Genomic DNA, 57,671 nt, shown 5'->3' with positions numbered 1-57,671 from the left:
ATTTCACTTTCGCGCGTCGATCGCGAAAAGTTGGAACGTGGTGAGTTCTTGACGCCAGAACAGGCTGTGCATCAGTGGGATCATACGGTTGGCAGCGAGCGTGCTCGCCGCCAACCGGCTCAAGATACACGGCGGTTCACGCCTCACGAACAGGATCTTCTGAGGGAGATTCCTCCGCATTTCGGCAAAATTTAGGGCCGTGTAGCGATTCTTGCATTGTCGGGGTGTGGTGAAAGAAGAAAGGTGTCGGCCAAGCACATTGCTTGGCCGACACCTTTTGAAGTTTCAGTGCTCAGTTTTGGCGAGCAAGAAGATCGCGGATCTGGGTGAGGAGAACGACGTCTTCAGCGGGGGCAACCTCAACAACTGGAGCGGGCTTGCGCATCTTGTTGATTGGCATCACAACGAAGAAGTAGAGTGCGCCAGCCACGATCAGGAAGTTCACTAGAGCGGTCAGAATGGCACCTGGCATGACGGTTGCCATGTCCTTGCCTTGGCCGATGTGGAACTCAAGGACGTGATCGAAGTTTGGCTTGCCAAACAGGCCACCGATGATTGGCATCAGAAACTTTTCGTTGAGAGCAGTGACAATCTGATTGAAAGCTGCGCCGATGATGACACCGACAGCCAGATCGATTACGTTACCGCGTGTAATAAATTCTTTGAATCCCTTAATCATGGGAGTTTCCTTTCATGAATCTGTGCAGAAAGCCTTGGAAAGGAAGTATCTATGAAACGGCGAGGACCGCCGTCAGAGGTGTCCTCGCTCCAAGTCCAAGAACAACTCTAGCTTCTTCAGGGGAAATTGAAACGTAAAACATTGTGGCGTTATCCACTTTTGAAAAGAGGGTTGCTTGGTGAGTTTTGACAGATTTGCCGACTATCACAGCATCGTGTGCGATGCGTTGTGCGGCTGGATCTTTCTCGAATTGTGCCGGCGGCGCATAGAGATTCACGCGGGTGCCAACACTTAGAAGATCGCCAGAATCGAGGAGGGGAACCGCTGCCACTACTGAGCCCGGGCGTGCATTTTTTGTAAATTGGCTGTCCAGTACCTGTTCGCGTAATACGGGTGCGCCTTTCGGAATGGGTGCCACGAGGTGTTTTCCAACGATTTCTTCTGTGCTGGTTGCCAAAGGGCCAGCTAGCTCATGAGGAATACGAGCAAAGGTGAGGTCTGCTTTGCGGGCGAGTTGGCCAGATTCGATATCACGCGCTGCCACCACAACGTCGATTGTTTTCGGTGCAGCTCCTCCAGCCGCCGTAATCACTGACTGGACGGTAATTGCGAATACAGCTGCAAGAAGGACAAAACGCCAACGCCACAATGCTGCGCGAATTGGATTGGCTGATCGCGGCCGTGCAGGCACCATACTTTTCCCGAGAATCTTCATACCCCAAGCATGAACTCACGGCAACGAAGATCGCCGGGCATTCTTATGCTCTGTGGAAAAAGGATGCAGATACTTCCGTGTGGAAAACCGAAAGTGTCACTTAGTTGGTTGTGGCCACGATGCGATCAGGCAAAATAACGTATGGAACCCGCACGTCGTTCTCATCCTGGGGAAGTTGCGCATCCACAAATTCTTCCGGGAACACCATTGCGCCGATCTTCGTGCGGTGGCCAGCAAGTTTCAGTGCGCGATCATACCAGCCTCCGCCTTGCCCTATTCGAGCTCCCGTGCGTGACACTGCAAGCGCCGGAATGATCAGCGCATCAACGTCGGCAAGGAGATCGTTATCGAACGCAGGGCCAGTTGGTTCAGGTGGACGTCCGGGAGCCATTTCTTCAAGATCGTCAAGTCCGCGGAAGTACCCCCATGCGCGGGTCAAGCCCGGGCCGAGCTTGGGGAGAATTACTCGTTTTCCCGAATCTGCAATGGTCTGGATCAGCCCATGCGAGGGCGGCTCTTCGTTCACGGAAACGAACGCGGCCACGAGTTCTGCATCGCCAATGAATCTCATTGCCGTTGCGATCCACTCCTCTTCCAATTCCTCACGCCTGGCTGCAGAACGAGCCGCCCGTGATGCGCGAACGATTGGACGAATCTGTTGCTTCGCCTCTTCTGGTTCTAGGCCAGAGACATCGGGGAAGGTCAACGTTGAGTGGTTCATGTTTCCATTATTTCACACCGTGCGGAGGGAATGTTCGCCAAGTTTTCGTACGGCGCAACTGCGCGGGGGTTGCGCCGTGTGTTCGGAGCGCTTGCGCCGCGTGTTCGGAACGCTTGCGCCGCCTGTTCGGCGTGCTTGCGCGCGTGCTTGCGCCGTGTGCTTGCTCGGCACGCGGATGCTGACCTCCGCTAGACTTGGCACCAAACGCACAAGGAGGAAAACGTGAAGACTGTCGAGGAGTTCAAGGAAGAATGCTTCGCGGTATCCAAGCCCCAACCGCCGTTTGCGGTGGCGCTGTCGGATGCTGTGGGCACGATTGTTGCGCAAGATGTTCGCTCGATGGTTGACGTGCCTCAAGCCGATCTCGCGGCACGAGATGGCTATGCGGTTCGTTATGGCGATATCGCCGGCGCATCGCCAGATTTTCCTGTGACCCTGCCTGTTACTGAGGATATTCGCGCTGACCAATTCAACTCCGCTGCGCTCGCGCCTGGCACTGCCATTCGTATTTCATCGGGTGCCCGTATTCCCACCGGTGCCGACACTGTGGTGCCACTTGAGGATACCGACGCTGGCCGGGCTGAGGTGCAGATTATGCATGACAGCGAGAATGCGAATATTCGTGTGCGTGCTGAGGATCTTGAGGCTGGCGAGGTGATCGTGCGAAGTGGGGTGCGTGTGGGAGCACGCCAGATTGCTCTTCTCGCTTCTGCTGGTCATGCGCGAGTTTTGGTTCATCCGCGTCCTCGTGTGGTGATTATGTCGATCGGTGACGAACTCCAGGAGCCAGGGAACCCTGCGATTGCGGGGAAAGTTTTCGATGCGAACTCCCACACTTTGGCTTGTGCGGTGGCCGACGCCGGTGGTGATGTTTTCCGTGTGGGCGCGGTCAGTGATGACAAACGCACATTGCGTGAAATGCTTGAAGATCAACTTGTGCGCGCAGACATCATTATCACGACGGGCGGGCTGTCCTATGGTGGTGGTGATACTTTGAAAGAAGTGCTCGCTCCTTTGGGGACAGTTCGTTTTGACAACGTGGCAATGTCGCCAGGCCGACAGTTCGGTGTGGGGACTCTTGAGGACACCACGATTTTCTGTTTGCCGGGTTCGCCGGTTGCGGCACTGACGAGCTTCGAAGTGTTTATCCGGCCAGCGTTGCGTCAGATGGCTGGCTATCAGCATATTGAGCGTCGTGCGATTCGTGCGCGTGTGGACACTCCTTGGAACTCTACTGACGGTGTTGTTGAGTTCATTCGTGGCAAAGTGTTGGGAAGTCCGAGCGCTGGTTACCATGTGACTCCGATAGGTGATCCTTCACGCCAGCTCCTTACTGGATTGGCGGAAGCGAATTGTTTAGTTGAAGTCCCGAGCGGAACAACGCATATTGATATTGGGGATGAGCTCGCTTGTTACGTCCTGGATCGCTGAAATCAAGCAACACACCATCGTGTCCTAGCCGCTTTCTTGAGCCGAAAAATCTAAGGTGGGATCATGGATTTTGATGGCTTCGCGGTCGCGGTCGCGGTGTTTCTCCTGCTTGGGGTGGCGGTGCCGCGATTCGCGTTGCGAAGGTCGGTGATTGCTGATTCTCCGCTGGAGGAACGGTTCAGTGAAGATCTTCGTCTCGTGAGGCAGCCGCGCCTCGCGATGGCTGATAGCGGTGAGAGCGGCACGATTTATACGACGGAGCGCATGATGGATACACGCCAAAGGAAGATTTCCTTGAAAGAAGTGGCACGCGGCCGGAGCAAGGCTCGGGCGCGGATGGCCACACGTGGCGCGTACCGTGTGCGTGGGTATCTCGGACTTGGTGTGCTGGGCATTGTGGCACTGGTTGCGTGGATTGGTGTGGGTGTTGCATCGTGGCCCACCTGGCCAGCGATTGTTGCCACTTTGGGGATTGGTGCAGGCTCTATTGGGTTCGGTTATCTGCTGACCGAGTGGGCTGTTGGAGATGAGATTGATCGTGAGGAAATCTCGAAGGCTTCGCAGGTTCTTGCCCGTGCAAAGCGCCAGCGTGATCGGCTGCAAGCATCGCGGCAAGAGCGTGAGACGATGAACGAAGAATCGCAGACCACTGGTGAAAAGAGTGTGACACCGGTGGTGTCTGCTGAGCACACTGATGAAGTGGCCACGGCTGATGTTGCTGAGGAAGATCTGGGTGTTGTTCAGGGTCGAGTGGGCGAAGCTGAGGGGCGTCCAGTTGCGAGAATGAACCGTAACGTAGCTCAAGCTGATCGTGACGTCACAAAGGTTGAGCCGGAGGCAGTGAAGGTGGCGGCAGTGAAGGTTGAGGCTCCCAGCTATACTCTCAAGCGTCGCACAGTGGCTCCATATCAGCCCCAAGCTGTTGATGAGGCAGAAGTTCCGTATCGTCCGAAGCGCGCGGGGGAGCGAATTGGTGATGCTCCTGTTGAAGCACCGAATGTTGCTCCGGAGATGACGGGGTGTGAAGAGCTTCGCTTCGGGCTTTTGGCTGGCGGTTCTACTCTCGATGAACTCCTCGCACAGCGCAGGGCGTGATGAATGAGACTTGCGTGAACTTGCGCTCGCGAGGGTGATGGGTGCTATAGTTTTCACATCTAAGGGGCTATGGCGCAGTTGGTAGCGCGTTTCGTTCGCAATGAAAAGGTCCGGGGTTCGAATCCCCGTAGCTCCACGTATGAAGGGGTCGAACGGCTGATTGCTGTTCGGCCCCTTCACTGATGCATTCTCTCTTTTTCCCAAGCCTCGCTTCGTCACATGCAGAATTACCGCTGCTGATTCTCCGGGGCATCGCAGTGGTTCGTGAGTGAGGCCGCGTATCCAGTTATCGCCTATCCTGTGCGGATATCTGTGAATGGATGCATAAAATAAGCGAGTTTCTGCAGGTAGTATCGGCGCAGAGCCAAGCCTGTGATTTTCCATCAAGTATTCGGGTAGAACGCTTCACATCTCCATGCTAGAGTGGCTTGCGGACACCAGCCGAAGTTAACACTGACCACTAGATGTTGACGGAGGTCTCACCAACAAAAGGGTGGACGCCTAATAAGAAAATTTAAACTAATCCACGCATTTATGTCGCATTTGCATAGACATTTGCGCAAACAAATCGTCAGGCTACATTGTTTATAGCCTGAAAAATGTGTACCAAACAGACATTTCCATGGGATGAGTGCGCTGTTTTTGGTCCATTACTTTTCAACAGCAAACATTTCATATCAGGAATGAGGAACTATGACTAAGAAGTCCATTCGCGCCGTCGCAGCGACGACGATGATGGCACTGGCACTGTCTTTCGGTGTCGGATCTGCATTCGCGGCTCCAGAAGTGAGCACTCAGGGCCAGGACGGTTCTCAGGTGCAGCCTGGCGTTGGCTTCGAGAATATTAATAAGTATCACGAGGGTGTCATTGACATTCACAAGATCCTCAATCCTTCAAAGGTTGGCAAAGAGGCTACTGGCGACACAATGGATGATGTCACCGGTAAGCCTCTCGGCGGCGTGACATTCAACGCAACGAAGCTTGACTACGATTTGACAACCGAAGCTGGGTGGAAGGATCTGAAGGCTCTCAATGGTGGAAACCTTAAGACTCTGAAAGCTAACCAGATTCCTGAGGATAAGAAGACTAAGACCGTCGTTACGGGTGTAACTGCCAAGGGAACCGGTGTTACTGAGCTTAAGGTACCTGTTGGCGTATATATTGTTAGTGAAGACACGAAGACCGTAACGCCTGAGATTTCTGGTCTGTCTGAGGAAGAGATCAAGTCTCTCCGCGGCGGTGAGGACTTCTTGGTTTTTGTCCCTACTACAACGCCTGATGGCAAGGCTTGGGATTATAAGGTGACAGTGTACCCGAAGAACACGACCACCAAGGTGACCAAGAAGGTTGAAGATGCCTCGAAGAATGTTGGTGATTTCATCGACTACACTATTGAAACTACTGTTCCAGCACCGTCTTCAGGCTTTGACCGTACCGAATTTTCTATTGAAGATAAGTATGACAAGGATAAGCTTGACGCCACCTCGGTTAAGGACATCCAGGTGACTGTGAACACTGAAAAGAAGATTCTTGATCAGGACTACACAATTAACAATGATCAGCTAAAGGGGCTGCTGACAGTCACCTTCAAGAATCCTCAGGATCTTCCGAATAACTCTGAGGTTAAGCTTTCTTTTGGTATTAAGGTCAAGAATGAAGGTGTGATCGTTAACGAGGCAACTTCGATTGATAATGACAGCAACCCGAAGACTAAACAGAGGAGAACTCCGTCGAACAAGGTTGTGACATACATCGGTAAGGTGAAAGTCCTCAAGCAGAGCGACGGTCGAGATGGCGATATTAAGTCCTTGTCTGGCGCGAAGTTTGAGGTTTACAAGTGCGATGAATCTGGCAAGAAGACCTCGGGTGCAGCCCTTTCAGTTAATGGTGTGAGCTCTTGGACAACTAACGATAAGGGAGAGCTTGAGATTCCGGGCCTCCACGTTACCGATATCCAGAATTCAACGGAGCGTATTGCAGGTATGTACTGCCTGAAGGAAATCGAAGCACCTGCTGGTTATATCCTTCCTGCGGATGCAATCACGCCTTTTACTCTTACTGTTAACACCAAGAACACTGTCGATGACTACAACGATGACGTTATCGAGCTCAAGCTTGAAGGCACTGGAACTCCGCTCGATAAGCTTTCGATTGTCAATAAGAAGTCCGACACCCCGGATCTTCCGCTGACCGGTGGCCAGGGCATTGCTCTCCTCGTGATTCTTGGTGCGGGTGTTGCTGGCGCTGCGGTTTACTCTGCTCGTCGTAACTCCACGAAGGCCTGAGTGAACAACAACTATTGAGGAGAAAGCTTTCATTATCTCCTTATGGGGTGGGCGTGTTATCTCGAAACACACCACAAGCGTATGGAAATAACACGCCCACCCAGCCCTTCGGGGCGCATCATCTATTTGGAAGGGACATATGAGCAGACATAGCATCGCAGAACCTCAAAAGGTTGAAGCCAAGCAACCCGTGGCGGAAACGTCAGTGTGGGGTCGTATTGCGTTGCCGCTCATTCTGGCCACGATTTCGATTCTGATCATGCTGTATCCCGTGGTGGTGACTCAGCTAAAGAATCTTGAGCAGATGCGTGTCTCGGCGGAGTATTCCCAACAGGAAACAGCTGCCGATCCTCATGTGCTTTCCCAAGAATTTACGTCTGCACAGAAATACAATGCGGCGCGTGCTCAAGGTCCGATTCTCGATCCGTGGCTTGCCCGCATTTCTCAAGATAATCGCGATTATCAGGCGTATCTTTCAGAACTGAACACTTTTGAAGTGATGGGACGTTTAGTCATCCCAGCAATCAAAGTTGATCTTCCCGTGTACCACGGCACGGGTGAAGATTCCTTGCAGCGCGGAGTTGGACATCTCTATGGTTCAGATCTTCCCGTCGGCGGTGAAGGAACCCACTCGGTTCTCACCTCACATTCAGGGCTTCGTAATGCGACACTTTTCGATAATCTTGTGAATCTGAAAAAAGGTGACTCCTTCTATATTGGAGTCGCTGGTCAGCGTTTGAAGTACCAGGTCTACAAGACTCAAGTGGTACTTCCCAATGAGATTGAGTCCTTGAACCAGGTCAAAGGAAAAGATCTGGTCACCCTCATTACGTGTACCCCCTACGGCATTAATTCCCATCGACTCCTTGTCCATGCTGAGCGTGTGCCCATGGATAAGACGGAAGAAGCCGCAGTCTTTAACGAACAAAGTACCCTGAACTGGCAGTGGTGGATGTTTGCACTCATGGCTGCTGCGTTCGCGCTCGCACTCGGTATGGGCATGTGGGCTCGTAAGCAGGTACGTACAGCCCGCGCCCACAACTCACGTTTTTCCGAAACCGATAACCCACTTTTCACTGGGGATAATAACTCATGAAAAACATTGCAAAAATGATGGTTGCCGCATTGGTGGCAGTGGTTACGACAGTTGCGGCACCAACCGCCTGGGCACTCGACAAACCTGACGACTTCATCTCAGGAAAGTCACGCCTCACGGTCACGTTGCCCACCGGTAACCCCTATGATGACCTGAAAACCCCGCCCCTTGATGGTTATACGGTGAAACTATTACGCGTGCAGCTCGATGTGCGCACAAAAGCGGACTATGATCATGCCGCCACACTGAAATACGATGCCGCAATCAAGCTCGGCACCCAAACCATCAGCACAAAAACGACAGGTACCGCTGGCATCGTGACATTCCATGACCTCGATCCTGCTCTATATGTTGTGCAAACTGAACTTCCTCAGGGACGAAAAGGCGTGCCCCGGATCAACCCAGCACTAGTGTTACTTCCGGGAAAGAACTCTGATGGTTCTTTTGCATACCGAGTGATGATGAATCTCAAGCGTTCACCAAAATCACAACCCACCCCGCCCCCGAATATTCCAAATCCAAGCCCCACCCCAACTCCAACGCCCCGAACTCCCAAACGACCACCGCTGCCGCGGACAGGAGCATCAGTTGCCGGCACAGGTGTAGTAGTCACAGCCCTCATTATTGGGGGCGTACTACTTGCGCGTAAGAAGAAAGGACAGATCTGATGACAGTTGCAAATATCAACCGCAGATCACTGACAAGCCTTACACGCGTTGCCATCGTCCTTCTGGCCAGTCTTGGCCTCGCCTTCTCAAGCGTGCTCGTTAGCCTCGGAGAAAAAGCAGAAGCTATCACCCCCGGGGCAACCCTCTTGAACGCCGACAAGTCCCCGGGGTGGTGTTACAACGCCACGGACATTCCGACCACCGAAGACTTTTACAAAAATGAAGTCGCAAAGAAGGACACGTGGAAAGGTTGGACTGTCGCCAAAGGATCCTGGGATCAAGACAGATACCCGAATTCGGAGCTAACGGATCTGAAAGTTCAGTTAGGAGGTTCACACTCTCCTAGTGCCCTGTGGATTTATCACGGCGGGGCATCTTCTGCGAGGTACGAACGGATTCTTCCTGCTAGGGACTACAGTGTTTCCTATGATCAGGCTAATGGTTATACGACAGTCACGTTCAAAAAAGCGCTTCCTAAGACTGCGGATAACCACGACATTTATGTGGCTGTGAGTGGTACTGGCAAATGCGGTACTGACCGTAAAGTGAACTTGTATGGCCCGAAAGGCAAACAGGATTCGTCAGGAAATACAGGCGAAAGGGCAGCCAATTCTTCAGCTTCTTCCTCAAAGGAAGTAACGAAAGAAGTCCGTTTAGAGGACGATGCTTACGGCGCTCCTAAATGCCGTAACGTGACTCACACTACAACGCAACGACTCTTCAAATTCTGGAAAGATTCCTCCAGTAATGAAATCGATGGCATCAAGGTATCTTATTCTTCATCGGTTGGCTCTCGTCTAAACAAATCTGCCGTTTCTGTCCGCTACGCTTACGCTAGCTACTCTTCTGGCCGTGACTTTGACGTAGAAGTGGATGGCAATAATGTGTATCTTAAATTCCGCCAGCCACTGGTGTTTAACGTTGGTGGACAACTGCAGATAGATATGCCAGGCATGGCGGGTAGCTCCTGCCCGCAGGTTTCGGCATGGGCTGGTGTTGATGCGCCGCCAAATCAAGGTAATGTCTGCAAGTCCACGATTCATTCGGAAGATCCTTCCTCCGTGAGAAATACTACGCAGAGCGGACGTCAGCCCGCCCGAGAGCTTTCTCCACAAGAAACATCGGAAGGTAGCCGTTCCTACGTTATTACCTCGGAGCCGAAAACCAGGGATCGTTATAAGTCCCAACTCTGGTATCAGCCTGCGGGCGGAGGAGAATTCATTCGGATTGGCGCTCAAACCGGATGGGTCTATAACGCGCTTGCCTATAATCCTCAGGACAATTGGCTCTATGCAATTTCTCAAACCAGAAAAGGAAGTGGAACCAAAGAAAAGGAAGACCCGTGTTTTCCGTCCGCTCATCTCTTGCAGATCAATCCGCTAACCGGTGAGGTCTTCGATCTCGGCTTTGTTGCATCGAGGCGAGGCAGCAGCAGTTCTGCCTTCACAGATGAGGATCGCTATGGTGGCATTAATGCAGGCGTGATTTCGGCTAACGGTACCTACGTTGTGTCGAATTCATCGACATCAGGTACGAGAAATCTCTACAAAGTAGCGATTCCCGCGGTAAAGAGTACCGGTTCCACAGCGGAAAAAACCGCAATGGTGTCGTTTTCTGAGGACTATTCTGTTACTACTGGGGCAGACGATTATATCTGGGGTATCCAATCTGTGGCTTCTCATACTCCCGACCATCTTGAGCGAATCAACATTCGCACTGGGCGAGTTGATATCATCAATCTTGGTAACCTCAGGACTGACTCAGGCGAACCATTCCCACGTGGTAAAAACTGGGGAAAATCGTGGACGTACGGAAACGGGAATTTTGGTTTTGGCACCGGATCTACTGGAAATGATACAATCTCCATCCAAATCCAGGTCAAAAACCCAACTGCCTCTTTATCTCTATCGAACATTAAACTCATTGCAGTCAAGAAGAATGCTCCGGCATCCTTTAACACTGATGGTGCCTCATACCTCGGCAGCCCTGTAACCCCTGATCTCAAGGTCAAAAAGACGTTCGGTGGTATGAAGAACGGCAAAGCAAACTGGAAGATCAAAGTGAGCAATGAAGGGACAGGCGGGTCATCTGGCTTTACCTTGAACGACAATTTGCCGAAGGGTTATACGATATCTGATCCCAAACGTGACATTACCGTGGAAGATACCACCGGTGACGGTATCCCGAGGGTGGTGGATTATGACGTTTCGACAAACCGCGGTAACCAAGGTAATGACCAAATTCAGGTGTTAGTTGGGTCAGTCCCGGACGGGCGAGAAGTCACAATCTCAGTGACAGCGACTCCCCCTGTCGGCTCAATTGAACAATGTGTGACAAATACAGTCACGATCACGCCGAATGAAACCGATCCGGTAGTGGATAATAACGTCTCCACGGCTGATTGCGGACTCGAATTTGAAAAGAAAGCTATCGATATCCACGGCACGGAAACAGGCATCGAAGTCGGGGACAGTCACGTCATAAAGAAACTTGACGGTGCAAATTACCGCACAGTTCGATTTGACTTGATTGTGAAGAATCCAGGGGTAGCTGAACTTCCCTATACGCTGACAGACCATCCAGGATTTACACGCGATGTGTCGCCGAAGTTCGTGGTTCTCAAAGAGAAGAACGCGCCGGGTGATGGAGCTTCTCAAATTAGGGATGCTGTTAAGTTCGCATATCCTGGCAATATCCCGGTTTCCACCATCGTTAACCAATATATTCGCAAGCAAAATCCGGTACCGGGGCATCCTGACCAAATAACGATTGCGCCAGGGGCTAAACATTACTTCGAGCTTGAGTACTACTATGTGATGAACCCTGAATCGAAGAACACTGCGACCAAAATATGGGATCACCTCCAGTGTGTCGGCAAAAAAGGATCCGGGAAGCCTGAAGAAGGGCTCTATAACAAAGCCACACTTAGGGATGTCATAAATCAGAAAAACATCCTTGATGAGGATTGTGTACCGATTGAGCAGCCGAAAAACGCTAAGGTCACGCTCAAGAAAGTCGACGCATCACACACCGAGCGAGAACTCAACGGTGCCCAATTCAAAATTCGCCCGGTATCGTTAACGAACCCAGATTCGTTTGGCGAAGCAATCCAACCAACCGATGGCACGTATGATCTTTCTGAAGGAACCTACGTTGTATCTGAGACCAAAGCGCCTGCCGGATACTCACTCCTGCCTGGCCCGGTTTATGTGAACATTGTTCGTTCAGACGATGATTTCACGATACAGTTTGGAGAAAGCTACACCACACCGGCAGGAAAGCGGGAAATAGCCTGGACTAAGGTTGGGCAACCATTGCCACTAGTGTCAGTCGAAAAAAGTCAGAGAGAAAGTCAGACAATCTTCACAATCCAGATTGCTGACGTCACCACTGGAGAATTACCAGTCACCGGCGGTACAGGAATTCTGCCTCTGATGGCGACAGCAGGCCTGATTGCCCTCGCTTCCCTCGTGACTACGCGAAAGCGATGGACAAGCCAACACTGAATATATGCTGAGCATGTCGCACATCGTGCTCGCATACAGTGCTCGTATACAGCGCCCGCATATCGGGCCACTCACCCCCACAGATCGCCGGATAGTCTGAGTCGATCTAGTGGAAGATGACAAGGGGGCTGGTTCCAGAAGAATTCTGGAACCAGCCCCCTTGAGTTATTACCACACCATCCCGCGTCGGCGAATATTCACCACGGAAGCCACTGCACACAAGCTCACTGTGCCCACCAGCACAAGCGTTCCTGCCGCACCAATCCACGTCATGATTTCCACGCCCGCACCCTGTGCAAGCAACGTAGCGCCAAGAGCGAGCGTGCCGATAGGGAACGTCAGCGCCCACCAACCCGGAGCGAAAGGCATACGACGCAAGAAACCGCGAACCGTCATCACGAGCGCCCACGCAACGAGCGGAATCCCGATCACAAACATTGCCCAACCGTAGGCGTTCGCCACAGCTTGTGCACTACCCGCAAACTCGGGAAGCAACATCTGCTGCGATTGATGCGCGATCGCTTGCGCAGCCGCCGTGGACTGACCCACGATACCCAAAGGAATCCATGCGCTCGCACTCGCAGCCAAGGGCAGCGGCTCCACCCGCCAATGATGATGGTAAGCCGTGGCAAACACAGCCACTCCCAGGAAAAGGGACATGAAAAAACACGCTGACGCTGCTGCAAGAAGCCAAAACTGAAAAGTCACAGAAACATGCTCGACAAGCACCGCGCCCGTCGTCGCCGACACCATCGGCCCCACAACAGCTAGTCCCCACACGATAGACGGTGAGCCAAGATCAGCGCCAATGAGCCAAATAGCGAAGCCGAGCGACGCCAGTGTCCCAATCGTCGTGCCCACAATCCACATCGCTGCGTCAAGCTGCCAAGCAATCTCAGCCAGGTGAGGCCAGTGCGCAGAGATCACGATCGCCGTCGCTGAACCAACCGACAAAATTCCCATCGACACTGTGCCCCACATAGGTGTCTGCGTAGAATCGCGGATCGTGGTCATCAATGCGTCACGCGAAATGGCGATTCGTGCCAGATATCCCAGCACAAGAGCTGTGAAAACACACCACGCCAGCACGAGCACTACAACCGCCGCCGTCCCCGCGCCCGGAAGATTTCCCGCGTGCGATTGCAATAAATTCGCCAAAATTCCGGTTCCCATTGCGGCAGGGAACCATGCCGGGCCAATCGGCGGGAGCTTCGCAGAGCGTGATGAAGCTGCCGACTGTGGCACACCCGGCGCAATCGGATCGGGCGAGGTTTCATTCGCTTGGGCAAGTGGATAGGTTGATGATGCTGAATCTTTCTTCACAGTTATCCAGAGTGCACTTTCTTTCGCGTCTGTGCCAGTTGCATCGACGCTAAATATGCCACAATGTTGACTCCACACCCACGAACTGAGCTTTTCATCAGAACACCACCCCAATGTGTGTTCTGGCAAAACTTCTCCTGCAAGAAAGCCAAGAAAACCTGAACTTTCTGTGGCCTGTGGTAGTACCCACCCCGCAAGGCCCAGCACCGACGCCGTAGGTGGGGTACCGTTAGAACACCGGCTAGCGCTCAATGCGCTGCCGGTTCATTTGGTAAAAATCCACGCCTACCGGGCGCAGAGAAAGAAGTTTGGAGCGTATGTTGATCGTCATCGGCGGCATGATCGGCGCAGGGAAAACCACGGTTGCTGACCTGTTGGGAAAAAAGTACGGCTCCACTGTTCTCCACGAAAATGTGGAAAACAACCGCATCTTGCCGTTGTTCTACACAGCCTCAAAAGAAGAGCAAGAACGCAAGCGCTACTCATTCCTCCTCCAGCTTGAGTTCCTCAACTCGCGTTTCACTGACGTCAAGCGTGCGATGCTCACCGGAAAGAACACCATCCTCGACCGCTCAATCTACGAGGATTGGTACTTCGCAAAGGTCAACACAGAACTCGGCCGCATTTCGCCCGAAGAATTTCATATTTACGAGGGCCTGCTCAACAACATGATGGAAGAAATCCAAGACCTCCCCAAGAAGTCCCCGGATTTGTTCATCTACCTGTACGCCGATTTCGATACGATCATGGATCGTATCCATTCACGTGGGCGCGATTTTGAACAAGATGACGAGCTCACGTCCTACTACCGCAAGCTGTGGGAAGGATACGACGAGTGGGTGGAGAATGACTATATTGCCTCCCCAGTCCTCAAGATCAACGTGGCCGAGCATGAGGTGGGGCTTGTTCCCGAACAGCAGCAATACTTGTTTGACCAAGTTGAGAGCGAATTGACGCGCCTGAGTGCGCAATAATTGACGCCCCGCCGCAGAGCGTCCCTCTGCGGATATTCCACCACCTCACATACACGATCACTCCGGCCGGAACCCAGCTCCTCGTCCAACTCCGAATCTTCGATCGTGAAGCCCCAAGGCCGCTGGCTCGATCACATCGAACACATCACCAAGCGTCACTCGCACACAGGTTCAGAACGTCACCAAACTATGCACGGGGCTAACCCTCACACCACCGATATCGCCCATGACGCGCGCGAAGCGATAAATAAGGAGTGGCGGGATGAAAACACCCCGCCACTCCTTTCTCCTGTCGATCAGTGTTGGAATTCTGATGCGCGATCCTTCGCGCTACGCAAGAGAATGTCCAAACGATCCTGAGTGATGCGGCCAATTTCAGCCAATGCCATCATGTTTTCGACCTCAGCCCAGTTCCCTAGGCGACGGCGAGCCGCCGCGAGGATACCGGCCATCGAATCGTCGGTACGCAAGTAAGCGACGTACGGCATGTCGAACTTCTCGCGGTAGTCACGGCAGAGTTTTTCGAGCTCAGCGAGCTGTGCCTTATCTGCTGAACCGAGGGCAAGAGAGCCAATGTCTCCCGTACGAGCTTCCGGATTTGTCAGGAGGTCATGCATATCGGGGTAGTCGGCCACGAGGTGCCCACGTGCGTCGGCGTCGGCATGCATAATCGCAAGCTGCACGCTTTCGGCAAGCTCGTCAATTGAGTTGAATGGACGTGACTCCCACGCCTTCTCCAACGGCCACACGTGGGAGTTAAAGAGCGGACGGAAAGTGGACACGAAAGTCTTGAGATCCATCTCGTTGACGTCCTTGAGCGACACCTTAGCTGCGACGTCGATCTTTGTATGTCCACGTCCGATATGGAAGAAGAGCAAATTCAAGCAGATAGCAGCGATCGCACCGATTGACATACCTGAAGAGAAAAATACCTGTGCCCACTGCGGGAACACCTGTGCGATCTCAGGACGGAAAGTGACAAGCATCGCTAAGCCAAGTGCAGTGGTGACGATTGCGGCGATGCGCGGATCGGTCAGATCGGACTTAGCAATCGTTTGCAAACCCACCCACGCCACGTTCGCGAAGAGTGCCAGCGATGCGCCGCCGAGCACGGGGGACGGGATCGCGGCGACAACAGCTCCAACCTTGGGCAGCAGGCCGACGATGATCATCAGCACGCCAGCCCCCGCAGCCACCCAACGTGACTTGATGCCGGTGAGGCGAACCAGGCCAACATTCTGGGCGAACATCGTGTACGGGAAGGAATTCAGCACACCACCGAGAGCGGTGGATGCGCCGTCGGCACGAATAGCGGCCGCAACTTCAGCAGAGGTGATGCGCTTGCCGACGATCTCGCCGGTGGCGAAGACGTCGCCAGTGGTTTCGACCATCGTGATCAGCATAACGATGAGCATGGACAAGATTGCGGTGAAAGAGAATACCGGCCAACCGAAGTAGAACGGAGTAGTGACTCCCAGAGCGGGAGCAGTGGCGACGGCGTTGAGCTTGTCTGGGGAGATGTGGCCGCAGAACAGTGCCACAACAGTGCCGCCGACGAGACCGATGAGGACTGAAATGGTGCCGAAGAATCCGCGGATGAAGCGTTGAACCAACAAGATCGCGGCAAGAGTGCCGAAGCCGTAGGGGAGGTCTCGGACCGCGGGAACGCCGTCGGCGTAGTTGACAAAGTCGTTAGCGGAGACAGCCAAGAGCGAGGTGCCCATCACAAGGAGGACGGTACCGGTGACGTGGAAAGGAAAGAAGCGCAGCAGGCGGGCGAAAAAAGGTGCTGCGAAGAAAGTGAACAAGCCAGCAACGATGATTGATCCGTAGATCACTGGCAAGCTAGCGAGGCCACCGGCACCGCCAGTGGCAGCCAGTCCGATTGCGATAATCGGTGCGACGGCGGTGGTGGTGACGCCCTGAATAATCGGCAGACGCACGCCCACTTTGCGACCCACGCCTACTGACTGGATCAAAGTTGCCAGGCCACATGTGAAGAGATCGGCGTTGATGAGGTGGATTGTGGTAGCAGTGTCAAGGTTGAGTGAGGAGGCGATCAGCAGCGGCACGATCACAGCGCCAGCATAGAAGGCCAGGAGGTGTTGAAGGGACAGGAGCACGAGCTTCGGAGCCGCCGGAACGGCGTCCACTGGGTGTTGTTTCATCACCTTGGACATTCTAGACTCTACGGACGCCATCATGCCCATCTTTCCGAATGTCGGACAAATTGTGTCCGCATGATGAAACCTTGTAGGTGTTGGGTGGCCGCGCGTAGTGAATAAATGTCCTGGTAGGAGAGTGAATGAGCGGCCTGGTAGGAGAGTGGATGAGCGGCCTGGTAGGAGAGTGAATGAATGTCCTGGTAGGAGAGTGAATCAATCCGCGTCGCCTTAAAAGTTGAAAGATGAACAACATCCCGAAATACTGAGCACTGACAGTGAGAGAGGATGTTATGGCAGGAAAGTTACGTGCATTATTTGCCGACACGCGCCCGCTGAAGAACGCGGATTTTCGGCGTCTGTGGTTGGCAAATATCATCACAGTGATCGGCGCTCAGCTGACAGTAGTGGCTGTTCCCGCCCAAATCTACGACATGACCGGATCGTCTGGCATGGTTGGCCTGGCGGGAGCATTCGGCCTCGTTCCTCTGATCGTCTTCGGCTTGTACGGAGGTTCCCTGGCTGATTACCTTGATCGACGCAAGCTCCTGGAATTCACCACGCTCGGTTTGATCGCAACATCGGCTCTCTTCTGGCTCCAAGCCGCGGCTGGCTGGAATAACGTCTGGCTCCTCCTGCTCATTTTCTCAGCACAACAATCATTCTTTGCAATCAATCAACCCGCGCGGACAGCGATTTTACCCAAGCTGATGCCGACATCACAGATTCCGGCAGCCAACGCCTTGAATATGACGGTGTTTTCAGCCGGCGCCATTATTGGGCCGCTTGTCGGCGGAGCGCTCATCCCCATTCTCGGCTATTCCTCTCTCTATCTGATCGACACGCTCACTCTGCTTGCCACGCTCTATGCGGTGTATCGGCTTCCTAGCCTGCCGCCAACCACAAGTGAAGGAGCGCCGGGAATGCGTGCCGTCATCGACGGCCTGAAATATCTCTCAGGACACCACATCGTGCTGATGTCATTCGTTGTCGACCTCATCGCAATGATTGCTGGCATGCCCCGTGCGCTTTATCCCGAGGTTGCCCATGTGAACTTCGGCGGCCCCCTGGAAGGAGGAACAGAGTTTGCCCTGCTCAACGCCGCAATGCCTATTGGTGCCGTGTTAGGCGGAATGTTCTCTGGGTGGGTCAGTAGAGTGCATCGGTATGGGCGAGCCGTGTTAATCCTGATCGCGATTTGGGGAGTAGCGATGTTTGCGCTCGGACTCATGTTTACTTTCGCGCCAGCTGCTCCCGGCTGGTTCCTTATTGGAGCAATGGTGGCTCTCGCAATCGGGGGAATCGCCGATATGAGCTCGGCGTCGTTCCGACAGGGAATCTTGCTCGGCTCCACAAACGATGCTGTCCGCGGACGGCTCCAGGGCGTGTTTATTGTGGTGGTAGCCGGCGGGCCGCGCTTGGCCGACGTCGTTCACGGAGGAATGGCGGAAATCGTCGGGCCAAATATCACAACATGGGCGGGCGGTGTGCTCGTTGTGATCGGCATGGCAGTAGTCGCACTGATGTATCCGGCATTCAGGAAATTTGAGGCAACGCATGACTAAAACGCGTCGGTGCGCGATACGCAGACAGGCAGATTAGGTTGCCGGCACACGTGTGCGCTGATGGCGAATTTTTCGTTTCATCTTGTACTCATTGCCTCTCGCCTACTAGCATCGAGCGCATGAGACTTTATGTGACCTCTTGCTGCTGTGCGTGTTCCTCACACGTATAGTCTTGTTGTGCACAAAAGTTAACCGATAATCAACGAGGCTGGTCATGGCCTCGTTTTTTATTTCCAGAGCTGAAACCTCGGCCAGACCACCTTGCGAAGAACATAAGGAAAACATGAAACTCAAACTCGCTTCGCTTGCTATTGCCACCCTGACCGTGCTCGCAGCCTGCGCGACAACGTCGACCACCTCGGTGTCCGGTTCAGGAGCCGCAAGCGCCACAACAATCCAGCTCGGAACCACGGACAAAGTTTCAAGCCTAGACCCTGCAGGCTCGTGGGATAACGGTTCAGCGAACGTGGAAAACCAGATTTATCCCTATCTTGTGGGGATCGTTGCCGGAGCCACCTCCAATACACCCAAGCCACTCTTGGGTGACATGGCAAAATTCACCTCGCCAACTGAGTACACGGTGAAACTCAAAGACGGCCTGACCTTCGCAAACGGACACGCACTGACCTCGTCGGACGTGAAATTCTCCTTTGATCGCCAGCTCGCAATCGCCGACCCACACGGCCCTTCCTCCATGCTGACGTCATTAAAGGAAGTCAAAACTCCCGATCCACACACAGTAGTGTTTGTGCTCAAGACCCCAGATCAGACCTTCCCACAGGTACTGACCACTGTGGCGGCGTTGATCGTGGATGAAGAAGTTTTCCCCAAGGACAAAATTCTGTCCGATAGCGAGATCATCAAAGCCCGACCCTTCGGCGGCCAATATGAAATCGCCAGCTACCAACCAGGATCGTTGATTAATTTCGTTCCCAACACTGCCTATGCAGGCAACCTCGAACCAGTGAAGAACGACGGCGTTGTGATGCGCATCTACGCCGATGCTTCGAACCTGCGTCTCGACCTCGATAACGGCACTCTCGACGTTGCCTACCGCCAGCTCGCTGCCACAGATATTGAAGCACTGTCAAAGAACGACAATCTCAAGGTGGAAAAGGGAGCTGGCGGCGAAATGCGCTACATCACCTTTAACATGGATACGATGCCTTTCGGTGCGAAGACCCCTGAAGCTGATCCAGTTAAGGCCAAAGCCGTTCGAGCCGCGATGGCAGATCTCGTTGATCGAGATGCCCTCGCCCGCGATGTGTACAAAGGAACCTACACTCCGCTCTTCTCCTACCTTCCCAAGGGCTTCGACGGTTCAAAAGATACCCTCAAGGAAACCTATGGTTCGGGCACAGGACACCCCGATCAGCAACGCGCAGCCAAGCGCCTTGCTGACGCAGGCGTGAAAACACCCGTCACTATCGCTCTCGAATATAACCCCGATCATTACGGAAAGAATTCGGCAGATGAGTATGCGGCAATCAAGGCTCAGCTTGAGAAATCAGGTCTGTTCACCGTTCGCCTCGCTTCCACCGAATGGGTTCAATACTCCAAGGAGCGCCTTGCTGATGCCTACCCGGTCTACCAGCTCGGATGGTTCCCCGACTACGTTGATCCGGACAACTACCTCGCCCCATTCTTCTCAGCAGACACCTACGTCAACAACCACTATGCGAATGCTGACGTGATGGCCAAGGTGGATGCGCAACGAACTGAGGCAGATCCGATGAAACGCGCAACCATTATTGATCAGATTCAAACCGCAGTCACTGCAGACCTCCCCACATTGCCATTGCTGCAAGGTCAACAGGTTGTCGTGATGAAGAAGAACGTCACGGGCTTTGAATTGGGCACCGCCTACAAGCTCTACTACGCGCCAGTATCGAAGTAACAACATTGCCGACGTCGGTGCGTATCTCGTGCATCGACGTCGGCTGACACAGAGGAGAGTTGTCGTGGTTGCTGAGGATGAGACCACCGACGTCGGAAACGACGCGGGAGACACAGTTGCACAAGGCCAACGCCGCGAGAAAAAATCTCACGGTTCGTTCTGGACCTACGTGTTGATACGTTTTTTGCTGATTTTCCCTACAATCTTCATTCTGCTCACAGTGGTGTTTTTCCTGATGCGCTCCACGGGTGATCCCATCACCGCAGCGCTCGGTGGACGCCTACCCGCTGACCAACTCGCTGAACGTGTCCACGCCGCTGGCTATGATCGTTCCCTGATTGTTCAATACGTCGATTACCTTGCGGGCGTCTTTACTGGTGACTTCGGAACCACTTTTACCGATCACAGACCCGTCATCGAAATCCTGTCCACATACGGTCTGGCCACCTTTGAACTTGTCGCCTATGCAATCGTTGTCGCGCTCATGATCGGTGTGCCATCAGGAATGATCGCCGCGCGTTTCCGTGATCGCTGGCCGGATGCCGTGTTGCGAATTTTTGCCATTCTGTCCTATGCGACGCCAGTATTTTTTGTGGGACTCATGCTCAAACTGATCTTTTCCGTCCACGGTGGTTGGCTCCCGGCGTCGGGGCGCGCATCGAATGCCGGAGAATTGACGATGGCCTCGATTCAGAACCCTACAGGCATATATTTGCTTGACGCATTGCGCTTAGGTGACCTCGCTCTTGCAGGTGACGTCCTGATGCACGCCATCCTTCCGGCGATCGCGCTCGGTTTGCTCATGGCGGGCGTGTTTTTGCGCTTGATCCGCACTAACCTGATCGGAACACTTGACCAGCCGTACATCGAATCTGCGCGCTCGCGTGGAGTGAGCGAGAGCCGTCTTGTGACAGCTCACGGGTTGCGGCCTGCGCTGATCCCCGTGATTACCGTGATGGGAATGCAGATCGCGATGTCACTGGGTGGGGCTGTGCTGACTGAAACAACATTCGAATGGAAAGGTCTTGGCTTTAAGCTGGCCGAATACATGGCATCGCGCGATTACGTGGCTGTTCAGGGCATTGTCATGCTCGTGGCAGTCATCGTTGCGCTGATGAACTTCATCGTCGATATGATCGCCGCCCTCATCGACCCCAGAGTGAGGTATTGAAAAATGGCTGCAACTGAATCTCTCACCCGTATATCTGGCGCATGGGCAGATCGCCTCCCGTTCGTCAAGAGCGTCCGCCGATCACACGGCATCCAGCGAGGAATGTTGGTGGCCGGTCTGATTGTGACCGGGCTGATGCTTCTTATGGCGATCTTTGCCCCGCTGATCGCGCCCTATTCACTCGCACAACAAGGCGATGCCAACGGCCCATTCGGTTCACTCCAACCTCCATCGGCTCGCAACTGGTGGGGAACCACCGTGTCAGGTTTCGATGTGTTCTCCCGCGTGATTTGGGGTTCCCAAACGGCACTTGGTGTGATCGTCCTTGCGGTGGCCGCCTCGTGTGTGATTGGAGTGGTGCTGGGATTGGTCTCGGGCTACCTGGGAGGATGGGTTGATCGCGTAGCCGTGGTCATTGCTGACGCGGTGTATGCGTTCCCCTCCTTGCTCCTGGCAATTGTCTTGTCAATCGTTATTTCTGGTGGTCAGTCCAACGCAATCGGCGGTACCGTGGCCGCAGCCGGGTCAATTGCCGTCGTCTTTATTCCACAGTATTTCCGGGTGATTCGTGCCGAAGCGGTGCGATTGAAATCGGAACCCTTCGTTCAAAGCGCCAAAGTGCTCGGCGTACCTGCGCCCACAATTATGTTCCGACACGTTCTGCGCAACGCCACTCGCACTTTGCCCCTCATTGTCACTCTCAACTGCTCCGAAGCGATCTTGACTCTCGCAGGTTTAGGGTTCATCGGTTTTGGAATTGAGCCCACAGCAGCTGCTGAATGGGGGTACGACCTCAACAGATCACTGGCTGACGTCACTTCGGGTATCTGGTGGACATCCCTTTTCCCCGGTGCCGCAATTGTTTTGGCAGTTTTGGGGATCACGCTGGTTGGTGAATCTCTCAACGACCTCGCTGACCCGCGTCTTCGTACCCGACGGGCAGAACGTGCCTCGGCTCTGAGTACCGATATTGTGGCGCCGACGTCGGCAGACGAATCGCGACTGAAAGTCACCGACCTCTCCGTGACCTTCCCGACTGACGACGGCCATGTTCAAGCAGTTCGACACGTCTCACTATCCATCGCTCCGGGGGAGATCCTCGCTCTCGTGGGAGAGTCTGGCTCTGGAAAATCAGTGACCTCGCGTGCGATTCTTTCTCTTCTGCCATCCGGGGCTGTGGCCTCAGGAGCAATCGTCATCGACGGTGACAATGTGGTGGGATTACGCGGGGAAAAGCTACGCCAGTTGCGTGGAGGAAAAGCGGCAATGGTGTTCCAAGAACCATCGGCGTCACTTAACCCAGTCTTCCCGATCTGGTGGCAGATGGGGGAGGGTTTGCGTGCACACAACGGCACAATCTCACGCAAAGAAATCAAAGAGCAAACCATTCGCGCTCTGGAAACAGTGGGGATCGATGACGCCGAACATGCGATGAACCGCTACCCTCACGAATTCTCGGGCGGACAGAAACAACGCATCATGATTGCGATGGCATTGGCGATGGGAGCCAAGCTGATTATCGCCGATGAGCCAACGACAGCTCTAGACGTGACAGTCCAGGGCGAAATCCTTGACCTTCTTCGTGATATTCGCGATCGCTACAACACCTCGATCCTGCTCATTACACACAACATGGGTGTGGTTGCCGATCTAGCGGATTCTGTGGCAGTGATGAGGAATGGCGAGATCATCGAGCATGATCGTGTTGGTGAACTTTTCGCACGCCCCGAGCAGCCCTACACTCGTGATCTCCTTGCCTCCGTGCCACGCTTAGGGCAGCATGTCACCGAGGCAAATGTTGTGCCTCCTGTTGCAGATCGCGGCGATCAGCAACCGATTGTCGCTGCTCAAGGGCTCAAGGTGACCTATCCTGGCAGACTCGGTGCGCCAGATTTTCAGGCTGTGCGGGGAGTCGATTTTTCGATTGCCCCATCAGAAGTTTTTGGTTTGGTGGGCGAATCTGGGTCAGGAAAATCCACCATTGGACGTGCCATTGCAGGTCTCGAAGAAGTCACAGGTGGATCGCTACGCGTTTTCGATACTGAGATACGCGGGGTGAAAGAACGCGACTTCCGCCCACTGCGCAAAGATATTGGCTTTGTCTTCCAAGATCCGTCTCTGTCTCTCAATCCACAACTGACTATTGGGGACGCTATCGGCGAACCAATGGCAGTACACCGAGCAGACATGAGCGAGGCGGATCGCCAGCGCCGAGTCAATGAGCTCCTTGAAGCTGTCCGCTTGCCTGCGTCGTTCGCCAAACGCTTCCCACATGAACTTTCTGGCGGTCAGCGCCAGCGTGTGTCCTTTGCACGTGCTCTTGCACTCGAACCCCGACTTGTGATTGCCGATGAGCCGACATCTGCTCTCGATGTTTCTGTCCAGGCAACGGTTCTTGAGCTTTTCACACAGCTGCAACGTGAATACGGTTTTGCGTGTGTGTTTATCACACACGATCTCGCTGTTGTGGACATTGTCGCTGACCGTATCGGCGTGCTTCACAGAGGACAGATGGTGGAAAGCGGATCGAGCACACAAATCCTGCACGATCCACGCCACCCCTACACGCGCAAGCTCATCGCATCCTTGCCGGTTCCTGACCCTGCTGAACAAGCCCGACGTCGGGCAATGCGCACATCGAGCCGCGAGGCGATCTAACAGAATCGCTCTACGCGCCAAGCCGGGCTCCTGTTTCCTAGATCCACGACGGCAACCACATGTGTGCCTGCCAGAACCACCGGGGAACCGGGATTCCAAGCCAGAGTGGGAGCCAGAAGATCGAGGAGATGACGATAACTGCAACGAAGATCAGGATAAAAATTTTCGATGCACGATTGGGGAACCCGGTTGTTACGCGCTCCGACGAGGGCAACATATCGGTCATCCATGCTAGACCGTACACGAGCGCCAAGACAACGAACGGAACAAATGCCACGGCATAGAACTGGAAGATCGTTCGATCTGTGTAATTGAGCCACGGCGCCCAAAGCGCCAGATAGCCTGCAAGAATCGCCCAGGCGCGCCAATCCCTGCGGATCACTGCCATCGCAATGACCACGAACAGAGCTGCCAGAGCAGCCCACCACATCAGCGGATTTCCGATCGATGTGATCGCGCTGACACATTCATCTGACCAGCACGATCCCTTTGGCATGGCCTCTGCGCCTTTCCAATAGAAACTCACAGGCCGCCACTGAAGGAGCCACTGCCATGCTTGCGATTGGTAATTGTGAGGTGTGGAAAGGCTGGTGTGGAATGCGTATGACTCAATGTGCCAGTGCAACCATGAGTTGACGACGTCGGGAGCCCAACTGAGCGGCATCGCGATCTGTTCGTCTGGCGGGAGGGTGACATTCGCAGCGATCTGCTTGGTGGCCCACTGACGATCCCACCCGTCGGGATTGATAAACCACGGCGTGAAGGCAGCGATGTACGTGACGATTGCAGGAGGAACGAGTTGGACGAAGGCAGGAATACCCTCACGGAACGTTCCAGCTCCAAACCAGAGACGGGCTCCAATAGCTTTTCGTGCGGTGATACCCCAGACGAAGATCAACAGACCGAACACTGCAATCACGTAGAGACCTGACCACTTCACCGACGTCGACAAGCCGAGGAACACTGCTGCAAGCAGTATCCACGGGCGGAAGAATGACGATGGACCCCATGGGTCTTGGGGGCTGAGCGTCTCAAAATCAGGGGTGGTGGGTTTATCGGGAACAGAGTGTGTGGCGATGGGAGGTTCATTGTCCTGGACATGATGTACACCAACACGAGAGAGCATCATGTCGGCAAGAGACTTGTCATTCGTTGCCAGATGCGATCCGGCAGGTTCAATCTCAGGTTCAGTATCCTGAGCTGCAGGCGCCCTCAACGGCCCATACGCGACGCGATGTGCAAGCCGTGCACGTGACCAATCACGATCGCGCAGAATCGCCCAGAATGCAACCAACACAAACAGCGAAATCATGTTGTCGAGCAAACCTGTACGCGACATTGTGAGAGCGAGCCCATCCAGCGCCACAAAAATTCCAGCAATTGCGGCCAAAGGAATCGACCGGAACAGCCGCAAAGTGATACGTACCAACAAGGCAACCACAAGTACGCCGCATATCGCCGTCGTGAAACGCCAACCATATCCGCTTGTGTCCCCTGCGATTCGCATACCTTCGCCGATCAGCCACTTCCCAAACGGCGGATGTACCCAGTGATCGGGATTGTCGTGAACAAGACTCCCGAGAGGGGAACCGCTCTGAACAGCAGAGATGAAGCGATCGTTAAGATCCTCCACATCTGACCACGCACGCTCGTAGCCCCAATGGAGCATCGAATATCCGCCCTTGACATAGTAGGTTTCGTCAAAGATCAGCGCATTGGGGGAATCGAGGCGAACGAAACGAACCACGGCTGCGATCAGCGTGATCACTGCTGTCGTCACCCAACCGTAGAGACGCATTTGAGCGTTCACCAGCGTGCCAAGAGGGGCAAGCCCAAGCCTGGCACGTAGGAAATTTTCGAAACGCTGTGCATCGTCAGTCTCAAGCGTGAGTGTTTGTACCGTGGAGTTCTCTTTTGTGGTCACAGACCACATACTAGCGGGAGGGGGTGACATTTTTCGTGTGTACTACCGCGAGTGCTGCCCCTGGCGCCGACGTCGGCGCAAAACCGCCGGTAGACTACCGCTATGGTCGAAATGAGCGAAGAAGAATTCGAAGAACTCGTTGCCGATGCGCTAGACGAAATTCCACAAGCATTCATTGAGCGTCTCACCAACCTGGTCTTCCTCATCGAGGACGAACCTGATGACAACGATCCTGACCTGCTCGGTGTCTACGACGGCTTCGCACAAACTGATGGCGGTGATGATTTCGCTGAACCGAACAAAATCATCATTTTCCGCGGGCCGACTTTGCGCATGTGTGCCAGTGAAGAAGAAGTTGCGGCAGAAGTCAGAGTCACAGTATTCCACGAGGTTGCGCACTACTTTGGCATTGAGGATGACGAACTCGGTGAACTTGGCTGGGCATAGCGCGTCAGAGTGCGGCTGACGCGTAGAATGTGCCCCATGATCGTTCTTGCCGCCACACCCTTGGGAAATGACGATGATGCGTCGGTGCGTTTGCGTCGCGAACTCGAAGACGCATCGCTGATTGCTGCCGAAGACACACGCCGACTGCGTGCCCTCGCATCGCGGCTCGGCATCGAAATTTCAGCGCCCGTGATCGCCTACCACGATCACAACGAGGTCGAGAAAGCTCCTGGCCTCATCGAGGAAGCGAAAGCGGGTGCGCGTATCGTCATGGTCTCTGATGCAGGAATGCCGTCGATATCTGACCCAGGGTATCGTCTGGTGTCTCAGGCCGCCGACGCCGGTGTTCCCGTGACCGTTGTGCCTGGCCCGTCAGCCGTACTGACAGCCCTGGCGATCTCTGGCTTAGCTTCAGATCGTTTTACGTTCGAGGGGTTTTTACCTCGAAAGGCGGCTCAACTTGCTCAGGCTCTTGAGGCACTTGCAGATGAAGAACGAACGATGGTGTTTTTTGAATCACCACGCCGACTTGCCGCCTCCCTTGCCGTGGCCCAAGAGGCATTCGGAGAAGATCGCCGAGCTGCAGTGTGCCGCGAACTGACGAAGATCCACGAACAGGTCATTCGAGGCACGTTGGGAGAACTCAATGAATGGGCCAAGGGAGAGATCCTGGGCGAAATTGTACTTGTGATCGAGGGAAGTCCCGCCGCAGAGTTTTCCCACGCTGCTGTGGATGAAGTTGTGGAACTGACGCGCCTTGGCCTGCGAATGAAAGATGCGGCCAGCCATGTGGCCGCCCGCGAAGGGCTCCGCAAGAAGGAACTCTACGAGGCGGCACTGGCCAGGAAGTGATCGCTAGCGATCAGCGAAGATCGGAGAAATCGAAGTCGGAGTCGTCGGCTTCGTCGGAGAAGTCGATATCCTCATCGATCCCTAGGTCATCAAAATCGAAGTCGTCTAAGGCGTATCCGCTCAAATCTTCGGCGTCGGCTTCGAGTGCGATGTTTGACAGTTCTTCGTCTTCGCCGTCCGAGGTAAGCTCGGCTCCGTCTTCTTCGTCGTAGCCGTCCTCCTCAAAGGCGTCGTGACCGATCGCGCTTCCGTAGCCGTCTTCTACCTGAGAGCCACCAAAACCGTCATCTTTGTATTCGTCTGACCAGGGGAGTTCCGATTCGTCTTCTTCGTAAAAGCCGAATGCTTCCCCAGACGAGATCTGCTCAATGCCCGCTTCATCCATGACCTCGCGTGCCGATGCTCCGAGTTCGGCACTGACAGGGACAGTGAGATCGGAGAAGACTCGCGTAGGCCAACCCAAGCGCAAGGCGTCGAGAGCGGTTTCCTTCACGCAGTGAGATTCAGCGATGCCGACGACGTCGACAGCCTGAATATCGGCCGCACGTAAAATCTGCTCAAGTGAGCGGTCGTCCTGATCCTTGCCTTCGAAACCCGAATACACCGCATCGTATTCGCCCTTTTTGATCGAGGCGTCAATGGGGAGCGACGCGATAGCTTCGTGAAGTTCGGCTTCAGCACTTCCGGCAATCCCGTGGGGCGGCCAGGTATCAACAAAATCAGGAGTTGATGAAAAATGCTTCCCGGGATCGATATGCCAATCTTGGGTAGTGACGATTAATTCGTATTCGTCTGCATATTCGGTCACGAAATCTGCAATACGTTCAGCCACAGCGTTTCCACCTTCGACGGCGAGCGCGCCACCTTCGGTGAACGTTGGTTGAACATCGACAATGAGGAGTGCCCGGGTCGGATTTTCCACAATATACCTGCCTTTTGTGTTGTCTGAAGCGGCCTCGGCGCCTCACTTTACGTACTACTGATAGTTTAAGCGTCTGCGTGCGCTGTTGGCACCATTACGCCGACAGCGCGACGGCGTCGGGCAGGTTTTCGCGGGAACTCGCGCGAGGCGCGCCCGGGTTCTAAACTTGAGCCATGTCAAAAATCCTTTCTGCAGTTGCATGGCCCTATGCCAACGGCCCGCGTCATATTGGACACGTGGCAGGTTTTGGCGTTCCTTCGGACGTTTTTTCGCGTTACATGCGAATGCGTGGTCACGATGTTCTGATGGTGTCGGGCACTGATGAGCATGGCACTCCGATTCTCGTCGCAGCTGACAAAGAAGGTGTAAGCCCCCAGGAGCTTGCTGATAAAAACAATCGCATCATCGTTGAAGATCTTGTGAACCTCGGCCTCTCCTACGATCTTTTCACCCGAACCACCACTGTGAATCACGAGCAGGTGGTTCAAGATTTGTTCCGTGGCTGCCGTGATAACGGCTACATGGTGGTTCACGAGACACCTGTCGCAATCGATCCGCAAACCGGCAACACTCTGCCTGATCGCTACATTGAGGGCACATGCCCTATCTGTGGCGCTGCAGGAGCACGCGGCGATCAGTGTGATACCTGTGGCAACCAGCTTGATCCCCAGGATCTCATCAACCCCGTGTCGAAAGTGTCGGGTCTTCCCCCTCAGTTCAAGACAACTGAACACTACTTCCTCGATTTACCGCGCCTGGCAGGGGCGCTCGGCGAATGGCTTGACTCAGTGGAGAAAGAAGGCAAGTGGCGTCCAAACGTCATCTCCTTCTCGAAGCACCTTCTTGAAGATGTGCGTCCGCGGGCGATGAGCCGGGATATTTCGTGGGGGATTCCTGTTCCCGGGTGGGAAGAGAAGCCGAACAAGCGTCTGTATGTCTGGTTCGACGCCGTTGTTGGTTACCTCTCTGCCTCGATTGAGTGGGCACGCCGTCGTGCCAACGCAGGTAAAGGGACGGCGGAAGACTGGCGCGAGTGGTGGACCAACCCCGAAGCACTGTCCTACTATTTCATGGGCAAAGATAACATTGTGTTTCACTCCCAGATTTGGCCAGCAGAGCTGCTTGCATACAACGGTGAGGGTTCTGAGGGTGGCGAACCGGGAGCATTCGGTCGTTTGAATTTGCCCACGCAAGTTGTGGCTTCGGAATTTCTGACGATGGAGGGAAAGAAGTTCTCCTCGTCAAAGAACGTTGTCATTTACGTTCGAGACCTCCTGTCGCGTTACCAGGCTGACGCTTTGCGCTACTTTATTTCGATTGCTGGACCAGAAACGTCCGATTCCGATTTCACCTGGAGCGAGTTTGTCCGCCGTAACAACTCGGAGCTCGTGGCTGGCTGGGGTAATCTCGTCAACCGTACGGGTGCGATGATCGCGAAGAAATTCGGTGAAATTCCTGCTGCTGGCACCCGCGAGGATATTGATAACGAGCTCCTTGAACATGTCCGCGGCGGCTTTGAAACCGTTGGAAATCTCATCGGTTCGCATCAGCAACGTGCAGCGCTTGCCGAGCTCATGCGCCTGGTCGGTGAGGCCAACGCTTACGTGGCACGAACCGAGCCATTCAAGCTCAAGGCTCCTGAAGATCAGCCGCGTTTGGCAACCGTCTTGAATACTTTGATTCAGGCAGTATCCGATCTGAACACGATGATGAGCGTCTTCTTGCCACACTCCTCGAACGTGATCGACACAATCCTCGGTGGCGATGGCACAATTGCGCCGATGCCGCAGCTGGTTGAGACGGAAGATATTGACAACGGTCACCCGTTCCCGATCATTACCGGTGACTACACGCACGTTCGTGCGTGGGAGCCGCGTGATGTTGTTCCTGGTACTCCGATCACAAAGCCCACTCCGGCATTCCAGAAGCTCGATGAGTCTGTTGTGAGCGAAGAGCTTGCACGACTGGGCTTGATTGAGGAGTAAAACTTGGGCAATTCAGCCTCAAAGAAGCGCCGGCGTAGCCTCCTTCCCGATGTTCCGCCGGCGCTTGCTCATGCGATCGTTGATAATCACACCCACATCGAGATTTCTGGGCCAGGGCGAAGCTTTGATCCTGCTGATCAACGAATCAGTGAGGACCCTGAAGGTTGGCGTTATCCGCCGACTTTGGGTAACCAGCTTGCCGTGATGGAAAGCGTCGGGGTGCGTGCAGCAATCACTTCCGGGTGTGAAGTCCCGGCGCTCGCGCCCACGTATGAGCTGGCTCAGTCGGTTCCTAATATTTTTGCGGCACTGGCGATTCACCCGAACGAAGCGGCGATGCACGCTGGTGTGCGTGAAGTTGCTCCCGATGGTCTCACACCTGATCCGCAGCCTCATCACGAGCAATACTCCCTGGATGATGCCATCGCCCAGGTTGCCCAGTTGGCCACAGCAGATGAGGTGGTGGCGATTGGAGAGACTGGCTTGGATTACTTCCGTACAGGCGATGCGGGCAAGGAAGCACAGAAGTATTCCTTTCGTGAGCATATTGCGCTCGCAAAAGAGTTGGGCAAGCCGATGCAGATCCACGATCGTGACGCTCACGCCGATGTCGTCGAAATTCTTCTGGCCGACGGCGCTCCCGAAAGAACAGTGTTCCACTGCTTTTCCGGTGACGCAGAGTTGGCGCAGATTTTGGCAGAAAACGGCTGGTATGCATCGTTTGCTGGTACGGTGACCTACCCTGCCAACGATTTCTTGCGTGAGGCGCTTGCGGTGTTGCCAGCTGAACTGATCCTCGTCGAAACAGATGCTCCATATCTGACCCCGGTCCCGTTCCGGGGACACCCGAATACCATTTGGGGGAGTGTGTACACGGCTCGTGCTCTGGCTCAGTACCGCTCAGTGGGTGAAGAAGAATGGTGTGCACAGTTGGATGCCAATACATCGTGCGTGTACGGAATCTGAACGGTATTGGCCGTTTTTCCGCTCATAACGTGGGGTCTACCGCAAATCCCTTGCGAAAGATCACGTTTTGATTACAATCGGTAACTAGTAAATAACGCACAGTTACTGGAGTAAACATTGGCTACTGAAAACTCGGTCGAAGCTCTGTTCGGAGATCATGCGCTCGAAGAGCCGATTCGTCCTGGAACGCGTCGGGCGCGCCGTGCCGCAGAACGAGAGGCAGAGCATCACGCGCGAGAAACAGAAGCTCTTGCCGGCGAATTGCTGATGCCACAGAACAATGAAGCTGAGCAGGTTCGTCAGGCAGAGCAGCCTTCCTCCGTGGATGAGCAGGATGACATGCCTCCAGCTCATGACGTCTCGGAGAGCTCAGCGAACAAACTCGATAACCCCGCGTCGCCCGATACTGAAGAAATTCCGGTGGTTGCCAGTCCCCCAAGTGCCGAAGATGACGAATCGGAGATTGATGAGGTCGCCCCAGCTCGCCGTTTCGTTCTCTGGAGGCGTGCGACGGCGGCGGGGATCTTCCTCGCCTCGGTCGCAACGGTGGCGTCATTTGCATTGTCGAATATTGACGCCAATTCTCAAGCGCAGGCTGCTGCGGAGGGGAACCGTGCTGTCCTCGTTCGCGCCACGCCAATGTCTGTCTCGAACACCTCTGCTGATGTGTCGTTTACGGCACGTATCGGAGGAAAAGACGTAGCTGTCCGTGCGCGTGCAGGACAGACGTACGGTGAGGCGTTCGCAGCAGCGAAGCTTGGCGTCGATGCCGACGATGAGGTCTCTGTTGGCTTAGGAACTCCAGTGAAGAACGGTGCCGCAATCACTGTGGTGAAAGTGGATGTTCACACCGAATCTCGCCCCTACAACGAAAAGTTCACCACCACCCGTAAGGAAACCGCTGACCTTCCCAAAGGCGAAACACGAACTGAAACTGATGGCAAAGATGGCAAGGGTAGCCGCACATACCGTGTGACATTCCGTGATGGAAAAAAGGTCAGTGAAGATATCCTTTTCACTTCCTCCGCGCAGAAGCGGATCGACGAAGTCGTGCTTGTTGGTACGGGAAATAAGGAAGAAATCGCTGTCAAAGAAGCTGCTAGCGCTGGTATCACCGCAGGGCCTCCGGCAAGCCCAGGGAGCGCGCGTGCAATCGCACAGTCGATGCTCGCGTCGTATGGTTGGGGGTCAGAACAGTTCGCCTACCTCGATTACTTGTGGCAGCGTGAGTCGAACTGGCGTTATGACGTCGCAAATCCATCGTCGGGAGCCTACGGAATTCCGCAAGCACTGCCGGGCTCGAAGATGGCCTCGGCCGGTGCCGACTGGCGAACGAATCCTGCCACTCAGATTAAGTGGGGGTTGGGATACATCAAGGCTCGCTACGGCAGCCCGGCTGGTGCTGTGGCACATTCGCGTGCGACAGGCTGGTACTGATGCGCGGCATGGCGGTTATACTTCCACTATGCAGTTACTAGGACCGGTTCAGATTCGCGAACTTGCGCAACGTCTTGGCGTTTCTCCCACGAAAGTTCTTGGACAAAACTTCGTGCACGATTCTGGTTCCGTACGCAAGATTGTGCGCGACGCCGGTGTGTCAGATTCCAGCCGTGTGCTCGAAGTTGGGCCGGGACTCGGCTCCTTAACTCTTGCCTTGTTGGAAACCGGGGCTGAGGTGTCCGCGGTGGAAATTGATCCTCCACTCGCCGCTGCGCTCGAAGATACTGTCGTCGAATTTGCCCCGGAGGCAAAAGAACGATTCGCTGTTATTCTGCGAGACGCAATGACAATTACCGGTCCGGATTCGCTTGCGGTGCCTTCGGTGTCGTCGGCGCCATTCACGCCGACGCATCTTGTGGCGAATCTTCCCTATAACGTGGCTGTTCCAATCTTGCTCACCGCGCTCGAAACGTTGCCTAGTCTTGAGTCGATCACAGTGATGGTTCAGTTGGAAGTGGCTGAACGCCTGGCAGCAAAGCCGGGTTCGCGTGTTTATGGTGTTCCGAGTGTGAAAGCGGCATGGTATGCCGACGTGAGCCGTGGAGCAAAAATTTCTCGCAACGTTTTTTGGCCCGTTCCCAATGTTGATTCCGCGCTTGTTCACATGACCCGGCGCGAGCATCCACGCGGAGCGAGCCGCGATGCTGTTTTTGAGGTGATTGATGCCGCCTTTGCTCAACGCCGCAAGACTCTGCGCGCTGCATTGTCGCCGTGGGCGGGGAGCCCCGCGTCGGCAGAAGAGATTCTTGTGCGAGCCGGAATCGATCCGAAACAGCGTGGTGAAAAGCTTCAAATCGCAGACTTCGTGAAGATCGCGGCAGCGCGTTAATCGCGTGTCAACGCTCTCTCATTCCCGAGGTTACGGGGAAGAGGAATATTTCCGGATTGTGAAACCGGGGTGAATGAAATGCGTATCACGCCGTAGAATGAGTTCTATGCGCTACGTTTCAGTCACTGTCCCAGCAAAGATCAATCTCGCTTTGCGTGTGGGCGGTGTGCGCGAAGATGGCTTCCACTCTCTTGACACCGTTTACGAAGCAGTTGATGTACGTGACCGTATCGAGGTGTGGGCCGATGATGAGCTTTCCCTGGAAATGACAGGTGTGGGTGCAGATCTTCCCACGGATGAAACAAATCTTGCGATGCAAGCAGCGCTTCTGATGAGGCGAGAATTTGGTGCCGCTCAAGGAGATCCAGCTTTCGGTGTGGGCGCGCGGATGAAGATTGCGAAAGCCATTCCTCTTGCTGGAGGAATGGCTGGTGGAAGTGCAGATGCCGCAGGCGTCCTCGTGGCATTAAACGCACTCTGGGAAATCAATGCTCCGATCTCCACGGTGGAAAAACTTGCCGCGCAGCTCGGCTCAGACGTCCCGTTTGCACTCCATGGTTTTGTCGCTCACGGTACTGGGCGTGGTGAGAAAGTTTCGCCAGTGCGTGCGGGCACGAAGCATACGTGGGTCATCCTGTCCCAAAGCGAGGGCTTATCAACGCCAGCTGTTTTCCGTCAGTTTGATGTCCTTCATCCCCAGGCCACGGATCCGGCATCCACTGAAGAACTTCGCCGTGCACTGAATTCTTCACAGCCCCAAGATTTCGCTCGATTGTTGGTCAACGATCTTGAAGCACCGGCACGCGCATTACGCCCCGACGTCGCTGCGCTTCTCGACGATCTCAAACATGCAGGATACGCTGTGCTGCTTTCCGGCTCCGGCCCGACTGTTTTGATTTTGTCAGATGCAGACGAAGCTCCTGAACTGGCAGAAGGCTTACGTCACGATTTCCCCTCACATACAATCACGGTAGCTCGCGGGCCAGTCCGCGGAGCCCACATCACTCACGCGGAGTAGTATTTTGGCCCATATTCTCGGTTTCGAGGGCGTGAGTATCTCCCTCGGCTCGCGCCCGATCCTGGGCAATGTGAACGTTTCATTCGGTGACGGTGCCCGAATCGGTATCGTCGGCCCAAACGGCGGTGGAAAATCGACGTTACTGAAACTGATGACGCGCGCTCTCGCCCCCGACGTCGGGCAGGTGACGATGGTGAGTGGCACCCGTTTTTCTCTGCTCTCGCAGGCCGATTCACTCAATCCTGATGACTCAGTAGCGCAGGCGATTCACGGCAATTCTGAGCAGTTCGAGTGGGCATCTGATGCGGCGATGCGAGCCTTGCATGATGGCCTGATCCCCGACATCCCGTTGGAGAAGAAGGTCAGCGAGCTATCGGGTGGACAGCGCCGACGCGTATCTCTCGCGGCCACGCTCGCTAAGCCGTCCGACGTCGTCGTCCTTGATGAGCCGACCAACCATTTGGATATCGAAGGAATTACCTACCTCGCACGGTATCTTAACGAGCGTTTCGGGCGCGGTGAAGGGGCACTTGTGGTTGTCACCCACGATCGCTGGTTCCTTGACGCCGTTTGTGATCGTCTATGGGAAGTTGTTCCCGGCCATGATGGTGCCGGCGGGCGCAATCCGCAGCCAGGTCACGTCGAAGAATACGAAGGTGGCTACGCCGCCTACGTTTTGCAACGTGCCGAGCGTGCACGAATTGCCCAAGCAAGCGCAGAAAAACGCGCAAATCTGCTACGCAAGGAGTTGGCGTGGTTGCGCCGCGGAGCCCCGGCACGCACCTCGAAGCCACGTTTCCGTATTGAAGCAGCCAACGAACTCATCGCGAATGAGCCACCTCCGCGTGACACAATCGAGCTAGCGAAAATGGCAACATCCCGCTTGGGTAAACAAGTGGTGGATCTAGAGGATGTGTGGTTCTCCTATGATGCAGGTGCTCGTGATGCGGTGGAAACGGATCCACAAGCAGCTCTGACAGATGAGGGAGTGACCTTCATCCTCAAAGACGTCACGTTACGGCTGGCTCCGGGAGAACGAATCGGAATCCTGGGCGGAAACGGAGCAGGAAAATCGTCGCTGCTTGGCTTACTTAACGGGGCGATGATGCCGACGTCGGGGCGCATTAAGCGTGGGAAAACTGTTGTGCTGGCAACGCTTTCGCAGGAAACACATGAACTTGATGAGATCAGTGAGCGACGTGTGGTTGAAGCAGTTCACGATGTCGCCTCCCACGTGATGGTAGGGAAGAAGGAGCTTTCGGCCGGGCAACTTGTGGAAATGTTGGGGTTCACTCGCGAACGGGCGTGGACGAAAGTGGGTGAATTGTCCGGTGGCGAAAGACGCCGTTTGCAGCTGATGCGCCTGATGATCGGGGAACCGAATGTCCTACTTCTTGACGAACCAACCAACGATCTTGATACGGACACATTGGCGGCTGTGGAGGATCTCCTTGATTCCTGGCCGGGAACACTCGTCGTTGTCTCCCACGATCGGTATTTCCTTGAGCGCACCACCGATCACCAGATCGCTGTGATCGATCACCGAGTGCGTGGTCTGCCAGGTGGTGTTGACCAGTATCTCGAGCTACGTCAGGATGAGACGATTGCGAGCACAAGCGGCACGCCGTCGTCAGGAAGCGGGACTGTGGCTGACGAAGAAAAGAAAACTTCGGATCCTGCCAAAGAACGCGCTGCGAAGAAAACGATGGCACGCCTTGAGCGCCAGATGAGTAAACTCACCGAGAAAATTGACAAACTCGGAGTGAAACTCGCCGACGTTAGTGCGAATGTCGCTGACACAGGCGCATATGAGGAACTCGCTGGGCTTGGTCGTGAGATTGCTGAACTCAAAGATGAGCACGAGTCGTTAGAACTTCAGTGGCTTGACGCTGCCGAGGACGCTGAACGCTGGAGTTAAGCTGGTAACTTTTGGGGATAAAAGGTGGAGCAGCCGGACGGCTGCTCCACCTTTATGACACTGTTACTTGCCTCGGAAGGCGTCGGTGAGCTTGATGCGTTTTCCGGTACGCAGCACAGAACCCTTGTAGATGCGTCCGGCTACCCATGCGAGAAGTGGGAACACTGCCACCGAAACGAGAGCCGAAAGGATCTGGCTCCATACGGGGACTGCTCCAAATGCTTCGCGCACCGGCATCATAAATGGTGAAAGGAACGGCACGTATGACAGTGCGACTGTCACTGGCCCATCCGGTGAGACTGGCACTAGGTACAGCGCCACGTAGAAGCCTGTCAGGGCGATCAGAGTAATCGGCATATTCGCTTGAGCCAGATCTTCTTGACGTGAGACCGTCGCAGCGACTGCAGCAGTGAGCGTGGCATAGGTGAAGAATCCGATGACCACCCAGATCAGTGACCAGCTCAGAAGTGATGTCACTGAAATGAAGGAGCCTAGCCCGGCGATGTAGACGGCTCCCACAATTGATGCCATCGTCACCGCGTAAAACATCAGTGCGTAGGCGCCGATACCGAGGATCTTGCCTGTCAGTAGCTGATGTGGACGGACAGCCGAGAGCAAAATTTCCACCACACGCGATTGCTTCTCTTGGACCACGCCCGCACCGATCTGAGAAATACCCATGACGATCGACATCATGAGCAGGGTCAGCGTCACGAATGCGGGAGCCATCTTTGACGGATCCTCGAACATGTTGCCAAGGCCACCATTCGACACCTGCTTCGAGGGCAGATCAGAGGCGAACTGGAGACTCGTCATTTGTTCAGGAGTGGCGCTCTTTCCCGTTGCCTGTTCTACTATCCAAGCGGTCGCCACGTGGCTCAGGAAAGTGCGAGCCCTGGAGTTATCTCGGTCTGAGCCAATCTGCACGGTCGTGGGTTTGCCGGGCTCGCCAGCAAGAACAATGCCGATCTGGTTATCAGTGTCGTCCTTTTCTTTCAGCCACTTTTCTGCATTTTCTGGGGTGATCTGTGCGAATTCAACAGATCCGGGAGCGAGACTTTTGCTGACAGCTTCGGCAGTTTTCTGATACTGCGCCATCTGCGGTTCGATACCGACGACGAGCACCGTCGGGTCAGTGTCGTGTGTGGGTGCATCGGCGTTCAGGTCGGGCAAGAAAATACGTCCGGCGATTCCCGCAATGAGGAAGATGCCGATCGTCACCCCGAGCATCACCTTGGATGACTTCGCGTTGGCGACTGCTAAAAACTCATGCTTGGTAATTGTGGCGATCACTTGCGGCCTCCAAACAGGGCAGTAAGCCCCCTCTTCTTCTTTGTGGGCTCAGCGGGAGCAGGCGGTGGAACTGTGACGAGATGTGAGAACAATTCGTTCAGATGTGGACGGTAGGGTGTGAAGCTTTCAACAGTCCCCACGGTCAGGAGTGCGCGCAGGACATCCTGAGCGGACACCTCGTCGGACAGCGCAACGCGCAGGTGCCCGTCGGTGTCAGTGACACTGACGCCAAGGGGAAGCAGTGCGTTGCGTGCGGCTGAATCTCCGGCTCCGCTCACGACGTCGATATACGGATGCTCGGTGGTACGCAGTTCGTCGAGTGTTCCGGATGCGACAATCTTGCCGAGCGACGCCACAGCCACACGGTTACATAGTCGCTCAACGAGGTCGAGCTGGTGAGACGAGAAGATCACGGTGGCACCTGCTTCAGCCTTTTCTTGCAAGACCCTGCTCATATCCTCGACTGCTAACGGATCCAATCCTGAGAATGGTTCATCGAGCACCATGATCTTTGGATTGTGGATGAGTGCGGCGGCGAGTTGAACGCGCTGCTGGTTGCCCAGAGACAGGGCTTCGACGGTGTCCGACCGGCGTGCGGACACGCCGAGTCTGTCGGTCCAGTATTCCATTGCTTGTGTCGCGTCAGCTTTGCTCATCCCCTGAAGTTCGCCCAGGTAGATGAGTTGTTCGCCCACCATGAGCTTGGGGTAGAGGCCGCGCTCTTCTGGCATGTAGCCAAAACTGCGCCGTGAGTCGAAGTTCAGTTTTTCGCCGTCGAGGCGGACTTCGCCATCGTCGGTGCTGAGGACTCCGAGCATAATCCGCATCGTTGTGGTTTTGCCGGCACCGTTTGATCCCACAAAGCCGAAGACGTCGCCGCGTTCAACCGTGAAGCTCATTCCGTCAAGCGCTTGGGTGTCCCCGAAGCGCTTGCGGAGATTATCGATTTCTAAGCTCATTGAGAGGCCTTCCTCGTTGAGGTTAATTCTCTCTTAGGGTACATGTTTCTCACAATGTATGGCGCACAAGAAATGCTTGTGGTTGGAGGTTATTGGGAATGGTTAATTGTTCCCAAGTGAGGCTCTTTTTCGAGGTCATGTAACCCATTCCAGACGAGGTTCACCACATGCGCAGCGAGCTCATGCTTATCTGGCTCACGGTTCATCGCCCACTGCTGTCCCGTAAGCCCGACCATTCCAGCGAGCATCTGCGCGTAGAGAGGAGCGGCATCCTCATTGAGACCGAGTTGGGTGAAGTAAGGAGCTAAAAGTGAAGTGAGGTAGTCGCCAATATCGGACAGAATCGTGGAAAAATTTCCGGCATCGAGTGCATCTGGAGACTGGTGAATGAGTAATGAAAAGCCGTCCGGATGTGCGTCAATGTAGTTGAACAGTCCATAGATTGCGCGTTCGAGGGCGTAGCGAGGGGAAATCTCTGGGCCGAGTGAATCTGCTAGCAAGGTTCCCACCGCTTGCGTCTCACGGTCAACGATCACCTGGTAGAGACCCTCTTTACCTCCAAAATGTTCGTAGATGACAGGTTTTGAAACGCCTGCGCTCGCGGCGATTTCCTCGATAGACACGGCATCATAACCATGGCGTGCGAAGAGTGATCGGGCAATCCCGATCAGTTGCTCGCGACGTTCCAACCGCGACATCCGTTGGCGTTTTTTCTCAGTCATGCCACCCATTATGCCAGTGTGTTGTGAGTCGCGGAGCCGCGTGAGTCCTGACGGTGTGAGGTGGGACTGGTTACGATATTCCTTTCCGTGTTGCCGAGCGCGTCGGACTTTTGGCACAATAGTGAGCGCTGTCCCCCATGGTGTAACGGCAGCACACGGGTCTTTGGAACCCTTAGTCGAGGTTCGAATCCTTGTGGGGGAACTGCGGCGCAGGTGAATGCCTAGCGCCGCTTATACCTATTTATTGGGAGGAACAGTGGCTAAGCTCAGTGCCGCAATCGTGTTGGCAGCGGGTAAAGGCACCCGCATCAAGTCCTCTGTCCCAAAGGTTTTGCTTGAGATGAATGGTGCGTCCCTCGTAGGACACATGCATCTCGCAGTTGCTGGGCTTGAACCCGATCACGAAGTTTTTGTGGTTCGTCATGAGCGTGAGCGAGTGGTGGAACACCTTCGTGAGATTGCCCCGAAAGCTCTTATTGCTGATCAAGATGATGTGAAGGGGACTGGCCGCGCCGCCTGGTGTGGTTTGCAGGCACTTCCTGATGATTGTGAAGGTGCGGTGCTCATCGTGGCAGGCGATTCGCCGATGTTCACCACTGAGTCGCTTGCACAGCTACTCGCCGCCCACGGCGAAAATGCTGTCACTGTTCTCTCCACGCGTGTCAGTGATCCTTTTGGGTATGGCCGTATCATGCGTGATGCCTTCCCCGGATCCAACGAAACTGCCGGTAGTCCGGATGCAACAGGTTCGATTATTGGCATCGTCGAGGAAAAAGACGCCACTGATCTTCAGCGCACGATTCATGAGATTGGCACCTCCACCTACATCTTTGACGCTGCATTCCTGCGCGAATCCCTCGGTACTCTCAGTACCGATAATGCGCAGGGCGAGATGTACCTCACCGATCTCATTGCACAGGCCGCCAATACTGGCGCCGGCGTAGGTTCCTTTATTCTTGAAGACTCCGTCCAGGCGGAAGGCGTCAATGATCTCGTTCAACTTGCCACGCTCCGCGCCGAAAAGAACCGGCGCATTCTTGAGCACTGGATGCTCACCGGTGTCCACATCATCGACCCCTCAACAACACATATCGGCATTGGAGTGACTCTCGATCCCGATGCCGTGGTCGAGCCTGGAACCGTGCTTGCAGGAGCTACCCACGTCGGTGCGTTCGCGCACGTGGGCCCACATTCTCAGCTGACAGACGTGGAAGTGGGCGCCGGTGCGCAGCTTCCTTACGTGGTTGCGTCGAACGTCACCGTGAAAGAATCGGAGCAAATTCCGCCTTTCACAGTGCTTGACGGGGCAACCGGGTAGGCTGAGAACTGAGGAAAAGATCGCCTGCGATTCCCAAGGGAGAAATTCTGTGATCAACGCGGAAAGCAACACGGACAACGCCTACGACGTTCACGTAACTGGCATTCATAAGAAAGGCGAAAAGCACCTGGTGGTGGCCTCTGGTCGGGCTCACCCGGAGCTTGCGCAGGACGTAGCGAAGGCACTGGGGATCGATCTTGTTCCGGTCACCTCCTACGACTTTGCCAATGGTGAGATTTACGTTCGTTTCGAAGAATCGCTTCGTGGTACAGACGTATTTATCATTCAGTCCTTCGAAGGGCCGATTAACAAGCAGATCATGGAAGCTCTGATCATGCTCGATGCGGCCAAGCGTGCATCGGCGAAGCGCATTACCATCGTCGTGCCGTCTTACCCCTATGCGCGCCAAGACAAGAAGCACAAGGGGCGCGAGCCGATTTCTGCCCGCCTGATGGCAGATCTTTTCACGACAGCGGGTGCTGACCGAATCATGTCAGTGGATCTCCACGCTTCGCAGACCCAGGGGTTCTTCGATGGCCCAGTGGATCACCTTGTTGCCATGCCAACCCTGTGTGATTACGTGCGCGGCAAGGTTGATGTGTCCAACGCAGTTATTGTTTCCCCCGACGCTGGTCGCATCAAGGTTGCTGAGCAGTGGGCAGCACGTTTGGGCGGAGCACCGCTGGCGTTCGTTCATAAGACGCGTGATATTACCCGCCCGAACGAGACAGCGTCGAACCGCGTGGTCGGTGATGTCATGGGTCGCACTGCCGTGATCGTTGACGATCTTATCGATACCGCAGGCACGATCGCTGGTGCGGTTCGCGTAGTGAAGGATGCAGGAGCCAAGGACGTTATTATTGCCGCTACCCACGGTGTCCTGTCTGGTCCGGCGCGTGAACGTTTGGCGAACTCGGGTGCGTGTGAAATTGTTCTGACTGACACCGTGCCGATTCCTCCGGAAAAGCGTTTCGATAACCTCACAGTGCTCTCGATTGCTCCGGTGATTGCGAAGGCAATTGCTGCTGTCTTCAACGATGGTTCAGTGACTAAACTTTTCGAAGAGCAGTGCGCTGAGGAGTAGCCTGAGGTTTTATTCTTCGTGAGCCGTGGTGAAAGCCGCGGCTCACTTTTGTTTCCATTCGTCTTTTGTCTTTACGGAACCATCACAGGCGGGTAAACTGTTGGGGTTGCCTCGGCGAGGGAGCGTGTGCTCCGTTATCGACGCGGTGTCTATGTTCCTTCGGGGGCCTAGCCCGTACTGGGGCCGTTTCGCCGCCCATGGGTGGCACAACACGAAGGAGAAAATAATGTCAGATCGCATCACACTTTCTGGTGAAAAGCGCACCGAGTTCGGCAAGGGCTTTGCACGCCGTATGCGCGTTGCAGGTAAGGTTCCGGCAGTTGTTTACGGCAAGGATTCCGAGCCGATGCATATCACCCTTGATTACCATGAGACCTTCTTGGCTGTGCGCGGCAACGCTAACGCCCTGATCTCGCTTGACGTTGAGGGCGAAAAGCACCTTGTTCTTCTCAAGGACAAGCAGGTTAACCCGCTCTCGCGCATGATCGAGCACCTCGATCTGCTTCGCGTGAATGCTAAGCAGAAGGTTGACGTTGAAGTTCCAGTTGTCATCGAAGGCGAGCCTGCCGGCGATGCAGTTGCAACTGTTGAACTCATGCAGGTTCTCGTGAAGGTTCCGGTTATTGACATTCCGGAGTCGATTGTTGTGTCCGTTGAGGGTCTCGAAGATGGCACGACCATCCGCGTTGCAGATCTCACCCTCCCGGAGGATGTTGAGATTGAGCTCGACGGCGAAGATCCGGTTGTCGTTGTGGCCGTTCCGCAGGTTGACGAAGCACTTGAGGCTGAGGAAGCTGAAGCTGAAGCCGGTGAAGCTGAAGCAGCTGAGGGCGACGCTGAGTGATTCTGTGATCCTAGGTTGGCATGTTCAGATGTGAACCTTTGATGAACTCTCGGGTGGGCGGAAAGCGAAATGCTTTCCGCCCACCTCCATCTTTGCGGCTAGAATTATTCTGTTTTGGCCACGCGATTAAACTTGGGGATTGAGAAATGTTTGCAGTAGTTGGCTTGGGAAATCCAGGCGCACAGTATGACAGTACGCGGCATAATGCTGGACACATGGTCATTGATACTTTGGCCAGACGCGCTGGAGTCAACCTCTCATCTCACAAACAGACACAGACCCTTCAAGGGACTACCCGCATCGGAGTCGGCCCTGGACGCGATGGCGAACAGGTCGTCTTCGCCACGCTCATGAGCTACATGAATACATCGGGTGGGCCAACAGCGTCGTTGCTCAAGTACTACAACATTGCTCCGGAAAATCTCATTGTTGTCCACGATGAACTCGACATTGATTTTGGAGTGTTGCGCCTTAAACGTGGGGGTGGGGAAGGAGGTCACAATGGCCTGAAATCGATTACTTCTTCGCTCGGTTCTCCACAGTACATCCGCCTCCGTTTCGGAATTGGACGCCCACCGGGCCGTCAAGATCCGGCCGACTACGTGCTCTCCCGCTTTGCGCCGTCACAGCGTCCAGAACTCGACATTTTGCTTGAGGAAGCTGCCGACGCCGTGACTGACGTTATCGAGCAGGGCCTGGAGAAGGCCACGATGCGTCTGCATACTCGCTGACATCGCCACCAACACACCACCTGACCTTTCATAAGTTGAAACGAGTATCTGATGGATTTGCGTCCAATTTTGCCTCTCATTACCTGCGGTGACGTGGAGGCTGTCGACACCCAAAAAACACTCGATATTGCGGCTCCGCGTGGCGCTGTTGCGCCAGTTCTGGCCTCGGTCGCGAACGCGCAGCGGCTCGAAGTTGTGGTGACGGCGTCGGGACGCGACGCTGAGGAACTCGCGCGTGCGCTGAGCGCCTTCGCACCGGCTGAATCGATCGATATTTTCCCAGCCTGGGAGACTCTCCCACACGAACGCCTCTCACCGCGCGCGGATACCGTGGCGAATCGACTGCGTGTGCTGCGCCGTCTTGCACATCCCGACGAGTTTGCGCCGTTGCAATTTCTTCTTATGCCAATCCGCGCTTTACTCCAGCCGATCGCTCCGAGCCTCGGTGAACGTGAACCCGTGCGCATCCGCGTGGGGGATTTCGCGGATTTGGAGAGTGTGACAAAAGCGCTGGCTGCGGCAGCATATTCACGTGTGGATATGGTCGAATCGCGCGGTGAATTCGCAGTTCGCGGAGATATTCTCGACATTTTCCCACCCACGGAACGCCACCCCTTACGCGTGGAATTCTTCGGTGATGAAGTCGAAGAAATTCGCTATTTCTCTGTGGCAGACCAACGCTCGACAGACAATGTTGACGAGCTTTACGCGCCCCCATGCCGAGAAATTTTGCTCACTGACGATGTTCGTGAACGTGCCCTTGCTGCGATTCCTCAGCTTCCAGGTGCAACGGACATGCTCGAAAGGATTGCGAACGGAATCGTCGTTGAAGGAATGGAATCGCTCGCACCGGTGCTCCTTCATCGTCTTGTTCCAGTGGTCAGCCAGCTTCCACCTGCGAGCCGTATTACTTTGGTGGAGCCGGAAAGGATTGCGGCTCGAGCCGAATCGTTGATTGACACGACACAGGAGTTCCTTGCAGCCGCGTGGAGCTCTGCGGCTGCCGGTGGAAGCGTCCCACTGCAGGTGGACGAGGCGTCGTTCTCCACAATTGAGGTCACCCGCGAGCGGGCTCGTCGAGAGGGACATGCGTGGTGGACACTGGGAGGCTTTGCGACGGACTCATCCCTTGAGCTCGGATTACGTGAACCTCAGAAGTTTGCCGGAAAAGTTGACGACGCCGTCGCCGCTCTCGGCACCCTCGCGCGTTCCGGTTTCACCATTGTGCTCACGGTAGAGGGGGCAGGCCTAGGCAAGCGCCTCATGGACGTGATGTCCGATGCCGATGTACCAGCACGAATATGCGACCGCCTCGATACCCCTCCAACTGCGGGGATCGTCCACATCGTGACCGCTCCGATTGCGACGGGGTTCATCAGCGATCGTTCTCGCCTCGCCGTCGTCGGTGCGCAAGATCTGCTCGGGCGTGTGCGCTCTGACGCTGCACAAGAAAGGAAGATGCCCAAGCGCAGGAAGAACGTTGTTGATCCGTTGGCGCTCAAGCCAGGGGATTACGTTGTTCATGAGCGTCACGGAGTGGCGCAGTTTGTCAAAATGGCTAAGCGCAGCCTTGGTGGACCAGGCGGAACCCAACGCGAATATGTTGTGCTCGAATATGCCTCCTCAAAGCGCGGTGCACCACGCGATCAACTCTGGGTACCAACCGACCAACTCGATCAGGTCACACGCTATGCAGGTGGGGATTCGCCGTCGTTGAACAAGATGGGCGGCGCGGACTGGGCTAAAACAAAAGCGAAGGCCAAAGCCGCGATCCGATCGATTGCCAAAGAATTGGTTCGCCTGTATGCACAGCGTCGGGCGACGAAGGGTCATGCGTTCGCTCCAGACACACCATGGCAACATGAGCTTGAGGATGCCTTTGAGTTTGTTGAAACTCCCGATCAACTTTCAACAATCGAAGATGTCAAGCGGGACATGGAATCGCCTGAACCAATGGATCGCCTCATTTCGGGTGATGTTGGCTACGGAAAAACTGAAATAGCGATTCGTGCAGCTTTTAAAGCGGTTCAAGATGGAATGCAAGTGGCGGTGCTCGTGCCAACAACACTCCTTGTCCAACAGCATCTGGAAACTTTCCACGAGCGTTATGCCGGCTTCCCGGTGAAAGTGGCGGGACTTTCCCGATTCCAATCGGAAAAGGAATCCGAGGAGGTCAAAGACGGGATTCGTAACGGCACAATCGATGTCGTGGTCGGAACGCATCGCCTGATTACAGGTGACGTGCGTTTTAAGAACCTCGGACTCGTAGTGATTGACGAGGAGCAGCGCTTCGGCGTCGAACATAAGGAAGCCCTCAAACAGCTTTATCCCGCGATCGATGTCCTGTCGATGAGCGCCACCCCTATTCCACGTACCCTGGAGATGGCCGTGACAGGTTTACGCCAAATGAGCCAGCTTGCCACGCCACCCGAGGAACGCCACCCGATCTTGACCTACGTCGGCAGGGAAGAAAACAAGCAGATTGCTGCTGCGATTAAACGTGAGCTCCTGCGAGATGGCCAAGTGTTCTTCATTCACAACCGCACCTCAACGATCAACAAAAAGGCGGCAGCCCTTGCCGAACTTGTTCCCGAGGCTCGCGTCGGCGTAGCTCACGGCAAAATGAGTGAGCATCAGCTTGAAAGCGTGATTCAACAGTTCTGGGATCAAGAGATCGACGTGCTTGTGTGTACCACGATTGTGGAGACGGGTCTGGATATCCCTAAGGCGAATACCTTGATTGTGGAGGACTCCCAGAAGCTGGGTCTCTCCCAACTTCACCAGTTGCGCGGACGTGTGGGGCGTGGACGAGAGCGCGCATACGCCTATTTCCTCTATCCGCCAGATAAAGCGATGACGGAGACGGCAATTGAACGTCTGCGCACAATTGCCCAGCACACAGAGCTGGGTGCTGGTTTCCAAGTGGCACTGAAGGACCTTGAGATTCGCGGCGCAGGTAACTTGTTGGGCGGGGAGCAAAGTGGGCATATCGCCGGTGTCGGCTTCGACTTGTACCTGCGAATGGTCGGGGAAGCTGTTGCCGAGATCACCGGCCAGACTCCCGCTGAGGAAGAGAGAAATCGCGAGGTGCGCATTGAATTACCGATTGATGCATACGTGCCGCAAGAGTGGATTTCTTCCGAACGCCTTCGTTTGGAGGCGTACCAGAAGATCGCGGGCGCTCGCGGAGATTCTCAGCGTGCCGACGTCCAGACCGAATTGGTTGATCGTTACGGTGAGATTCCTGTGCAGGCTACGCGGTTGTTTGCGATCGCGCGTCTGCGCGACCTTGCGCGTAGCGTAGGGCTGGAGGAGATCACCGTGATGGGGCGCAACGTGCGTTTTGCGCCGGTGCAGCTTCCTGATTCGCGTCAGGCACGGCTCAAACGACTTTATCCGCGGGCGATTTCTAAGCCGGCAACTCGCGTTCTCCTCGTTCCTCTTCCCGACGACGCCGGGGCGCGGTTGGGTGCGGTAGCCGCAGTTGAAAACGAAGACATCGTGGATTTTGTGCGCACGATTATTTCACAGATTCTGGTGGGGAACGGGTCGCAAACACAGTGAAATAGTGAAGTACCTCGCATCGCTGTAAACTCTTGCAAAAGTGTCGCAAAATTACATGACGCGGTTTCTGTGGGGCTTCAGTGGTGCTTCAGTGAGGTAATCCGCACCTGATGTGTCAGTTTCGATATTTATTCGCATTTTTATGCCGGGGGAGACTGGTGGTGTTGGCGGGTGAAGGCGTCGCCAAAGGCTGGAGGTGGCAATCAAAACACTGTGAATTTCCTAGGCAATTCGCTACTGTTGGTGGTGCGAAAGTTAAACGCATATTCCTATATCACGCATCCTCAGGTGAGAGGGATGCTGGCAATGAGGGCACAACTCCAAACGAGTTGATCGGTTACTTTGATGGCGTATTTATTGCAACAGCGCCTAAAACGATCCTCGGTGACGGGCGCAGTAGGGGCTGCGCCCGTCTTCTTTGTCTCGCGAAGTCATCTCAGTGAGCTGTGGAGAAAAGGTGTTCATTGTCGTTGCAAGTATGCGTGATGTATGTCTAGTCGAACGTCCCAAAATTGAGCCAAGTGACTTCGCCGAGTGCTGAATCGACTCGGTTAGTGGGTTCCTGAGCGTGCCATGGCGTGAAATTCGTAGGACAATGAAAGAGATGGCGCGGATCGCCAGATCCGCCCTCCAGAGGCGTCCGCCTCTGGGCAAACCTTTCAAACGAAGGAGTCCATGTGGCTAGCATTGAAGCAGTAGCTTCCCGTGAAATTCTCGATTCCCGCGGCAACCCCACCGTTGAGGTTGAGGTTCTGCTCGACAATGGCGTTTTCGCTCGTGCAGCAGTTCCATCCGGCGCGTCCACTGGCGCGTTTGAGGCAGTTGAGCGCCGCGACGGTGACAAGTCTCGTTACCTGGGCAAGGGTGTACAGGATGCCGTTGAGGCAGTGACCGAGATTATCGAGCCAGAGATCATTGGTCTTTCCGCTACCGATCAGCGCTACCTCGATCAGACCCTGATCAACCTTGACGGCACTGCAAATAAGGGCAAGCTTGGCGCAAACGCTATTCTTGGTGTGTCCCTCGCAGTAGCAAAGGCTGCAGCTGAGACAGCTGGCCTTCCGCTTTACCAGTACCTCGGTGGTCCGAACGCTCACGTTCTGCCGGTTCCGATGATGAACATTCTCAACGGCGGATCGCACGCAGATTCTAATGTTGACATCCAAGAGTTCATGATTGCTCCGATCGGCGCTCCGTCTTTCAAGGAAGCTCTCCGCTGGGGCGCAGAGGTCTACCACTCACTGAAGAAGGTTCTTCATGAGCGTGGCTTGGCTACCGGACTTGGCGATGAGGGTGGTTTCGCCCCGAACCTTGAGTCGAACGCTGCAGCTCTCGATCTGATCATCGAGGCTATTGAGAAGGCTGGCTTCACCCCGGGTGAAGACTTCGGTCTCGCGCTTGACGTTGCTGCAACTGAATTCTTCAAGGACGGCGTGTACCACTTCGAAGGCGGCGAAAAGACCGGCGCTGAGATGATTAAGTACTACGAAGAGCTCGTTGAGAAGTATCCGCTCGTTTCGATTGAGGATCCGCTCTCGGAAGAAGAGTGGGAGGATTGGACCAAACTCACCGCAGAAATCGGTGACCGTGTTCAGATTGTTGGCGATGACCTCTTCGTTACGAACCCGGAGCGCCTTGCTAAGGGCATCGAGCTCAAGTCGGCTAACGCTCTCCTGGTGAAACTCAACCAGATCGGTACTCTCTCGGAGACTTTCGAGGCAGTTGAAATGGCTCATCGTAACGGTTTCCACTCGATGACCTCGCACCGTTCTGGTGAGACTGAGGACACCACCATTGCTGATCTTGCTGTTGCAACCAATGCTGGACAGATCAAGACTGGTGCCCCGGCTCGTGGCGAGCGTATCAACAAGTACAACCAGCTTCTGCGTATCGAAGATGAACTCGAAGATGCAGCTGTTTACGCTGGCCGCTCCGCGTTCCCACGTTTCAAGAAGTAATATCCATTTCACCTAAAACTGCGTTAGGAGAGTAGCAGACGTATAGTTCAAGGCTTGGGCATCAAGGAATGCTTGATGAGAAGAACGATGCGGATAAATAATTGCTCTCTTTGACCGGTCTTGAGGGGACTGATCTTTTCAAAGTCAGTCCCCTCAAGCTATTTTTTACTCTGCGGATCGAAAACGACAGCTCTCTACAGAACCAAAAGTATGTGGATCTAGCAGGTAGCAGCATCTTTTATTTTTATATACACTCGTAAGAGTGTCTACTCACTTAGAGACTTGTTCATTGGTAAACTGAAATGTTATTTTCTCTCTGTGTCATATCACACTTTGAAATTTTTCTAGCATTTTCCTAGGAAAATGCTGTAAACTGTCTTTGGGTTTTAAGAAAACTCATGAAAATATACTTACTTTCGAGGAGTTTCTTGTGAAGAATTTTAAGCGTGGTTCTGCTTTTGGTGCAGCTGTCGCAATCGCTGTCACCACTTTCAGTGCAACACCGGCATTTGCCGTAAAAGTTGACTATGAAGCTGATGCTAAGGCAGCAGCTGTCGAGTATCGTAATATTCACCTTTCCATCGAAGAAGCTACTGGTCAGGTAAAAACCGCTGAGAATAATTTAGCGGAAGCTAAAAAGAAGTTGAAGGCAGCGCAGAAGAAGTTCATCCAGGCTATGCGCAAGAAGGATGACACTACGCGTGAGCAGGCTGAAGTTGATAAGCAGTGGGCTGCTAAGGAAGCGGCTAGTGAATCTTTGAGCGCTGCTCAGAAGCGTGTTAAGGAGCTTTTCGCTTCACTCGATAAATCCCAGAAGAAGCTGGAGAAGGCAATTGAGGCTGCGCGGAATGTGAAGAATGCTACCGAGGGGCTTTCTGCAAGCCTGCATGACCCGGCTCGCTCGGAGTCTTTTGCTGAGAAGATGCTTCGTTATAAGAACAATTCGCATGTCCGCGATGTAACGGGCGGCCTCACGGAATTCCTGAAGAATGACTCCGCATTGAAGTCTGAGCCGAACACTAATTCGTCTGAGGATCCGTCGAAGAAGGTTGACCCGAGCCAAGGTCCGTCCAAGAAGGCTGACCCGAGCCAAGGTCCGTCGAAGAAGGCTGATCCGAACCAGGATCCGTCGAAGAAGGCTGACCCGAGCCAAGGTCCGTCGAAGAAGGCTGATCCGAACCAGGATCCGTCGAAGAAGGCCGATCCCAGCCAAGGTCCGTCGAAGAAGATTGACCCGAACCAGGATCCCTCCAAGAAGGTAGCACCAAAGATGGAGAATAAGAGCGGTCTTCCCCTTACCGGTGCTGCTGCTGGTACCTTTGCGGGCATGTCGGTTATTCTTGTCGCTGGTGGAGCTGCGCTTGCGCTTCGCCGTAAGAATGCTTGATACGGGTTTACTTACACATGTGAGTAAATAACTCAAGAAGAGTCGAAGAGGGAGGTTGGGTTCCAGTGGGAATCCAGCCTCCCTCTTCTCTCATGCATTTGGAGGGAAACCTGCTGAACCACAACCACCACAGTATGACCAAATAGGGGAGTTTTGAGGTGCAGCGTAGCGTCAGAGATCTCGGAGGTGACAGAACCGGCTATGGCGCGTGCTTTCCCACGAACCTCGTATTCGTCGCTAGACTGTGAGATGTGAATTCACGCCGACCTCAGTCCTCTTCGGAGCGTCAAACACAACAACCGCGAGGCTCGCATCCTTCTGCGGTTCGTCGGCGTACTCCCGCTGAGTATCGAAATGACATTCCAAATCCTGAACACACACGGAAGCGCAGACATCCAAATCCTGCTTCTGAAAAAGGCACGCACGTCCACGCATTGAAGCCGCGGTCTTCGAAGCCAGGTGCGGGTAGTAGTATTCCACGTGACCGCCGTCGAGAAACTGTGCCGGCAGGAGTGCAATTTACCTCCAAGCGTTACTTTGTTTATCAAAGTGGGGGGCGCACCCGACGATTCTCGGTGCGCGCCCTCGTCGTACTCATCTTCATTGCGATTGGTGCCCTGATCGTTGCGTCGCCATTGGCAAGCTATCTTAATCAACAAGAGCAAAAGCGTGTTGCGATCGCAGAACTCACGAAAACAAGTGAGCGAGCTGACCAGCTTGAACGTGAACTCAATCGTTGGAAAGACCCGAAATTCGTTCAAACTCAGGCGCGCGAAAGACTTGGCTACGTGTTGCCTGGACAAACTCTCTATGTCGTGCCACGCGGTGGTGCGGAGACTGCGGCGGAGAAACTTCAAAAGCAAGTCAAACAAGTCAACGACGAACGTCGCGCGGCAACGCCCTTCTTTATCACTTTGCGAGATTCAATTGCAATCGCTGGGAAATCCGGCGCCCAACTGGTCGATAACCCGTCACAAGTGCCAGTGCTCAACACGCCGAAACGTGCACCATCTTCGTCGCCGACTCAGCCACGTGAGAAGAAAACGACGTCCACAAAATGACATAATGACGATTTGCTGCGTCATCTCGCCTCACTCCAATGCGCACCGGCATCAAGGCAGCAACGACGCTTCGAACACTGTGCCTACGCCGTCGCGCAGTCCGTAATGTGCCGGTAAACTGGCATCAGTTCAACGAAAAACAGGAGAAAAAGTGCAATACCCTCAGCTTGATCTGTTGAAGAAAGTCGCAGTGAACGCCACAGAAGTTTCCGGTAATGATCGCGAGATTCTCACTGCCCAGCTCGGACGCGACCCACGCGGTCTCGTTGGAATTGGTGCGCGATGTGCGTGTGGCGCACCGGCTGTTACTATCACGTGGCCTCGTTTGCCAGACGGCTCACCATTCCCCACGCTTTTCTATTTGTCTCTGCCGTGGATCGTGAAGCAGATTTCGCGTGTGGAATCGCGCGGTGATATGGCGCTGTTTAATGAACGCCTCCACAATGATCCGGAATATGCTGCAGCGCATGTACGTGCTCACGATTCGTATATTGAACGACGTGACATCCTCGAAGAAGTGCCACAGATTGCTGGTAAATCCGCTGGTGGCATGCCTGACCGTGTCAAGTGTCTCCATGCGTTGGCGGGGTACGCGCTGGCGGTTGGTCCGGGTGTATGCCAGGCGGGGGATGATGCTCTGGAGATGATTGGGTGGGATCCGCAGGTCTGCCACTGCAAGGACACGGACACTGACGCAGACACTGACGCAGACACGGACACTGACACAGACGCGGACACAGACACGGACACAGACGCGGAAGGGGGCAATGTTCATGCATTTGCTCCGGAGGCAAACGCATGAGAGTGGCAGGTATCGATTGCGGTACTAACACGATTCGTTTGCTCATCGCCGATGTTCCAGGGCGATCAGGTGCTCCACTGACCGACGTCGTGCGCGAAATGGAAGTGGTGCGTCTGGGGCAAGGCGTGGATCGTACGGGACGTTTCGATGCTGAGGCGCTGCGGCGAACCCTTGAGATGGTGGATCGTTTTGCGCAGGAGTGTCGTGATGCAGGAGTAGAATCAATTCGTTTTGCGGCAACGTCCGCCACTCGCGATGCGGACAACCGTCAAGAATTCATCGACGGCGTTCGCACACGTTTAGGAATCGAACCGCAAGTAATTTCGGGCGAACAAGAAGCTGCTGCTTCGTTCGCCGGAGCAATCTCAGCTCTTCCAGCACACTCGCCCTCGCCTCTCATCGCGATTGACCTTGGTGGAGGTTCTACAGAGCTCGCTCTCGGTACTTCGGACGGCGAGGTACTCCAAGCCTTTTCGATGAATGTGGGAAGCGTTCGCATGAGGGAGCGTCACATGATTTCTGATCCGCCGACCCCGAGCGAAGTCAATGCTGCCCGTGCGGATGTGAATGCCGCACTCGATGAAGCAGAGAAGCATGTCGATCTCTCAGCTGCTCGGGGCGTGATTGGATTGGCTGGAACGGTTACCACTGTCACTGCGCAGGCACTTGGTCTCGATTCGTATCAACCTGAGCGAATTCATGGAGCTCAACTGAGCCTCGCGCAGATCGAAGAAACGTGTCAGTGGTTTATCGAAGCGCCATTCGCTCTGCGTGGAACCCCTGGATATATGCATCCAGGCCGTGTCGATGTGATCGGTGCTGGTGCGCTTGTCTGGTGGGAAGTTGTTCAACGCATTGCTCATCGGACAGCCGATGCAGGCCATCCAGTTACCCATGTTGTGACGTCTGAGCACGATATTTTAGATGGTCTTGCACTCTGGGCGGCACGCGATCCACAAGCGCCGAATATATCAAAAGTATCGCTCAATTAAGATGTGGCCGATAGCGTTGCGCTATCGGCCACATCTTCATTGAGCGGCTCTTAGCGTCCGCGATTGCGCTCGTCTGAAGGGCCAGAGGAGCGATGAATATTTGTTTTATCTGCCAAGCGCATGTGGTGATGTGCTCGAGAACGAGCGGCCCAGCCCCCCAAGACGATTGCCAGAAGAGAACCGAGAATCACGGAGACCGCAGCGTGTGCACCATGTGATGATCCCTCAGGGAAGGAAAGCTGTGCGATCAAGAGGGAGACGGTAAAGCCGACGCCGGCGATCAGACCCATTGCTGCAATATCAGGCATCTTGACGCCACGGCCCAAATGGCCGTTGAAGTATTTGACCATGATCCAGGTTGACAGGGTAATACCGAGCATCTTTCCTAACGGAAGCCCCAGATAAATACCCACCGAGACGTGGTCAGCAAGAAGCGAGCCTAGCCCACCCTTGTCGACAACGTTCACGCCGGCCGCAAAAAAGGCGAAAACGGGCACAACAAATCCAGCAGAAAAAGGGTGGTACTTCTGTGTGAAGAATTCGGTCATCGGCATAGTGATTTTGCGGTTCTTGGTCTTTTGAACTGCCGGAACAGTCAGACCCAGAGCCACCGCAGCGATCGTCGCATGAATTCCCGATAGGAACATGAAATACCAGGCGAGCACCGCGAGTGGAATCAAGATCCACCACTTGGTGATGCGTTTTTGGACCACGAAACCATACAGGGTGATCGTTGTCAGTGAAGCGAGTAGCCACAGAAGGTTGATGTTGTCCGAGAAGAAGACAGCGATGAGGATGATCGCCAGCAGGTCGTCGACGACGGCGAGTGTCATGAGGAACGTTCGTAGCGCTTGTGGCAGTCCTTTGCCGACGAGACCCAGAACACCGAGTGCGAAGGCAATATCTGTTGCCACGGGGACTGCCCAGCCGTCATAGATCGGATTTGCTGAGAAAAGCTGAGCCACTACGTACACGAGGATTGGTCCAACCATTCCGAAGACGGCAGCAACCATCGGCACCATTGCGAGCTTGCGATCGCGCAGGGATCCAATCGCAAATTCTTGCTTCAACTCCAAACCCACAGTAAAGAAGAAAACGGCAAGGAGCGCGTCAGCCGCCCAGTGAGCCAGGCCAAGATGGAGGCCGAGTATCTGTGGGCCGACTTCCCAATGGGCGAGTGCCTCATAGGAACCGCGGATCGGTGAATTCGCCCAGACGATTGCGATCACAGCTGCTACCATCAAGACCATTCCAGCGAATGTTTCGTTGTGGAGCGCGCGTGAATAGCGGGCGAAAATGTTTGGGGTTTTGGACATATTGTGTCTCTTTCTTTTTTTGTTACTGATGTCCAGTTTAGCGAAAGTCCACAAAGTGACCATTACCTGTTTCACGTTATGGCCAGTAAAATTGTGTAATTTTGGCTTGTGAGCGGCAGTCGGCGGATGTGTATGTGAGAGGTTCTGAAGAGTGCATTTATTCCGAGTCAGTGGCAAACGAGCACGGACGGAATTTTTTTCGTAGAATGGTGGTATGCCCCCGTAGCCCAATGGCAGAGGCAGCAGACTTAAAATCTGCAAAGTGCGGGTTCGAGTCCGGCCGGGGGTACAAAAAAGAGGCCCAGGTTTTCCTGGGCCTCTAGCTTGTCCAGAGCTTTATCCATAGTGTGGGCCACCGGAAACTCCGGTGGCCCACACTATGTGCTGTTTAGATATCGCGCTGTGTGAACATGACGAACCCGCCTGCGAGGGAGACAGCCACATAGGCGCCGAGGGCTGCGAATGCGTCAGCCGCTGAATCCAGAAGCGGGCCGCCAATGAATGGTGGCATAGTTTCGTTGGTAATAGCCAACGTACCAACGCCCTGAGGCATAAATTGCGGGATGTTTTCTGCAACCCATTCCACGGGGATCAGACCAATCATTCCACCAAACACGAAGAACACCATGACCAGTGCGATAGCTCCTGCTGTTGAACGAAGAACGTATCCGAGACCTAGCGTAATGAGTGCAAATGCAACAAGGACGGCGACAAAGCGTCCGCAGGCATACCATGTTTGTGCGGTGAATTTAGCTTGTGAACCGAGTTGAAGAAAGGTGATTCCGAAGAGAACCGTCACCGTAATCAGAGCATAGATTGCTGTATAAATGGCTGACGCTACCACTTTGGCAAAGAATGCGAGTGCACGCTTAGCTTCGGACAGTGCTGTGGTGCGCATCGTGTTATGCGCATATTCGCTCGTCACGCAGAGCGCGCCGACGACGATCATCACTAACCCTGGAATACTCCAGATGTCCAGTACACCTTCAGCGTTCGTTGGAGTTCCGGGTTTCTGATGAGCAGCGTAAACAAAAATTAAGGCAAGTCCCGATGACAGAAGCACACCGATGAATGTTGTGATAAGGATCGAACGAACCATCAATTTCCTGAACTCGGAGCTGACAGCGCCGACAAAGCTTGCGCGATGTGAAGCGAACTGGGAGGTATAAGAACTACGTGGCATCGCGGTCATCGTGCGCCTCCTTGATTAGCAGTGTATTCAACTTGGTCTGCGGTCAACTCCATAAATACATCTTCGAGGGAAGAATGCTGCTCGGAGAGTTCGTGAATTTCAACGCCAGAAGTGTAAAGGAGATGTCCAATTTCGCTACGGCTGGCGCCCTTGACTTCGAATGACCCCATTGGATATTTATCTTGCGGAGCAAGATGTTCGAAGACGAGGCTGGCACCTCGGAGGGCATCACTAATTGCCAGAGCATCTGGCCCAGCAATGCGCACAGAAGAGCGTGAGGCGCTTTGAGTAAATTGCGTGATTGGACCAGCGTCGATCAAGGAGCCTTTTCCAATGATGACAAGGTCATCAGCGGTCAATGCCATCTCACTCATCAAATGGCTCGAGACCAGTACAGTGCGTCCTTGTGAGGCAAGTTCGCGCATGGTTGAGCGAACCCAACGAACGCCGTCAGGATCCAGACCGTTGACAGGTTCGTCAAAGAGCAGGATTTCAGGATCGCCTAGCAGCGCAGTGGCAATCCCCAGCCGTTGACCCATGCCGAGAGAAAAACTTTTGAATCGTTTGTTAGCCACCGATGAAATACCAGTGAATTCCAGTACTTCCTCCACACGGCGTTGAGGAATTCTGTGAGTCGCAGCGATAATTTTCAGGTGTGCACGCGCGCTACGGCCAGGATGGAAAGCTTTTCCATCAAGGAGAGCTCCAACCTTGGTAATAGGAGAGCGCAAATCTTTGTACTCAACCCCGCCGACCATCGCACGCCCCGACGTCGGTGAGTCCAAACCGACAATGCACCGCATTGTTGTGGATTTTCCTGAACCGTTCGGCCCCAAAAATCCCGTGACACGTCCTGGCTGCACGGAAAAAGAAAGATCATTCACGGCAACTTTTGAGCCGTATTTTTTCGTCAGATGCTCAACCGATATCATGGCACTCCTTTGTGTAAGGAAATATGTGAATTCTACTCTACATGGAGGGTAGTGAAGGCGGGGTAGGTCTCAGGTTGTACGCGCCGGGCGGAAAAGTTGACGTCTGAGGGGCTATTGCCTGTGGTTACGCTTCCGTTAGGATAGATACCAGTTCGCCGAGAGGGTGTACTTCCCGACGTTTTGAGATCCCAAGGAGGGATAATGTCCAATCCAATTATGCAGCGTAACCCTTATTTCCAGGGTGCAACGCAGAATGCTTCGCAGGCGGGTGCGGCTCATCACGGATACGATCCGCGTGCAGGATACGCCGGCCAGTACGGTGCGCCGCAGCAGGGCGCTGAGCAGATGGCCGGACAGGCCGCATTCCAGTCTCAGTTCCAGTCTCAGATGAATGGCAATGCTTTCGATCAGGCGTCAGCATCTCATCGCATGACATACCAGGATGCAATGAATAAGACTGCCACGATGCTCGGCGCAACCGTTGCTGCCGGCGTCGTCACTGCGTTGTTGGTGCCGTTGCAGTTCCAGATGCCACTTGCCGTTGTGTCGATGATCGCCGCTTTCGTGGTCGGCATGGTGATTGCTTTCAAGCGAATGGTGGGGCCGGGGCTGGCACTGGGTTACTCGGTTCTTGAAGGTATTGCCCTCGGTGCAATCACCTTCGGCTTGGATCGCGTGCTTCCGGGTGTGGCGTTCCAGGCGATCCTTGGAACGCTTGCCGTTGTCGGCGTTACGCTCGGACTGCATTACTCCGGTACTGTTCGGACGACGCCGAAGGGGCGCAAGATTGTCCTGGCAGTCGCGCTTGCCGGCTTGATTTTCGCAGTCGTCAATATGCTCCTGATGGCATTCGGTGCCACATCGGGTCAGTGGGGACTGCGTTCGGTGACCATCATGGGTTTGCCGCTGGGCGTGATCCTCGGCATTGTGATGATCGTGGTTGCCTCCTACATGCTGATCGGCGATTTTGAGGATATTAATACAGCGGTTGCTAACGGTGCTCCAAAGGAGTTCGCGTGGACCGTGGGTATTGCAATCGTCATGACGATTTTGTGGATTTATGTTGAGGTGCTTCGCCTTGTGGCGATGCTCGCTTCGGATCGCTGATTCATTCCAGCGCTAAGCAGAAAGTTGTGGGGGGGTGGGTAGGGGGGCCCCCCCCCACAATAATGGGGGGTTTTAAGGGGGTTTTTAACGGTTAGCCGCCT

The 57,671-nt window shown here is 54.5% G+C and carries 44 protein-coding genes and 3 tRNA genes (1 of these 47 running past the window's edge); 34 read left to right on the top strand and 13 right to left on the bottom strand.

The genetic code is table 11. The features are described from left to right. Positions 1–195 carry the 3' portion of a hypothetical protein gene (locus ACTOVJ_RS04995; RefSeq protein WP_449501366.1) on the top strand. The gene continues 15 nt to the left of window position 1, outside the view, so 195 of the gene's 210 nt are visible here — the last part of the coding sequence; its start codon lies beyond the left edge, outside the window; the stop codon is at positions 193–195. Between the two features lie 97 nt (positions 196–292). Here ACTOVJ_RS04995 and mscL read toward each other — a convergent pair whose 3' ends face one another. The 3 genes from mscL to ACTOVJ_RS04980 all read right to left on the bottom strand — a co-directional run bounded on the left by mscL (position 293) and on the right by ACTOVJ_RS04980 (position 2,115). Next, positions 293–679 carry a large conductance mechanosensitive channel protein MscL gene (gene mscL, locus ACTOVJ_RS04990; RefSeq protein ID WP_449501365.1) on the bottom strand — a complete coding sequence of 129 codons (387 nt, stop codon included), beginning with the start codon at positions 677–679 and terminating at the stop codon, positions 293–295. 49 nt (positions 680–728) lie between these two features. Beyond that, entirely contained in the window at positions 729–1,394 is a 666-nt protein-coding gene (locus tag ACTOVJ_RS04985) for an SAF domain-containing protein (protein WP_449503669.1), read from the bottom strand. Between the two features lie 100 nt (positions 1,395–1,494). Continuing rightward, entirely contained in the window at positions 1,495–2,115 is a 621-nt protein-coding gene (locus ACTOVJ_RS04980; RefSeq protein ID WP_449501363.1) for a 5-formyltetrahydrofolate cyclo-ligase, read from the bottom strand. Positions 2,116–2,337: 222 nt separating this feature from the next. On the opposite strand from ACTOVJ_RS04980, the gene ACTOVJ_RS04975 reads away from it, so the two are divergent. From ACTOVJ_RS04975 to ACTOVJ_RS04945, 7 genes are all read left to right on the top strand, one after another. Continuing rightward, the gene (locus ACTOVJ_RS04975; protein ID WP_449503670.1) at positions 2,338–3,546 is read left to right on the top strand and encodes a molybdopterin molybdotransferase MoeA; all 1,209 of its coding nucleotides are present in this window, start codon (positions 2,338–2,340) and stop codon (positions 3,544–3,546) included. Positions 3,547–3,609: 63 nt separating this feature from the next. Further along, positions 3,610–4,641: a hypothetical protein gene (locus ACTOVJ_RS04970; protein WP_449503671.1), complete on the top strand. Its 1,032-nt coding sequence runs from the start codon at positions 3,610–3,612 to the stop codon at positions 4,639–4,641. 63 nt (positions 4,642–4,704) lie between these two features. Continuing rightward, positions 4,705–4,777 (top strand) — tRNA-Ala (locus ACTOVJ_RS04965). A gap of 557 nt (positions 4,778–5,334) precedes the next feature. After that, positions 5,335–6,927, top strand: coding sequence for a SpaH/EbpB family LPXTG-anchored major pilin (locus ACTOVJ_RS04960; protein ID WP_449504641.1), 1,593 nt, complete (start codon positions 5,335–5,337; stop codon positions 6,925–6,927). Positions 6,928–7,066: 139 nt separating this feature from the next. After that, positions 7,067–8,023, top strand: a complete 957-nt coding sequence (locus tag ACTOVJ_RS04955) for a class C sortase (RefSeq protein WP_449501359.1) — start codon at positions 7,067–7,069, stop codon at positions 8,021–8,023. After that, positions 8,020–8,691, top strand: a complete 672-nt coding sequence (locus ACTOVJ_RS04950) for an isopeptide-forming domain-containing protein (RefSeq protein ID WP_449503673.1) — start codon at positions 8,020–8,022, stop codon at positions 8,689–8,691. The genes ACTOVJ_RS04955 and ACTOVJ_RS04950 overlap by 4 nt, the downstream gene beginning before the upstream one ends. After that, complete coding sequence (locus ACTOVJ_RS04945; RefSeq protein WP_449503674.1) at positions 8,691–12,197, top strand: DUF6923 family protein; 3,507 nt, start codon at positions 8,691–8,693, stop codon at positions 12,195–12,197. Before ACTOVJ_RS04950 ends, ACTOVJ_RS04945 begins: the two co-directional genes overlap by 1 nt. Before the next feature lie 168 nt (positions 12,198–12,365). On the opposite strand, the gene ACTOVJ_RS04940 is transcribed toward ACTOVJ_RS04945, so the two are convergent. After that, a complete protein-coding gene (locus tag ACTOVJ_RS04940; protein ID WP_449501356.1) occupies positions 12,366–13,520 on the bottom strand; it encodes a TDT family transporter in 1,155 nt (384 codons plus the stop codon). A gap of 317 nt (positions 13,521–13,837) precedes the next feature. Here ACTOVJ_RS04940 and ACTOVJ_RS04935 point away from each other — a divergent pair, with 317 nt between their 5' ends. Next, complete coding sequence (locus ACTOVJ_RS04935; protein WP_449503675.1) at positions 13,838–14,494, top strand: deoxynucleoside kinase; 657 nt, start codon at positions 13,838–13,840, stop codon at positions 14,492–14,494. Between the two features lie 296 nt (positions 14,495–14,790). Here ACTOVJ_RS04935 and ACTOVJ_RS04930 read toward each other — a convergent pair whose 3' ends face one another. Continuing rightward, on the bottom strand, positions 14,791–16,662 hold the full coding sequence (locus tag ACTOVJ_RS04930) for a solute carrier family 23 protein (RefSeq protein WP_449504640.1): 1,872 nt from the start codon (positions 16,660–16,662) through the stop codon (positions 14,791–14,793). Between the two features lie 287 nt (positions 16,663–16,949). Between ACTOVJ_RS04930 and ACTOVJ_RS04925 the strand changes: the two genes are divergently transcribed. The 4 genes from ACTOVJ_RS04925 (at position 16,950) to ACTOVJ_RS04910 (ending at position 23,947) form a co-directional block, all read left to right on the top strand. Next, positions 16,950–18,221 (top strand): MFS transporter, encoded by a 1,272-nt coding sequence (locus ACTOVJ_RS04925; RefSeq protein WP_449502655.1) that lies wholly within the window; start codon positions 16,950–16,952, stop codon positions 18,219–18,221. Between the two features lie 283 nt (positions 18,222–18,504). Next, entirely contained in the window at positions 18,505–20,118 is a 1,614-nt protein-coding gene (locus ACTOVJ_RS04920) for an ABC transporter substrate-binding protein (RefSeq protein WP_449502656.1), read from the top strand. Continuing rightward, a complete protein-coding gene (locus ACTOVJ_RS04915; RefSeq protein WP_449504639.1) occupies positions 20,069–21,289 on the top strand; it encodes an ABC transporter permease in 1,221 nt (406 codons plus the stop codon). The genes ACTOVJ_RS04920 and ACTOVJ_RS04915 overlap by 50 nt, the downstream gene beginning before the upstream one ends. Before the next feature lie 3 nt (positions 21,290–21,292). Next, entirely contained in the window at positions 21,293–23,947 is a 2,655-nt protein-coding gene (locus tag ACTOVJ_RS04910; RefSeq protein ID WP_449503677.1) for a dipeptide ABC transporter ATP-binding protein, read from the top strand. 37 nt (positions 23,948–23,984) lie between these two features. Here ACTOVJ_RS04910 and ACTOVJ_RS04905 read toward each other — a convergent pair whose 3' ends face one another. Further along, the gene (locus tag ACTOVJ_RS04905) at positions 23,985–25,871 is read right to left on the bottom strand and encodes a dolichyl-phosphate-mannose--protein mannosyltransferase (RefSeq protein WP_449503678.1); all 1,887 of its coding nucleotides are present in this window, start codon (positions 25,869–25,871) and stop codon (positions 23,985–23,987) included. Between the two features lie 102 nt (positions 25,872–25,973). On the opposite strand from ACTOVJ_RS04905, the gene ACTOVJ_RS04900 reads away from it, so the two are divergent. Then, entirely contained in the window at positions 25,974–26,318 is a 345-nt protein-coding gene (locus ACTOVJ_RS04900) for a metallopeptidase family protein (protein ID WP_449503679.1), read from the top strand. A gap of 36 nt (positions 26,319–26,354) precedes the next feature. Next, the gene (rsmI, locus tag ACTOVJ_RS04895) at positions 26,355–27,170 is read left to right on the top strand and encodes a 16S rRNA (cytidine(1402)-2'-O)-methyltransferase (RefSeq protein ID WP_449502661.1); all 816 of its coding nucleotides are present in this window, start codon (positions 26,355–26,357) and stop codon (positions 27,168–27,170) included. Positions 27,171–27,180: 10 nt separating this feature from the next. On the opposite strand, the gene ACTOVJ_RS04890 is transcribed toward rsmI, so the two are convergent. Next, on the bottom strand, positions 27,181–28,092 hold the full coding sequence (locus tag ACTOVJ_RS04890; RefSeq protein ID WP_449503680.1) for an isochorismatase family protein: 912 nt from the start codon (positions 28,090–28,092) through the stop codon (positions 27,181–27,183). Positions 28,093–28,265: 173 nt separating this feature from the next. On the opposite strand from ACTOVJ_RS04890, the gene metG reads away from it, so the two are divergent. The 6 genes from metG (at position 28,266) to ACTOVJ_RS04860 (ending at position 36,308) form a co-directional block, all read left to right on the top strand. Then, complete coding sequence (gene metG / locus ACTOVJ_RS04885; protein ID WP_449503681.1) at positions 28,266–30,077, top strand: methionine--tRNA ligase; 1,812 nt, start codon at positions 28,266–28,268, stop codon at positions 30,075–30,077. Between the two features lie 3 nt (positions 30,078–30,080). After that, complete coding sequence (locus tag ACTOVJ_RS04880; protein WP_449503682.1) at positions 30,081–31,043, top strand: TatD family hydrolase; 963 nt, start codon at positions 30,081–30,083, stop codon at positions 31,041–31,043. A 117-nt stretch (positions 31,044–31,160) separates the two neighbouring features. Next, a complete protein-coding gene (locus tag ACTOVJ_RS04875; RefSeq protein WP_449503683.1) occupies positions 31,161–32,480 on the top strand; it encodes a resuscitation-promoting factor in 1,320 nt (439 codons plus the stop codon). 28 nt (positions 32,481–32,508) lie between these two features. Further along, positions 32,509–33,372 carry a 16S rRNA (adenine(1518)-N(6)/adenine(1519)-N(6))-dimethyltransferase RsmA gene (gene rsmA, locus ACTOVJ_RS04870; RefSeq protein WP_449501343.1) on the top strand — a complete coding sequence of 288 codons (864 nt, stop codon included), beginning with the start codon at positions 32,509–32,511 and terminating at the stop codon, positions 33,370–33,372. A 106-nt stretch (positions 33,373–33,478) separates the two neighbouring features. Then, entirely contained in the window at positions 33,479–34,390 is a 912-nt protein-coding gene (locus tag ACTOVJ_RS04865; protein ID WP_449503684.1) for a 4-(cytidine 5'-diphospho)-2-C-methyl-D-erythritol kinase, read from the top strand. Between the two features lie 4 nt (positions 34,391–34,394). Then, entirely contained in the window at positions 34,395–36,308 is a 1,914-nt protein-coding gene (locus ACTOVJ_RS04860; RefSeq protein WP_449501341.1) for an ABC-F family ATP-binding cassette domain-containing protein, read from the top strand. A 63-nt stretch (positions 36,309–36,371) separates the two neighbouring features. On the opposite strand, the gene ACTOVJ_RS04855 is transcribed toward ACTOVJ_RS04860, so the two are convergent. The 3 genes from ACTOVJ_RS04855 to ACTOVJ_RS04845 form a co-directional block, all read right to left on the bottom strand. Then, a complete protein-coding gene (locus ACTOVJ_RS04855) occupies positions 36,372–37,601 on the bottom strand; it encodes an ABC transporter permease (protein ID WP_449503685.1) in 1,230 nt (409 codons plus the stop codon). Beyond that, positions 37,598–38,560, bottom strand: a complete 963-nt coding sequence (locus tag ACTOVJ_RS04850) for an ABC transporter ATP-binding protein (protein WP_449503686.1) — start codon at positions 38,558–38,560, stop codon at positions 37,598–37,600. The genes ACTOVJ_RS04855 and ACTOVJ_RS04850 overlap by 4 nt, the downstream gene beginning before the upstream one ends. A gap of 89 nt (positions 38,561–38,649) precedes the next feature. Beyond that, the gene (locus ACTOVJ_RS04845; RefSeq protein WP_449501338.1) at positions 38,650–39,282 is read right to left on the bottom strand and encodes a TetR/AcrR family transcriptional regulator; all 633 of its coding nucleotides are present in this window, start codon (positions 39,280–39,282) and stop codon (positions 38,650–38,652) included. Positions 39,283–39,413: 131 nt separating this feature from the next. Here ACTOVJ_RS04845 and ACTOVJ_RS04840 point away from each other — a divergent pair. The 11 genes from ACTOVJ_RS04840 (at position 39,414) to ACTOVJ_RS04790 (ending at position 53,023) form a co-directional block, all read left to right on the top strand. After that, positions 39,414–39,484 (top strand) — tRNA-Gln (locus ACTOVJ_RS04840). Between the two features lie 54 nt (positions 39,485–39,538). Next, complete coding sequence (locus ACTOVJ_RS04835; RefSeq protein ID WP_449501337.1) at positions 39,539–40,600, top strand: NTP transferase domain-containing protein; 1,062 nt, start codon at positions 39,539–39,541, stop codon at positions 40,598–40,600. A 103-nt stretch (positions 40,601–40,703) separates the two neighbouring features. Continuing rightward, a complete protein-coding gene (locus ACTOVJ_RS04830; RefSeq protein ID WP_449503746.1) occupies positions 40,704–41,684 on the top strand; it encodes a ribose-phosphate diphosphokinase in 981 nt (326 codons plus the stop codon). Positions 41,685–41,910: 226 nt separating this feature from the next. Next, entirely contained in the window at positions 41,911–42,528 is a 618-nt protein-coding gene (locus ACTOVJ_RS04825; protein WP_449502673.1) for a 50S ribosomal protein L25/general stress protein Ctc, read from the top strand. Between the two features lie 146 nt (positions 42,529–42,674). Further along, positions 42,675–43,259: an aminoacyl-tRNA hydrolase gene (pth, locus tag ACTOVJ_RS04820; RefSeq protein WP_449501335.1), complete on the top strand. Its 585-nt coding sequence runs from the start codon at positions 42,675–42,677 to the stop codon at positions 43,257–43,259. 51 nt (positions 43,260–43,310) lie between these two features. Further along, complete coding sequence (mfd, locus tag ACTOVJ_RS04815; protein ID WP_449503687.1) at positions 43,311–46,823, top strand: transcription-repair coupling factor; 3,513 nt, start codon at positions 43,311–43,313, stop codon at positions 46,821–46,823. 677 nt (positions 46,824–47,500) lie between these two features. Beyond that, positions 47,501–48,781 (top strand): phosphopyruvate hydratase, encoded by a 1,281-nt coding sequence (gene eno / locus ACTOVJ_RS04810; RefSeq protein ID WP_449501333.1) that lies wholly within the window; start codon positions 47,501–47,503, stop codon positions 48,779–48,781. A gap of 430 nt (positions 48,782–49,211) precedes the next feature. Further along, entirely contained in the window at positions 49,212–50,168 is a 957-nt protein-coding gene (locus tag ACTOVJ_RS04805) for a hypothetical protein (RefSeq protein ID WP_449504638.1), read from the top strand. 251 nt (positions 50,169–50,419) lie between these two features. After that, positions 50,420–51,229, top strand: coding sequence for an FtsB family cell division protein (locus ACTOVJ_RS04800; protein WP_449503689.1), 810 nt, complete (start codon positions 50,420–50,422; stop codon positions 51,227–51,229). 175 nt (positions 51,230–51,404) lie between these two features. After that, on the top strand, positions 51,405–52,031 hold the full coding sequence (locus ACTOVJ_RS04795) for a DUF501 domain-containing protein (RefSeq protein ID WP_449503747.1): 627 nt from the start codon (positions 51,405–51,407) through the stop codon (positions 52,029–52,031). Beyond that, positions 52,028–53,023: a Ppx/GppA phosphatase family protein gene (locus ACTOVJ_RS04790; RefSeq protein ID WP_449502677.1), complete on the top strand. Its 996-nt coding sequence runs from the start codon at positions 52,028–52,030 to the stop codon at positions 53,021–53,023. The genes ACTOVJ_RS04795 and ACTOVJ_RS04790 overlap by 4 nt, the downstream gene beginning before the upstream one ends. Before the next feature lie 50 nt (positions 53,024–53,073). On the opposite strand, the gene nhaA is transcribed toward ACTOVJ_RS04790, so the two are convergent. Continuing rightward, on the bottom strand, positions 53,074–54,339 hold the full coding sequence (nhaA, locus tag ACTOVJ_RS04785; protein WP_449502678.1) for a Na+/H+ antiporter NhaA: 1,266 nt from the start codon (positions 54,337–54,339) through the stop codon (positions 53,074–53,076). A gap of 216 nt (positions 54,340–54,555) precedes the next feature. Between nhaA and ACTOVJ_RS04780 the strand changes: the two genes are divergently transcribed. Continuing rightward, positions 54,556–54,628, top strand: a tRNA-Leu gene (locus tag ACTOVJ_RS04780). Between the two features lie 99 nt (positions 54,629–54,727). On the opposite strand, the gene ACTOVJ_RS04775 is transcribed toward ACTOVJ_RS04780, so the two are convergent. Both ACTOVJ_RS04775 and ACTOVJ_RS04770 read right to left on the bottom strand, forming a co-directional pair. After that, complete coding sequence (locus ACTOVJ_RS04775) at positions 54,728–55,531, bottom strand: ABC transporter permease (RefSeq protein WP_449501328.1); 804 nt, start codon at positions 55,529–55,531, stop codon at positions 54,728–54,730. Continuing rightward, positions 55,528–56,463, bottom strand: a complete 936-nt coding sequence (locus tag ACTOVJ_RS04770) for an ATP-binding cassette domain-containing protein (protein ID WP_449501327.1) — start codon at positions 56,461–56,463, stop codon at positions 55,528–55,530. Before ACTOVJ_RS04770 ends, ACTOVJ_RS04775 begins: the two co-directional genes overlap by 4 nt. 201 nt (positions 56,464–56,664) lie before the next feature. On the opposite strand from ACTOVJ_RS04770, the gene ACTOVJ_RS04765 reads away from it, so the two are divergent. After that, positions 56,665–57,570: a Bax inhibitor-1/YccA family protein gene (locus ACTOVJ_RS04765; protein WP_449503690.1), complete on the top strand. Its 906-nt coding sequence runs from the start codon at positions 56,665–56,667 to the stop codon at positions 57,568–57,570. The last annotated feature ends 101 nt before the right edge of the window (positions 57,571–57,671 follow it).

This window comes from Arcanobacterium sp. (ex Cirak et al. 2026) (assembly GCF_053585065.1).
The sequence above is the reverse complement of the archived record's forward strand: the minus strand, read 5'-3'. Positions and strand labels throughout refer to the sequence as shown.

Excerpts from the sequence above, each read along its gene's own strand:
- mscL (WP_449501365.1), bottom strand. The coding sequence starts at position 679 with ATGATTAAGGGATTCAAAGAATTTATTACACGCGGTAACGTAATCGAT.
- ACTOVJ_RS04985 (WP_449503669.1), bottom strand. The coding sequence starts at position 1,394 with ATGAAGATTCTCGGGAAAAGTATGGTGCCTGCACGGCCGCGATCAGCC.
- ACTOVJ_RS04980 (WP_449501363.1), bottom strand. The coding sequence starts at position 2,115 with ATGAACCACTCAACGTTGACCTTCCCCGATGTCTCTGGCCTAGAACCA.
- ACTOVJ_RS04970 (WP_449503671.1), top strand. The coding sequence starts at position 3,610 with ATGGATTTTGATGGCTTCGCGGTCGCGGTCGCGGTGTTTCTCCTGCTT.
- ACTOVJ_RS04960 (WP_449504641.1), top strand. The coding sequence starts at position 5,335 with ATGACTAAGAAGTCCATTCGCGCCGTCGCAGCGACGACGATGATGGCA.
- ACTOVJ_RS04955 (WP_449501359.1), top strand. The coding sequence starts at position 7,067 with ATGAGCAGACATAGCATCGCAGAACCTCAAAAGGTTGAAGCCAAGCAA.
- ACTOVJ_RS04950 (WP_449503673.1), top strand. The coding sequence starts at position 8,020 with ATGAAAAACATTGCAAAAATGATGGTTGCCGCATTGGTGGCAGTGGTT.
- ACTOVJ_RS04945 (WP_449503674.1), top strand. The coding sequence starts at position 8,691 with ATGACAGTTGCAAATATCAACCGCAGATCACTGACAAGCCTTACACGC.
- ACTOVJ_RS04935 (WP_449503675.1), top strand. The coding sequence starts at position 13,838 with ATGTTGATCGTCATCGGCGGCATGATCGGCGCAGGGAAAACCACGGTT.
- ACTOVJ_RS04930 (WP_449504640.1), bottom strand. The coding sequence starts at position 16,662 with ATGAAACAACACCCAGTGGACGCCGTTCCGGCGGCTCCGAAGCTCGTG.
- ACTOVJ_RS04925 (WP_449502655.1), top strand. The coding sequence starts at position 16,950 with ATGGCAGGAAAGTTACGTGCATTATTTGCCGACACGCGCCCGCTGAAG.
- ACTOVJ_RS04920 (WP_449502656.1), top strand. The coding sequence starts at position 18,505 with ATGAAACTCAAACTCGCTTCGCTTGCTATTGCCACCCTGACCGTGCTC.
- ACTOVJ_RS04910 (WP_449503677.1), top strand. The coding sequence starts at position 21,293 with ATGGCTGCAACTGAATCTCTCACCCGTATATCTGGCGCATGGGCAGAT.
- ACTOVJ_RS04900 (WP_449503679.1), top strand. The coding sequence starts at position 25,974 with ATGGTCGAAATGAGCGAAGAAGAATTCGAAGAACTCGTTGCCGATGCG.
- rsmI (WP_449502661.1), top strand. The coding sequence starts at position 26,355 with ATGATCGTTCTTGCCGCCACACCCTTGGGAAATGACGATGATGCGTCG.
- metG (WP_449503681.1), top strand. The coding sequence starts at position 28,266 with ATGTCAAAAATCCTTTCTGCAGTTGCATGGCCCTATGCCAACGGCCCG.
- rsmA (WP_449501343.1), top strand. The coding sequence starts at position 32,509 with ATGCAGTTACTAGGACCGGTTCAGATTCGCGAACTTGCGCAACGTCTT.
- ACTOVJ_RS04865 (WP_449503684.1), top strand. The coding sequence starts at position 33,479 with ATGCGCTACGTTTCAGTCACTGTCCCAGCAAAGATCAATCTCGCTTTG.
- ACTOVJ_RS04850 (WP_449503686.1), bottom strand. The coding sequence starts at position 38,560 with ATGAGCTTAGAAATCGATAATCTCCGCAAGCGCTTCGGGGACACCCAA.
- ACTOVJ_RS04845 (WP_449501338.1), bottom strand. The coding sequence starts at position 39,282 with ATGACTGAGAAAAAACGCCAACGGATGTCGCGGTTGGAACGTCGCGAG.
- ACTOVJ_RS04825 (WP_449502673.1), top strand. The coding sequence starts at position 41,911 with ATGTCAGATCGCATCACACTTTCTGGTGAAAAGCGCACCGAGTTCGGC.
- pth (WP_449501335.1), top strand. The coding sequence starts at position 42,675 with ATGTTTGCAGTAGTTGGCTTGGGAAATCCAGGCGCACAGTATGACAGT.
- mfd (WP_449503687.1), top strand. The coding sequence starts at position 43,311 with ATGGATTTGCGTCCAATTTTGCCTCTCATTACCTGCGGTGACGTGGAG.
- ACTOVJ_RS04790 (WP_449502677.1), top strand. The coding sequence starts at position 52,028 with ATGAGAGTGGCAGGTATCGATTGCGGTACTAACACGATTCGTTTGCTC.
- nhaA (WP_449502678.1), bottom strand. The coding sequence starts at position 54,339 with ATGTCCAAAACCCCAAACATTTTCGCCCGCTATTCACGCGCGCTCCAC.
- ACTOVJ_RS04775 (WP_449501328.1), bottom strand. The coding sequence starts at position 55,531 with ATGACCGCGATGCCACGTAGTTCTTATACCTCCCAGTTCGCTTCACAT.
- ACTOVJ_RS04770 (WP_449501327.1), bottom strand. The coding sequence starts at position 56,463 with ATGATATCGGTTGAGCATCTGACGAAAAAATACGGCTCAAAAGTTGCC.
- ACTOVJ_RS04765 (WP_449503690.1), top strand. The coding sequence starts at position 56,665 with ATGTCCAATCCAATTATGCAGCGTAACCCTTATTTCCAGGGTGCAACG.